We start from the raw sequence: 57,671 nt of genomic DNA on the forward strand, positions 1-57,671 counted from the left end.
GATGAAGATAGAAATGGAGTAGCGGAGCGTAGGAAAACTACGTGAGCAACGGACATTTCGGCTGAATGCTATATTCGATGCTGATGATGCCGCGAGGCATCATTCGTAATCAAAAGCGGACTTTTTGACAACCTCTAAAGCTTTAACTAACAAGCAAACGTGATGATGGAGATAAGTAAGCAGTGCCTCTGGACAGGGAGGAAGCGCCGTAGATTGAGAGCGTTTCTGTAGAACAAGGCTGCCGAAATTCACTCCGAAGCGGTTCCCTGAACCTGTTTGTGTGCAGACACAGAGGCAACAGTAGGGGCAAACGGTTAACGGTCGTTATTCCGTACAAAGTGAGACAAAACCAGTTGCAGGCCAGAAGGTCCGTGCAGCAATGGATGTCTAACAAGGGTGGTACCACGGTCTTTTCGTCCCTTCAGGGGAGAGAAGGCCTTTTTTTGTTGCAAAAACACCACAAAAAGGGGGCAATTACACATGAAAGAACGTTTAGAGGCATTGAAGATCGAAGCACTGGAGCAGTTGTCTGGTGTGAATGATCCACAGACGCTCGGTGATCTGCGTGTGAAGTATTTGGGGAAAAAGGGTGCATTAACTGAAATTTTGCGAGGTATGGGTGCACTTAGTGCGGAGGAACGTCCGGTTATTGGTCAAGTAGCCAACGATGTTCGGGCTGCCATTGAGGAAGTCATCGACAGCAAGCAGGAACATTTCCAGAAGGAAGAGACGGCGAAGCGTCTGCAATCCGAGAAAATTGATGTGACTTTGCCAGGACGTCGTGGACGTCAAGGCGGACTGCATCCACTGACGAAAGTGGTACAGGAGATCGAAGATATTTTCATCGGGATGGGATACCGCGTAGCGGAAGGTCCTGAAGTGGAAATGGATTATTACAACTTTGAAGCATTGAACTTGCCGAAGAATCACCCGGCGCGCGATATGCAGGATTCCTTCTATGTTACCGAAGACTTGTTGATGCGTACCCACACATCTCCGGTTCAAGTACGTACCATGCAGAGCATGAAGGGCGAAGTGCCTGTCAAAGTCATCTGCCCAGGTAAAGTGTACCGCCGTGATGACGATGATGCGACGCACTCTTTCCAATTCAACCAGGTTGAAGGTTTGGTTATCAGCGAAAACATTCGTATGAGCGATCTGAAAGGAACCCTGCTGCAATTCGTGCGCGAAATGTTCGGTTCCCACACGGAGATTCGTCTGCGTCCAAGCTTCTTCCCGTTCACGGAGCCAAGTGCGGAAGTGGATGTAACCTGTGTACAATGTGGCGGCAGCGGCTGTCGGGTATGTAAGCAAACCGGCTGGCTCGAAATTTTGGGCGGCGGTATGGTTCACCCGAAAGTACTGGAAATGGGTGGTTATGATCCGGAGAAATACAGCGGTTTTGCATTCGGAATGGGCGTGGAACGTATCGCCATGCTGAAGTATGGTGTCGATGATATCCGTCACTTCTACAATAGCGATCTGACCTTCTTGAAGCAATTCGGAAGGCTGTAACTTAACAATACAATGGATCAACAAATATAGAGCAAGCGTTATGAACCGGGAATACCAATTTATAGATGAAGGAAGTGAACGTCCATGAGAGTATCGACAGATTGGCTGTCTGATTATATTTCCCTTGAAGGTGTGACGCCACAGGAATTGGCAGAGAAAATTACCCGTGCGGGTGTCGAGATTGATGTAGTGGAGAACCGCAACAAGGGCGTGAATAAAGTTGTTGTAGGTTATGTGAAGAGCAAGGAGAAACACCCGGATGCAGACAAACTGAATGTGTGTGTTATCGATGCCGGTCAGGAAGAAGATCTGCAGATCGTGTGTGGTGCGAAAAATGTGGATGCAGGTCAAAAGGTAGTCGTAGCTTTGGTTGGAGCGAAGCTCCCAGGTGGATTGGATATCAAAAAAGCCAAACTGCGCGGTGTGGTATCCCTTGGCATGATCTGTTCTGCGAAAGAGCTCGGCATGAACGATAAATTGCTGCCCAAAGATCAACAGGAAGGTATTCTTGTTCTACCGGAAACAACAGAGGTTGGCACGCCGATCAGCCAGGTTCTTGGTCTCGACGATCATGTACTTGAACTGGACCTGACACCGAACCGCTCCGACTGTCTCAGCATGCGTGGTGCAGCTTATGAAGTAGGTGCCATTCTGGGTCGTGAAGTGAAGCTGCCAAATCCCAAAGACCAACTGGTTGAAGTGGGTGATGCAGCTGCGAATCATATCTCTGTAGAGATTAAGGCACAGGAGCAATGCAGTCACTATGCGGCTCGTTATGTAACCGGCATTAAGCTGGGTGCTTCCCCGCTCTGGATGCAAAACCGTCTGATGGCTGCAGGTGTTCGTCCAATCAACAATATCGTTGATATCACGAACTATGTCATGCTGGAATATGGTCAACCGTTACATGCATTCGATGCGGATAAGCTGGAAAAAGGCCATATTGAAGTGCGTATGGCCAACGAAGGCGAAACGATCGTTACGCTTGATGGACAGGAGCGCAAGCTGGAGCCGCACATGTTGCTCATTACGGATGGCGTGAAACCTGTAGCCATCGCTGGGGTTATGGGTGGCGAGAATTCCGAGGTATCGGAAGGTACGGTGAATCTGCTCTTGGAGTCCGCCAAATTCGACGGCGGAACCGTTCGGAAAACGTCGCGCCAACTGGGGCTGCGTTCCGAAGCAAGCATGCGTTTTGAGAAGGAAGTAGACCCGGGTGCGGTGATTACGGCTTTGGATCGTGCGGCTGAACTGATTCAGCGTTATGCTGAGGGTGAAGTGCATCAGGGAATTGTGGAAGCTGGGGCAGAAGCGGCGGAGAAACGTGTCATTCAATTGTCGCTGAACAGGCTGAATCGTTATCTGGGAACAGATCTGTCTTTGCTTGAGGTGAAAACGATCTTCGCTCGCTTGCACTTTGCATGTGGTGATGCTGAGCAAGGACTGCTGGATGTGGAAGTGCCAACACGCAGAGGGGATATTACACTTGATGTAGACTTGTTCGAAGAGATTGCGCGCTTGTACGGATACGACAACATTCCAACCACATGGATTGAAGGACCGACAACTCCGGGGGCATATACACGCTCTCAAGCGATGCGCCGCACTATTCGTGGAGTGCTCTCAGGCAGTGGCTGGCAGGAAATGATCAGTTATTCCTTTGTGCACCCGGATAAAGCGACATTATTCCCGGCGTTGACACAAGGCAGTAAAGCCGTGAAACTCGCGATGCCGATGAGTGAAGACCGCAGTGTGCTTCGTACGAGTATTTTGCCGCAAATGCTGGATGCAGCGGTGTATAACATGAACCGTAAACAGGATTCACTGGCTGTATTCGAAGTGGGCAGCGTGTTCTTCACCGAAGAAGATCAGCTGACCAAGCAACCCCATGAGATCCCAGTACTGGGCTTGCTGCTCACCGGGAATCGTGCAAACCAGCAGTGGAATGTTGGAGCGGAGAAAGTAGATTTCTTCGACCTGAAAGGTGCACTTGAGCAACTGTTCGCTTATGTAGGCCTGGAACAACGCATTCGCTTGGTAGCGAACAGCCCCGAAGGCTTCCATCCGGGACGTTCTGCATCAGTTTATCTGGAAGGCAAGGATGGCGGAGAAGGCACATTGATCGGTACATTGGGTCAGTTGCATCCGGAACTGCAACAGCAGTATGATCTGAATGATGTATACATCGCAGAGATTGCACTTGAATCGATCTACAATGAAGCAGACGCTGACATTCGTTATCGTGAACTTCCGCGTTTCCCAGCCATGGAACGTGATATCGCGGTTGTTGTGAATGAGGATGTTGAAGCGGGAGATATGCTGCGCGCCATTCGTGAATCGGCGGGTGAGTTGTTACAAACTGTACAAGTATTCGATGTGTTCACTGGAAGTAAGCTGGGTGAAAACAAGAAGAGCGTGGCGATGGCACTGGTATACCGGAATCATGAACGTACACTGACCGATGAGGAAGTTACTGAAGTTCATGCCCGTGTAGTGGCTCGTCTGGAAGAGCAATTCGGAGCGGAATTGCGTAAATAGGACAGAAGAACATTTTTTGAACAAAGATTAGCAGGAATTGTTTGAAGTCACATCGAATCCTTAGCATTAGAGGATCGATGTGACTTTTTTGTGATTACAGCTTAGAATCAACATACAGACTTGAAGGAGGGCACAACTGTGACTACACCTGATCGTACACGCGTCACCGTAGAGATCTACGGGACTTCCTATAAACTGGTTGGCAGCAGTGCCGACTATATGAAACAAGTAGCTAACCTGGTAGATGAGCGTATGAGCGCGATCTCCAAGCAAAATTCCCGTCTGGATACTCCGCGTATTGCGGTGCTGGCGGCTGTACATATGGCTGAACAGTCTCTTCAGACACAGGAAATCCGGAATGAGCTGAAGATGCTTACTGGAGAACGTACAGAACTGAGAAACGAATTAAATCGATTGAACGCCATACAAAATGAACATCAACAAGAATTGGAACGGCGTGACCAGTCTCTAGCTGAATTGCAGAAGCTGAAGCTTGAAGCAGAGCAGGCGCTGCAAAAGGCTGAGACGGACAAGCAAGCAGAAATGGACAAGTTAAACGCACTGCTTGAGCAGGAACGTGCCCAGGCAACGGCACAACTCAAGGAAGCAGAGGCCAAGGCGGCAACACAACTCAAGGAAGCAGAAGCGAAGGCAACGAGACAGCTGAAGGAAATGGAAGAAAAAGCGGCTAATCAGCTCAAAACTGCACAGGCACAGGCCGCTTCTCAGTTAAAAGAAGCTCAGAATCATTCTGCCGCCGAATTGCAGCAGGTGCAGGCCAAAGCTGCGGCTCAATATAAGGAATTGCAGGATAAGGCTGCCGCTCAATTAAAAGCAGCCGAGAGTCGTGCCATTGCAGAACGTCAACAAATAGAAGCCGAAGCTGCACAACAGGTTCAGACAGCCAAGGAAGAAGCCGAGTCGGCCATTTTGTTAGAGTTGGAGCAAGCAGAGAATAACCTGAAAAAAGCTCAGGAAGAAGCGGCACTGCAATATAACGAACTTCAGCAACAGATGGAGCTTCGTCTCCAGCAGGTTGAAGAAAAAGCGCTGGAACAGACTCAGGCTCTGACGGATCAAGCGAATCAAGAGCGGGCTGCCTTGCAGGAACAAGCGGAGCAGAAGCGCCTGAACCAGATAAACCAATTAAATGCAGAGTTCAAAGCCTTATCCGAACAGTCGGAACTCGAATGGATGGAGAAAGAAGCAGCCCTTGAGGAACAATTGCAACAAGCCAAGGAAGCAGCAGCATCTCAGGCAACCGAAGCCGCTGCAGTGGCAGAGGCCTTGTTGCAAGATGAACGAAGCAAGCTCAAGCAGCAGCTTGAGGAACAACGTAAACAGGCGGAGACTCGACTGTTAGATGTCGAGGAGCAATTGGAAGAAGTAATGACCCAGCTCATCAGTGCGCAGGACACAGTTGCAGCGCAAGAACAGCATCTCCAGCACGAGCGTGGTCAATTGGAAACGTTGCGTCATGAGCATGGAGTCCGTATACAGGAGCAGGAAGTTCAGAGTCGCCGAATTACGGAACTGGAACAACAACTGGAGCAGTTGAAAGAGGACCGGTCTCAGTTGCAGGAACTTCTGCGTGAAACGGAGCAGGCTGCCCAGCAATCCCGTGATGCACAGCAACAATGGAAACAGAAGTATAATGAAACTGTAGAGAGAGAAACCTCTCTTACAGCGCAGCTGCGCAAACTTCAGGAGCAGCACGCACAGCTTGAACAGGAAGTCCAAAACCTTCGTGAGGCTGAAGTGAAGTCGGAAGAGGAGCAGCGCAGGTTGCATAAGGTGCTTGAACAGGCTCATGCCGCGGTGCGTACATTGCAGAATGAGATCGGCACACTTACGGAACGTGAGCAATCCTGGAAAGACCTTGCTGAACAGCGATTGGCTGAGATCGGGGACCTGGAGAACCAGATTCTCGAAGTTGCTGAACAAAATGAGACATTGGAGTCTGGTGTGCAATCCCTTCATGATGAATTGTCCGTAGTGAAGGAAGAGTCTCGTTTTAACCATGAAGAGGCTGTCCATTACCAGAAGGATGCTGAGCTCTTGGAAGAAAAACGCAAAGAGCTTGAAGTTGAGTTAAATGCTGTTCGGGAAGATCTGGACCGACTTCAGGATAATTATAAACAAATCCGTAACGATTACAGTGATGCATTACAACGGGAAGAGAGTTACAGTTCCAAGATTGATGAATTGAGTTCAGAGAAGCAAGAGATTGTGAGAGCACTTGAAGAAGCAAGACAGTCTTCAGCAAAACTTTCCGAGCGCTACTCCGAGCAAGAGAACCGACTGGCCCAGACCGAGGAAGAAGCGCTGGAGTGGCAGATCAAATACGAAGAACTGTCGGTCAAACAGGCCGAATTGGCATCCCGCCTAGAGCAGTTGACGAGACGTGAAGAAGAACTTCGCTCAAGCGTTGAACAAGCAGAGCAGAACGACCAAGTATGGAAACGCCGTGCGGATGAATGGGCGGCTCAGGAGCAATCCTGGCAGGAGCGTTGGGCCGCGCTTGAGAATGAACTGACGGTTTGGAAGAGTGAGAGTGCTGCAAGTAGCGAGTTGCTGGAGGGACTGGAGCAAGAACGACAACAGCTGGATAAGTTACGTGCAGAAGCAACGCAAGAGAAAGAGATGATGGAAACCGAATTGCTTGAGATGGGAGAGCGTTACGAACTAGCAGCCAACCAATTACGTTTGTTACAGGTGGAACGCGAGATGGAGCAGGAGAAGGCAGAGCAACTGAACACGGAATATCGTCAGTTGCATGATGAATATAAGAAATTGCAGACGGAATATAACGAATGGATTGAATTGATTGAACAGGACCAGACCTAGCGGAATGAATGTAGCAGAACTGGCTCGTGGGCAACGTACTCTGGTACAATTTGTTATACTAAAGAAGGAGCTCCCGTCGCTGCGGGGGCTCCTTGTCTTGAAACCTATTCTTCAACAATAATTTTGGAGATCATGCTGCTGTGTCCTGAACCACAGAAGACAGAACAGGACATTTCAAACTCACCAACCTTGTCTGGGGTTATGACTTTGGAGCTATTTCTGGTATCCAGTTGAAGATTCAGCTCAGGCACAAGTATACCGTGATTTCCATTTACATTTTCATAAACAATGTTAACCGGAACGCCTTTTTTGAGTCGGTACTCAGGTTGATCGAATTCGTAGTTGCTTGCCTTGATGACCAGTTCTTCACTGGCTGTAACTTCAGCATCGGATCCATTACTTCCAGATTCTGCGGACTGCTTCGTCCCTCCGCATGCGGCGAGGACCAGAATTAACATACAGGCAGCAAGCCATGTTATGCCTTTCTTCATCATGTGCCTCCTTAAGCTTGATATGGATAAAATTTGAATGATTGCTCCAGTCATCATACCGCAATATATGGATGCCTGTACACGCTGCGTATGTCGGTTTTTTGAAAATTGTACGTCTATGTCATAGAGGGGTACTGCCCAAATGAAATAAACCTCTTCCGGCACGGAGCCTTCAGAGGTTTAAGCGAATATTCATTGGAACGTTAAGGTGAAATGTAGATTAACTTTTGGAGCTTCGTCCTGCATCAAAAGGGGTGGAAACCGGGATGAATAGATCGATAATCCCGATAACCAGCGCAGCGAGAATGGCACCGAGCAGGCTGACTTCAACATGATCTACAACATATTGACCAAGCCAAATCACCAGTGCGCTAACGATAAATCCGACAATACCGCGACCAAACGGGTTGACCCTTTTGCCGAAGATACCTTCAACAATCCAGCCGAGCAGGGCAATGACGAGAGCAAGCAGCAGGGCGCTCCAGAAGCCACCAACGGCGAATCCGGGAACGATCCAGCTAACCACCATTAATACTATTGCGGCGATGATAAATCGCACGACATGTCCCAGGAAATTCATGGTGTTTACCTCCTTTTATTTCGGATTGAACTGAGCAGGGCAACTCCAAGGGTATGGAGAGGTTGCACAATCCTGACACCTGTAGTTTGTGGTGCTATGGTTTAAGTTATGTGTGGAAGGATTCGTTAAATAGCGTAAGAAAGTTTCTTTCGTTATAATACAGATATAGTTTGGAAGGAGTTGTACACTTGGACACGAAAATTTTACACACATTGGAATATCGCAAAATTTTAAATACATTGCTTAGCTTTGCCCAGACGAGCATGGGAAAAAAGAAAGCGGAGCAACTTGAACCAAGCAGTGAACTTGAAGAAGTGAAGCGGTTGCTGCAGCAAACCGATGAAGCCTTTACATTCGATCGCTTGAAAGGCTCCCCGTCGTTTGGGGGAATTGTAGATATTACAGCTTCCATCAAACGAGCTGAAATTGGAGGCACACTTAACCCTCACGAACTTTTGGGAATATCCAACACGACCTTTGCGGCGCGGCGATTGAAACGTCAGATTGGTACTTTGCATGAAGATGAGCCCATCGAATCTCTGTTCTATATCAGTGACCAACTGTCAGAGCAAAAAACGCTTGAGGATGCCATCAAAATCTGTATTGACGACAATGCAGAGGTTGCCGACAGTGCAAGCGTAACGTTGGCTCAGATTCGTCGTGAGTTGCGAGGCGGTGAAGCGCGTATTCGCGAAAAGCTGGATTCCATGATTCGATCCTCTACTGTATCCAAGATGTTGCAGGATCAGCTCATCACCATCAGAGGAGACCGTTTTGTTATTCCGGTAAAAGCTGAATATCGTTCGTACTTTGGCGGGATTGTGCACGATCAGTCCGGTTCGGGTGCGACATTGTTCATTGAGCCGGAATCGATTGTAGCCATGAACAACAAATTACGCGAAACCCGGATTCGGGAAGAACGCGAAATAGAGATTATTTTGCAGAAATTGACGGCACTTGTCAGTGAGCAGGGTGAATGGCTGCTGTATGATGTCGACTTGCTGGGATCGCTTGATTTTATCTTCTCCAAAGCACGTCTGGCTCGTGAACTGAAAGCAACATTACCACGCATGAATGACCGCGGGTTCCTCAAACTGAAGAAGGGCCGTCATCCATTGATACCGATCGAAAACGTGGTTCCAATCGACATAGAGTTGGGCAATGATTACACATCCATTATCGTGACAGGTCCGAATACGGGTGGTAAGACGGTAACGCTCAAAACGATTGGATTGCTGAGCCTGATGGCGATGTCCGGTTTATTTGTTCCGGCTGAGGATGGCAGTCAGCTATGTGTATTTGATGCGATCTATGCAGACATTGGGGACGAGCAGAGTATTGAGCAGAATCTGAGTACGTTCTCCAGTCATATGACGAACATCATTCGCATTCTGAAGAATATGACGCCGAAGAGTCTGGTATTGCTCGATGAACTTGGAGCAGGAACAGACCCGGCTGAAGGGTCCGCACTGGCGATCTCCATGCTGGAGCATATGCACCGGACGGGATGTCGCATGGTTGCAACCACCCACTACAGTGAACTGAAAGCATACGCTTATGAGCGTAAAGGTGTCATTAATGCCAGCATGGAATTTGACATTAACACATTGAGTCCAACCTATCGCCTTCTGGTAGGTGTACCGGGACGAAGTAATGCATTTGCCATTGCAGAGCGACTGGGACTGCCAGGTTACATTCTCGATTACGCCCGTGGCGAAGTGAAGGAAGAGGATCAACGGATTGAGCACATGATTGCTTCCCTAGAAGAGAACCGTCTTACAGCTGAACAAGAGCGTGAGAAGGCGGAGAGCTTGCGCCAGGACATGGAGAAATTACGCAGTCGTCATCAGGCGGAACTGGAGAAGCTGGAACAGCAGCGTGATCGCCGGATTGAAAAAGCAGAAGAAGATGCACGCAGGATTGTGGACAAGGCACGCGCGGAAGCGGAGAAGATTATAGCAGATCTTCGCCTGTTGGCTATGGAGGAAGGTGCTTCCGTTAAGGAGCACAAACTCATTGCTGCCCGCAAACAACTGGACGAGGCTGAACCGGAGAAACGCAGGAAAACGGTCAAGAAGACGGCAACAGCGCCGAAGACTCGTGCCATCGGTCCTGGTGATGAAGTGCTTGTCTACAGTTTGAATCAAAAAGGCCATGTTGTAGAGATGTCGGGCAGTAAAGACGCTATGGTACAATTGGGGATTATGAAAATGAAAGTATCCCTGGATGACCTGGAACTACAACAATCGGCTCCAGCAGCCAAACCGAAGCAAAAACCGGTAACCGGTATGAAACGCACACGTGATGACAATGTGAAAAGTGAATTGGATCTGCGTGGCACCAACCTGGAAGAAGCCCTGATGGAGACAGACCGATTCATTGATGAAGCTTTCCTTGCCAACCTGGGCCAAGTTTATATTATTCACGGTAAAGGTACTGGAATTTTACGTTCCGGTATTCAGGATTACCTGCGTAAGCATAAACATATTAAAAGTTACCGGCTGGGCAATTACGGAGAAGGCGGAAACGGTGTGACCGTCGCAGAATTGGAATAGCCGGTCCATGAATCAATGATATTCTGCGACCTTATTCATGAAGGTCGCAGATGGGGAGAGGGGAACGGTGCGTGATAAAAAGCATTGACCAATTGCTGTCTCATCCTTTGGGGATGGTACTCGGTTTTTTCTCGGTAGCGATTATGGAGCTGCTTGTATTTCTGGCTTGCTTCGAACTGGTGACCAAGTATAAATGCTGGACGGAGATCAAGAAGGGCAATGTAGCGGTTGCGATGGCTACAGGAGGCAAGATCTTTGGGATCTGCAACGTACTGCGGTTCTGTATACAAGCCAAGTCTTCGGTATATGAAGCCATGACGTGGTCTTTTGTTGGGTTTGTTCTTCTGCTAACCGCCTATTTTTTGTTCGAATTCCTGACACCCGTGTTCTCCATTGATAAGGAGATCGAAGCGGATAACCGAGCTGTCGGATTGATATCCATGATTATTTCAGTCTCGCTGTCGTTTGTTATTGGCGCGAGCATTATCTAGGGGGAACGGTCATGAAGATATTGATACGGATTCTGTTTGCGGCATCGATCGTGTTTTTTGCCATCGGTGTGATCTATGTGATGAATACATGATGAGATGAAAGAGAAAGGTTGATTGAATATGGAAACAACAATATGCCCTTGGTGTCAAACGGAAATTGTATGGGATGAGGAACTTGGCCCTGAAGAGGAGTGTCCATACTGCCACAACGAATTGAAGGGATATCGAACGCTCAACATTAACATTGGTGATGAAGAGAACGATGATGCAGAGGACGACATCTATGATGTGGATGATGTAAAAGATGAGGAACAGACTACGGATCTTACAGATCTGTGGGGGGATGAAGTTGAACTCAAATTGCCGGAGCTGCGAACGTTGACCAAATATGCCGATGAGGGTAATGACCTCATTCAGTATGAACAAGGTGTTCAGAAGCAACTTGATCATCAGGAAGAAGTGCCTGAGTGCCCGAATTGTCGGGAATTCATGATTCTCGCAGGTACACAAGCTGCAACGCAGGATAATTTCTTGCCAGTTGCTAACGCAGTTTCAGGCGAAGGGGCGCTATTGTCACCTCCTTTTAAGGTGCTGACCTATATATGCTCGGGATGTTTCCAAGTTCAATACAGTCTGTCTGAGGATGACCGTCTGCGTCTGATTCAGAACCTGAGTGCGCAAGAGTAAGCTTCACGTAGATACGAACCACAATTTCAAAGCAATCCTGAAGATTCATCATGTTTTCCTCTTGCTTGGGGCACGTTAACCCTAAGACCTACCTGTACACAGTTCACTTCAGGTGGATGAAGGAGGAGCAGATGAAGATTACTTTAGGCCGACAATCCATTCTGCTTTTGGGCGTGAATGGATTGTTTGCGTTAGCCGGAGCACTGTCGGGAACCTTTTTGAATGTGTTTCTGTGGAAAAGCCGCCCGGATTATGCCATGTTGGGATGGTTCACTCTCAGTCAGCAACTGACCATTGGACTGACATTCTGGCTTGCTGGCAAATGGGTCAAGGAACACAATAAAATGAGTGCACTTCGACTAGGTACTGCGCTGTCCGGCATATTTTATATGATCGTCCTCTGGGCTGGCTCCAAAGCAGTAGACTGGATATGGCCATTGGGTATTCTATTAGGTTGTTCACTGGGGCTGTTCTGGATCGCATTTAATGTTGTGTATTTTGAAATAACGGATCGGGAAAACAGGGATCTATTCAATGGCTGGGTCGGGTTACTTGGCTCGATGACCGGAATTATAGGTCCGTGGTTCTCCGGTCTGATTATTACTCGCATGACAGACAACACAGGATATCGGCTCATCTTTACGGTATCACTCGTCATTTATGTCATAGCGGTAGTCTTCAGTTTTTTTCTGAAAAAAAGAAAGGTGAGCGGTACATACCGCTGGTCTGAACCCTGGATACAGCTATCCAAACCGAATAGTCCCTGGAGGACCTTAGCCTTGGGGTTATTCGCTCAGGGCGCAAGGGAAGGTGTCTTTGCCTTCCTGATTGCACTGTTGGTATATTTGGCCACAGCACAGGAGTACAAATTGGGGCAGTTTTCACTCATCACTTCAGCTGTGGCACTCGTAAGTTATTGGGCAGCCGGGAAGTGGTTCAAACCACAGTTCAGATCGAAAGGCATGTTCATCGGGGCCCTCATTCTGCTCGTTGTACTGCTTCCTCTTCTCTGGAAAGTGACCTATGGTACATTGTTAATCATGGGAATTGGGAGTGCTGTTGCGATGCCGTTGTACGTACTTCCAATGATATCAGCGGGATTCGACATGATGGGCACCAGTGGCGAAAATGTGGAGAAAAGGGTTGAACTTGTCGTTTTGAGAGAATTATGCCTGATGCTTGGCAGACTATTTGGATTGGCTATATTCATTGTGACGGTCATAAATGCTCCGTCTCTACACATGTTAACATGGCTTATTATTATCCTTGGTGCTTCTCCACTTATCGGATGGATCTTCATGCGCAAATTATTGAACCGAACGGAGGGGCAAGAGCCTGCGGCTTAGCAGGTCTCGAAATACAAACAGGGTACAGCGACAGGAAAGAGAACTTTCCGCGTGCTGTACCCTATTTGTATTGATTTGTTTTCCTGTTACACAGGAGATGGTTTATTTGTGCGTGTGAGTGAGAACAGATCCATATCAGGATTCTGTTTGCCGGCAATGGCATCCACAATTAAGGAAGCAGCAATCATGCTGTATACGGTCCCGTTACCTCCGTATCCTTCTACAAAATATGAATGCGGATAATCGGGATGGGTACCAATCAGAGGGAGACCATCATTCGTATTACCAAACACGGCACCCCAGGCATAATCGACTTCAAGATCATCTAAAGGGAAATAGGAACGTACCTCTTCCAGGAGTGTATCTCCCCGGTGTTTTGCCCGTATTTCACGTTGATCCTCCCGAGGTATTTCTTCATCCAAACCGCCTGCGATGATTCTTCCGTCGGGTGTTGTTCGCATATACAAATAGGGGCGTGCCGTCTCCCAAATCATGCTGTGTTCAGACCATTCACTAAGATCAGACAATGGTTTGGTAGCAATCGCATAAGTCGTTTTCAGATAGGCTCCACGATCCTTTTTGATGTCCTGTGTCTCGTAACCGGCAGCAAATATAACCTTCTTGGCACGGATTTTACCGTTGGAAGTGTGACATAATACACCTTCTTCATCGTACTCACAGTGTATCATCTCCGTCTGGCCATAAATTCGAGCGCCATGATTATTTGCGGATTCAAACAAGGCATGAACAAAACGATAGGGGTTCACTTCTGCATCTCCCATCGTGTATAGCGCAGCGGGTTTACTGAAAGGAAAATGCTTGCTTATTTTGTCAGCATCCCATAATTCAGCTTCAAAACCATAACGTTTCAGCGTCTCGTATTCTTCCTTCAGTAGAGTTACATCATCTTCGCTACTTGCAAAACAAAGACTTGTTCGAGGGATAAACCAAGGGTCTGTATCTAAACTGTCTGCAATTTGAGCAAGCTGGTTCATGGCCTCACGACATAGCTTATAAAAGCGCACGCCTGTCGCTTCACCAAAAGTATTGATACATGAGGTTAGTGTTTTGTCATTGGTATATTGTAAAAGACCTGTATTGGCAGAACTGCTGCCGTGGGCAATATCTCTCTTGTCAATGACAACGGTATTAATACCCTGCTCCGTGAGTAGTTTAGATGTCAATGCGCCCCCCATGCCTCCACCAATGATGAGGCAGTCACAAGAGATGTCTTCTTGCAGAGCAGAATAATCAAATGTTGCATTAAAAGTGGAGGGCCAAAAAGGTGTGCCATAGACCAAATCCATTAGAAACATCTCCTTTATGAATTAAATTTGTATACTTTTGTGTGACCGGGTTAACAATAATTGCGCATAAACTATATGCCGAGGAGGCCAGCGAAACATGCAGAATCATACGATGCAAGCACTGAGTCCCAAGGAATTAAACTACATTGCGGACTCAATCACCAATGAAGAACTGCTGATTAAGCAGTGTGCAGCAACAGCTTCCATCACACATAATCCACAAATTCAACAGGCACTGAATCACTATGTTCGCTCACATGAACAGCATCTGAACACGCTTGTCAATGCGCTTCAGCAACATCAGTCTCTTGCCCCGACACAAGCTCAGTAATTGAAGACTATTCTAACTGTATAGGAGGAGAATGCATGTATTCACAATCTTTATCACCTAATGGCTCTTTTATGCAAGAGCAAGATCTGCTGAAGTCGATTCTTGCAGATTTGAGACGAACCTCGCGCGAATATACGACTGCGACTACGGAAGCATCCTGCCCGATGACACGTCGAATGTTCACCGATTTAACGAACGATACCCTGAGATTGCAAGGAGAGCTGTTCAATCTGATGCAGCAAAACAACATGTATTCTGTGTCGGCCAAAGCACTCCGTCAGGATGTGGACAAGCAGCTCCAGTCTGCACAACAGGCCCAACAGAAGTGTCAGCAATTCATTCAGGAAAAGAATACGCAGCACAGCTCATACAGCCAAGCTCCTAATGTGCCTCAGCATCAGCCGAATTACGGTAACCCTTATTACATGTAACCTTTGCAAAAGAGGTTTGAAGCACCTAACGTTCCAGGACCATACCACCGCTTGCCCGAATTCAGGGCAGGCGGTCTTTTGTCTATGCATCAACGTTAAATTCATGTAATATAAGTATTAATTCATTTTCAGGAACCTGTATGACGCTGGAGGGAAAACCATGAAAGATTTGAACGATCTGCAATTAAAAGTTCTGGATCTGTTGAAGGAAGACGCGAGAAGGACTCCCACACTGCTGTCGACGCTGCTGGGGGAGTCGGAAGACAAGATCAAAAATGCGGTGGCACAGCTTGAACAAGACCACGTCATCGTGAAATACGCAACCGTCGTGAACTGGAGCAAAATAGATGATGAAAAAGTAACCGCCCTGATTGAGGTTCAGATCACGCCGGAGCGTGGTCGTGGCTTTGAAGGGATTGCCGAGCGCATTTATCTCTATCCGCAAGTGAAATCCGTATATCTCATGTCAGGTGCATACGATCTGCTCGTTGAAGTGGAAGGTGGCAACCTGCGCGAAGTCGCTAATTTTGTGTCGGAGAAACTGTCTCCGATAGACTCTGTACTTTCAACCAAAACGAATTTTATACTTAAAAAATATAAGCAGGACGGGATTATCTTTGAAGACCATCAAGAAGACAACCGTCTCATGATCTCGCCGTAAAGGAAGATGTGTCATGATAGTGAATGAACAGACAACCGGGAACAATAAGAAAATGACAACTTATCTGGCACCCCTCGTGCAGCAGATACCTCCATCCGGAATTCGTAAATTTTTTGATCTGGTTGGAGACAACAAGGATATTATTACATTGGGTGTGGGTGAACCTGATTTTGTTACACCTTGGCATATGCGTGAAGCCTGTGTCTACTCGCTGGAAAGAGGTATGACCAGTTACACATCCAACGCAGGTATGCCGAAGTTGAGAGAAGCCATCAGTGAATATCTGGATACTCAGTTTGATACCAAATACGATCCCAAGGATGAGATTATTGTCACCGTGGGTGGCAGTGAAGCGATTGATCTGGCTTTGCGCGCGTTAATCGTACCTGGCGACGAGATTCTCATTCCTGAACCTTCCTACGTGGCTTATTCACCAATCGCTTCAATCGGTGGCGGTATACCGGTTGGGGTTGAAACCTACGCAAAAGATCAGTTCAAGTTAACGGCCGAAGCACTTGAAGCTGGCATCACACCGAAGTCGAAAGTGGTTATTCTGTGTTATCCGAGTAATCCCACTGGGGCCATCATGACGTATGAAGAGTGGCTGCCGATTGCTGAAGTGATTAAAAAGCATGATCTGATTGTAATCGCTGATGAAATCTATGCTGAATTGACGTATACACAAAAACATGTTAGCTTTGCAGCTATTCCTGACATGAAGGAGCGAACAATTCTCGTAAGCGGATTTTCGAAGGCATTTGCAATGACAGGTTGGCGGATCGGTTACATGTGTGGTCATCCTGAACTTATTGCAGCCATGCTCAAAATCCATCAGTATACAGTAATGTGTGCACCGGCCATGGGTCAGGTTGCTGCACTTGAGGCATTGACGAACGGTTTGGGTGAGAAAGATCGGATGGTAGAATCGTATAATCAGCGTAGACGTTTAATTGTGCAGGGATTCAGGGATATTGGACTTGATTGTCATGAACCTCAGGGAGCATTCTATGCATTCCCGAGTATTCAAAAGACAGGTATGAGTTCCGACCTGTTTGCTGAGCGATTGTTAACGGAGAATAAAGTTGCTGCTGTTCCCGGCAATGTTTTTGGCCCTCAGGGTGAAGGCTTCTTGCGCTGTTCTTATGCTACTTCTGTAACCCAATTGAATGAAGCTTTGGAACGAATCGGAAACTTTGTTTACAAACTGCAAAAAGAGGGTTAATACTAAAGTAGAATCTTTTTACAAATGTGGCATTGTTATCGTTGGAAAAAAATAACTTTCTTTTACAAAATAATGTGATATAATTTCAATTTGAAATAAGTTTTCATATATTTGGAAAACATTTTTCCAAGGAGGGGTTAGCTTTGTTTTGTGTTGAATATGATTTACCGACGAATCGTGGGCACGTTCTGGCAGAAGGCGATCATGGCGACCGATGGTCGGTGAAACCCGATAACGCATCTTTGCATGACATTTCCTTGGAAGATGAAATTCATATGCTTCGTCGCAAGATGGAACAGATCTTCCTCGAAGAGAAATCATTCACATCCGATATTGTAATTGAAATCAGCAGTTTGCTGGATTTAAAGATTAATGAGTATATGAAGGCTAACCCGATCAAAGCAAAATAACGTTTATGCCGGATTGAAACGTTTCATTAATCGAATTAGAGAGGGAGACCTGAGAGGGTCTTCTTTTTTTTTGTGTGCTAAGGCAGGGTGATCCCTCGATAAAACAGGTTATTTTTTTGCGTGGAACAATTGTGATATATTGGACGTAGGAGACTAAAGGGGGAACTGGAATGAAGAGATTTTGGGGGCTTACTGCGATCGTTTCTATTGTTTTTCTGCTTGCTGGTTGTGGTGGTAAAGATGGTTTTTCCATTTTTATCATTGATAACCAAGGAAATCCATCTGTAATCTCAGAACAGTTACAGGCTAATCTGCAACAGAAACTGGGCGAGGAACCCAAGGTGGAAGTGATCACCAGTGCGATGTATGATGTTCAGAAAATTATGGTTGAGTACGCAGCTGGAGGACATGATATCTTCATTTTGCCTGAATCTGACATGAAACAATATGGAAGTAATGGTTCCAATATTCCGCTGGATGATACTTTTGACCCCAAGAAGTTTGAACGGGGTGTATTTGAGGGTGGAGTATTGGTAGAGAAGGGTGAAGGAGATGGAGGTTCAGATATCAAACAAGAATCACATCTTTACGGCATTCCGCTCGAAGATATGAAAATGTTTAAAGATGTAGAATATGCTGCGAGCAATCTGTTCGCTACCATTCCAGTGTCATCTTCCAATGTCGAAGAATCCAAGAAAGTGCTGAAGGCGCTGACAGAGTAAAGAAAATTCAGAATGGCTATGGAAGGAGGGAAGCGGATTGCTGATTACGGTCACAGGCGGCATAGGTAGTGGTAAAACCCGGTTTGCCCTCAAGTACGCAGCCGGGATTAGCCGGGAGGGTGTATATTTATCCACTGGTGATCATGATCCCGTTATTCCCGAATTGCCATCCGCTCATTATCGTGCCATTCATGCCGGGAACGGTCAGCATCTGACAGAGGTGATCACCCAGATTAATCGGGAATCCAATCTGTTTTTGGCGGATCAGCGAATTGTAATTGTAGATAGTCTGACCTCCTGGATGGCTACCAGTTTCAGAGCAACCGAGGATCTGAATCAGCAGCGATCAGAGACACAGCTTTTGCTTGATGCGTTATTGTCTTATCAGGGGAAGCTGCTTGTGATTACCAATGAAATGCATGGCACATTACATCCTACCGAGGAAGAACGAATATTTACAGCGAGAATGGCTTCGGTTAACCGGATGCTGCAGATACATGCTGAAAAGATGTACATGCTGGTATCTGGTCTGGCTATCGATCTTAAGAGTCAGGGCATGCGCAATGAAGATGAACGATAGTGAGATGACATAAACGGGTGACATAAAGAAGCCTCCTTAACCACGAATGGGTGGCGAGGAGGCTTTATTTAATCATCGTTCTTTATTTTTTCTTTTTGCTACGTCTGATCCACCAGATGATACATCCGATAACAATAATGGCTAGCATGACGTACACCACGATGGAATAGACGTCCATAAAGTGCAAAATGCTCTCCCACGATGCGCCTAGCGCAGCACCGACGCAGACAAGAATGACATTCCAGATCAATGTACCAATGGTTGTAAAGAGAAGGAATAAACCAAATTTCATATTGGACATGCCTGCCGGAATGGAGATAAGACTACGTACGAGGGGAACCATTCGGCAGAATAATACGGTCCACATGCCATATTTGTCAAACCATGCATCGACACGGTGAATATCCTCTTTTTTGATGCGTAGCACATGTCCCCAACGTTCCACAATTTTCTCAAGGCGCTCGACGTCAATGAGCAGACCAATACCATACAGCATGACAGCACCAAGGACGGAGCCGATGGTAGCAGCGATAATAACTCCTGGAAGAGTTAGACTGGTGTAAGTGGTCATGAAACCGCCAAAGGGCAAGATGATTTCGGATGGAATCGGGGGAAATACATTCTCAAGAGCAATAATGAGTGCAATGCCTATGTAGCCGTATTGTTCCATGAAATCGGTTATCCAGTTTTGCATAATCGTCTCCCTTTGCTTTTGGTTTCCTTCGATTTGTCGTATACTCGGCAGAGCACACCAATTCTTATATACGTGTACAGCGAGAAACTGGTTTCTGAAAAAATAGCATTCCCGTATTTATTAATGATATTAACAATTGGAGGGATAACGATGGGCATATATACACGAACAGGTGACGAAGGTCAGACCTCGGTTATTGGTGGACGTGTCATCAAGGATGATGACCGAGTAGAGGCTTATGGTACGATTGATGAATTGAACTGTTTTGTCGGTCAGGCGATTAGCCTTATTGACTCAGCTCAGGGCGAATTCGACGATCTGCGTGAACATCTGCTAGAAGTGCAGCAGGAATTGTTCGATTGCGGGTCGGATCTGGCCTTCGTGAAGATTAGTGAGACCAAATATAAGGTGAGAGATGAAATGGTCACACGTCTGGAGCAATGGATTGACCAGTATGATGCAGAGAATCCGAAAGTGGAACGCTTCATTATTCCAGGTGGCAGCCAGTTATCCTCTGCTTTGCACGTATGCCGTACCGTATGTCGCCGCGCAGAACGTCGCACGGTAACACTGGGACAACATACGGATATTAATCCGTCTGTACGGCGGTATCTAAACCGACTGTCTGATTATTTCTTCGTGGTTGCACGGACGGCCAACGCGAGACAACAGGTGGCCGATATTGAATATGTGCGGAGCAAAAAAGTCTTCCGCCGCAAAGAATGAGCCAATACTATTCGCCCATTGTCTACACGGTGACCGAGCAAGAAGATGGCTGGCTGCTGAAGACCGTGCTTCAGCGGCGGCTGCTGGTGTCCCGCAAGCTCTTGTCCAAAATCAAGCTGACGGAACAAGGCGTTATGCTTAATGGAGAGCGCGTATACATTAGCGTCAAGGTAGCTGCAGGTGATGTCGTTGAAGTTCGGATGGAGCAAGAGGAATCGGATGATATTTTGCCCGAACCTATCCCCTTTACCGTTCTGTATGAAGATGAGCACTTACTTGTTGTCAACAAGGATGCAGGCATCATCGTTCATCCGACACATGGACATTACACAGGTACTTTGGCGAATGGAGTCGTTCATTACTGGAAATCCAAGGGTGAGCGATTCCGGTTTAGACCAATTCATCGTCTTGATCAGGAAACGTCAGGTGTGCTGGCTATAGCCAAGAACCCGTATGTGCACCAGCACGTATCTGAACAGATGATTGCAGGGACGGTAGATAAGAAATATATTGCGTTTGTACACGGCAGCCCCGTCCCGGAACAAGGGTCAGTGGATGGGCCGATTGACAGGGATCCTGAAGAGCCACACCGCCGAATTGTAACGCCTGATGGTTACGCGGCGAGAACGTTGTATACGACGTTAACACGTTGGGCAGAGGGCACCGCCAGTGCAGTAAGTCTCAAGCTGGAAAGTGGAAGAACCCACCAGATCCGGGTACATATGACGTCCATCGGTTGCCCGTTGATCGGAGATCGGATGTACAAGACACTACCTGAGCATGAGATCAATGAGCAGGCCATGGCTGTTCGGGAAGAACGGGATAGCTGGATCGAACGTCAAGCCTTACACGCCTGCGAATTGACGTTTGAGCATCCAATTCTACAGGAACGCATGACGTTCCATGCCCCTTTGCCAGCAGATATGGCCGCGCTAGAGAATCGTTTGAATGATGACGCAGCTCCCAGAGAAGAATTGTAGGAAGCCTGCAACGAGGCTCTTAGATTTCCTTAGATACGCCCTCTGTGTAGTAGGTGTCGTAGCTTTTTGTACGGTCCATCTTGCTAGGCCCTTTCTGCTTAAGTTTCAACGCTAGTAAGCTATTCCATTGTGAGGGGTGCTATAATGCACTCGAACAACATGCCGTAGGCTAATCTTTATGGTTTAATGTGTTGATGTTTACCCATTTCATGTTAAATATTTCATGAATTCAAATCTCAAAAGCTTTTAAGGATATAAAAGCTGTAAGACTTTGACCCAAAAAATATAGCGAATGAGTGTTTTTGAACACATTCGCAAAAAATCAGTAAAATTACATGGCGATGGTATCGATTTGGAGCGACTTTTGGATTTGCGAAGCAAACCAAGGGAAGCGAGAAGTCGAAACCGGAGCCACACGAAACCGGAGCATTTGGAGGTAAATAAATGAGCAACTTAAAAGTATATCAATATGCCAAATGCGGCACATGCCGCAAAGCTGTAAAGTGGCTTGAAGCGCAAGGACATGAGTTGGAGCTAATCCCCATTTTTGACACACCACCATCAGAATCTGAACTAACAGAATTGATCCAGAAAAGCGGGCTCGAGGTGAAAAAGTTCTTTAATACGAGCGGGGAAGTGTACAAAGAACAACAATTGAAGGACAAGCTGCCAGGCATGTCCGCTGATGAACAGATTCGTTTGTTGGCTTCCAATGGTCGGTTGATCAAACGTCCGATCGTTACGGATGGAGAAAAGGTGACAGTTGGTTTCAAGGAAGAAACGTTCGAGCAGGAATGGAATAACGCATAAGCGTGCTGAATACCAGCCTTGAATTGTTCAAAATTCAGGGCTTTTTTGGCTGAACGATGGTTGGCGGAACTATGCTATAATGATAGAATTAGTTTCGTATTTTATATGCTAGATCAGGATAGGAGAGAACAAATTCAAGTGAATCAACGTAATGAACCTACTTTGTTGCTGGTGGACGGTATGGCGGTGTTGTTCCGTGCTTTTTATGCGACATCTGCAAGCGGATATATCAGACGTACAAAGGCAGGATTGCCTACCAACGCAGTCTACGGATTTATCCGTTATTTCTGGGATGCGGTTCAGACTTTTGGGCCAAGTCATGTCGTATGTTGTTGGGATATGGGCGGTAAGACGTTCCGCGGTGAAGAATATGCAGCCTACAAAGGCAACCGGTCTGAAGCTCCGGATGACCTGATTCCCCAGTTCGCCCTGATTCGTGAAGTCATGGATAGCCTGGGTATTCCGAATATAGGTGCACAAGGATTCGAAGCTGACGATTGCATCGGGACGCTTGCTAAGTATTATACCGAAGAGACAGATATGAATGTTATGGTACTGACGGGTGACCACGACATGTTGCAACTGATTAATGATCGCACGAGTATCATTATTATGAAAAAAGGCCATGGCAACTACATGGTGTACAATCCTGAAACGCTCATGGCAGAGAAACAACTGACACCTCGTCAAGTCATTGACATGAAGGGTCTGATGGGAGATGCCAGTGACAACTATCCCGGAGTACGGGGAATTGGTGAGAAAACAGCGTTGAAGCTTGTACAGGAATATGGCTCCATTGAAGGGATTTTGAGCAACATGGATAAACTGACCCCTTCGGTGCGTAACAAGATTGAGAATGATCTGGACATGCTTCATCTGTCCCGCAAACTGGCAGAGATTCATTGTGCTGTTCCGGTTGCCTGTGCGCTGGATATCTGTGAATTGCGTCTTGATCCGGATATGGTGATGGACAAGTTTGAACAACTTGAGATGAAGAGCCTCGGCTCTTGGATGGGAGTGGCAATAGGGTGAGCAACATGAAGAACGTACGATCAGGCAAAAAGTGGTGGACAGGGGCTATGGCCCTCCTCCTGGCCTTGCCAATAATTCTTTCGGGAGCAGTAAGTGCGCCACAGACAGTGGATGCCAAAGCAGCAATTAGCACCAAAGTACAGAAAGTAAAAGCAGCAGGACGTAATTTTACCGTACAGACCGTTTCGATTCCGAAGGGAACACCGGTTACCGTGGGACTCGCGAAGAAGCAAGTTGGCCAGACGGCTACATTGCCATCGATTGTGAAAGCCTATGGTGCACAAGCAGCCATTAATGGAGCATTTTTCGAAGCATATAATGGAGCACCAGATCCATACGGCATGTTAATAGCAAATGGTAAGGTCATACATATTGGAAGATACGGAACATCCATCGGATTTAAGGAAGATGGCTCGGCGATCATGGATTCACTTCAGGTGAGTTTGACAGGTAAAGTAACAGATACAAAAGGCAAATCACGCAGTTGGTATGCGACATTTATTAATCGAACACCCTCTGCGAATGCAAGCATTACGATGCTGTATACACCTGAACGAGGTGCGACAGTCGGGTTCAAAGGTGGTACTGCAGTAGTCATGGAGAAAGGCATCGTGACCAAAAAAGTCCCTAACACCAATGTAGCCATTCCTAAGAATGGCTCTGTGCTGGTCTTCACAGGCAACCAAAAGTCCTCTTCAGATCGTTTCACCGTTGGCTCAACCGTAGAAATGAATTACAAATATACGAACGCAGCAGGTAAAGAGATTCCTTGGCAAGATGTGGTGACCGCTGTGGGAGCAGGTCCGCGTCTGGTGAAAGACGGCAAGGTAGCTGTAAATCCGACGAGTGAAGGTTTCAAGGATGCCAAGATTCTTAATGCTTCCGGAGCCAGAAGTGGTATCGCAATCATGGCGGACGGTTCTGTTATGCTGGCTACCGTTTCCGGAGCAACAATCAAGGAGTGGGCAGCTGTGATGCAAAAGCTTGGGGCGAAGCAGGCCATGAATCTGGATGGTGGCGCATCTTCAGGCATGTACGCCGGGGGCAAAATGCTGACCTCACCAGGTCGACTTTTGAGTAATACACTCGTATTTGGTGGCTCTGTTCGTTAAAAGAAAGTGATTATGGGAGGGATGACGCAAATGACACTCACATCTGATCGAAAGCCAGAGGAGGGTAGTACAGCTGTTCTGGCCATCAATGTAGGACTGCCGCAACCGCTCTCTGGGCAGAAGCGTGAAGTGCTGAGCGGCATTGTGAAACACCCTGTATCCGACGCGGTTTTCCTGTCATTCACTGGAATGACAGGGGATGCGCAGGCGGATCTGGTGCATCATGGAGGCCCTGACAAGGCCGTTTGTGTATACGATTACAGTCGTTATCCGGAGCTGGAACAGTTGATGGATCGCAAGCTGGACTGGGGAGCTTGTGGAGAAAATCTGACGGTTGAAGGCTGTGCCGAAGAAGTCGTTCGGATTGGTGATGTCTACGAGTTGGGCGAAGCCACAGTGCAGGTCAGTCAGCCCAGACAACCTTGCTTCAAGCTGGGCGCGCGGTATGATTATAAGGAACTGCCTGTATATTTTCAGGAGAGTGGATATACCGGCTTTTACTTTCGTGTCCTGCAAGAAGGTGAGGTAAGGCCTTCATCGACATTTCGACGGATCAGCACCGATCCTGCATCAATGACCGTTCTTGAAGCCAATCGAATTATGCATCAGGGGAAAGAAAATGTCGAAGGTATCCAGGCGCTGCTGGCCATTTCTGCGCTGTCAGACAGCTGGAGGCAGACGTTAATGAAACGATTGTCCAAGCTGGAGAACAAGTAGCAGGATAACTATAGTGTCATCAAGTAAAGCACGAAAAATGATTTCCTTTTTAAACTAACTTGGGAGTGTGACTAACATGACGATCTTAGGCGCAATTGAAGCAGGCGGAACCAAATTTGTATGTGGTATTGGCACAGAAAACGGAGAAGTTCTGGAACGCGTAAGTTTTCCAACAACAACACCGGAAGAGACAATGGCTCAAGTGATTTCGTTTTTTGAAGGCAAAGGCATTGAAGCTCTGGGCGTAGGTTCATTTGGTCCGATTGATCCGATTGAAGGAAGCCCGACGTATGGCTATATCACAACAACACCGAAGCCACATTGGGGACAATATAACGTGATTGGCAAGCTCAAGGAGCATTTTGATGTACCGATGACATTTGATACGGATGTGAATGGTGCGGCACTTGGAGAAGCAACCTGGGGCGCTGCACAAGGTCTTGAGAGCTGTCTGTATATCACGGTGGGTACAGGTATTGGTGCAGGTGCTGTAGTTGGCGGTAAAATGGTCCATGGATTGTCACATCCAGAGATGGGACATATCATTGTACGCAGACATCCGGAGGATACATACGAAGGTTTCTGTCCGTATCATGGCGACTGTCTCGAAGGCCTTGCAGCAGGTCCAGCCATTAACAAACGTTGGGAGCAACCGGCTTATGAACTGCCTGCAGATCATAAAGCATGGGAGATTGAAGCACATTATCTGGCACATGCACTGATGAATTATGTTCTCATTCTCTCTCCACAGAAAATCGTAATGGGTGGCGGAGTAATGAAGCAGGAGCATCTGTTCCCGATGGTTCGTAGCAAACTGCAGGAATTGCTGGCTGGATATGTTCAGCATCCCGCACTTCAATCCGAGATTGACCAGTATGTTGTTTCACCGGGACTTGGTGACAATGCGGGACTATGTGGTTCGCTGGCGCTTGCCAAACTGGCATTAAATAAGTAGATCAATAAGGGATTGACGAATTTTACCATTGTGGTATGATATGGGCAACAGCATAGTACGGTTAATGAGGAAGCACCTCTCTTGCATGGATTTTGCAGGAGAGGTGTTTTTTTGTGCTGCCTTTAGGTAGTGTAGCTAACCCGTTTAGGCTGATATGTTAAAGGGAGGGAACGGAGATGGAAGTCATTTTCATGAACAGATTGTCCAGAATGTCAGATCAGAATGCAGAGTATGCACAGCTATGGATTGGGGAAGAGGAAGATGGTTGGCAGCTGGGATGGAGTCGCTACGAGGAAGGAGAACGTGAGGACAGCATCTGGTATGAAGGGACTTCTTGGGAGGAACTGCTTCATATTTATCGTCATCAGCTCGCCATACAGATGAGTGAGGGATACCGACCGCAGTTACAGGGGTTATTTCATGAGAATGATGATTTGAAGTTACGCAGTTATGGTGGGCAGCGACTCCATTGCTACAGTGAGTTATACGGCAATGAGCAGTTATATACGGATTTGTGCGCCTGGCGTAGAAAGAGAGCCGTGTCTGACCGGAAGGCACCGTATTTTATTGCAACGAATCGTCTGCTGCGTTTGATCAGTGCCTTTGTGCCGCAATCGATGGATGAACTGATGCAATTGCCGGGCGTAGGGGAGAGCAAAGCGACCGACTATGGTGCGGAATGGATGGAGATTACGAACGGGTTGGAGCGTTCAACGACATTCCCGCTGGAATGGGTGTACACGGCGCTGAAGGAAGAAGAGTATGAGAACTGGTTATACAAGCAGAGAGAGCAGAAGTACAAACAGGAACTTGATAAGTTCACCACGCGCAAGCAGGTGCTCGAAGGCATGAAGGAAGGGCATACGTTAGAAGAAATCGTTAATCGATCCGGATTATCCCGACGCGAGTTGATTGAGCTGTTAGAGGCACTGGATCTCGAAGGTTATGACACCGATTGCCTTCTTGATGTGGAGCTTGCTGTGATGCCAGAGAACGAACAAGAGGCTGTATGGAGTGCATATGAGGAGCTGGGAGATACGTTCCTGAAGCCAGTATTACATAAGGTGTATGGAGCGGAGAAGCCCGACGGAGGAAGTCTGGAGCAGGTCTATGAAAAACTGCGCATGATTCGCATCCGCTTCCGTCGGCATGCAGAGACAGAGCGGAATGTAAGTTAGTTGCAGGGTATAGAAAAAGACGACGCGTTCCTCCAAGAGGAGCGCATCGTCTTTGTTATTTCATACGAGTTCATACCCAGTCTTTTTTGCGGAAAATGAAGAACATGCTCAGGCCCAGTGTAACCATCAGGCCAATTACAACAAAATAGCTGTATTTCCAGTTAAGCTCGGGCATATTCGTAAAGTTCATACCGTATATTCCGGTAATAACCGTCAGCGGCATGAAGACCGTGGTAATGGCGGTAAACACACGCATGATCTCATTCGCCCGGTTCGCTATACTGGATTGGTAGGCTTCTCGCAAGTTGCCCATCAGGTCGCGATAAGTCTCAAAGGTTTCCGATATTTTTACGGCATTTTCATAGATGTCACTGAAATACTTTTGCAGTTGATCATCGATGAGACGCAGATCTTTTTTGTTCAGTGTGTTAATGACCTCTTTCTGAGGTCCAAGGACTTTTTTCAGCCACAGAATCTCACTGCGCAGCCCGATGATTTCATTCAGATGTGACTTTTTGGTATGCATCAGAATGTCTTCCTCAAGCTTCTCAATCCGTGCTTCAATTCGGTCACCTACGGTGAAATAATTATCAACAATCAAGTCAACCAGCAAATAGAGCAGACGATCCGGTGTACTGATTTCCTGTTCCCACAGGATTGGTTTCAGTGTGCGCAATTCGCTGACCTTTTGCTTCGTAACACTAATAATAAAATGTCTGCCAAGGAACAAGTTGACTGCACGCAGAAAAATCTCTTCATCATCGAAACGTATGCTATTGATTACAATAAAATAATGGTTCTCATAAATTTCAATCTTCGGACGTTGTTCTTCGTCACTAAGACAGTCTTCCACAGCCAGATCATGCATCAAGAACAGCGGCTGAAGTACCGCCAAATCGTCTACGTCTGCATCAATCCAGTAAAATCCTTCCGCTGGTGGAGTCAGCGCCTGCTGAATGTCGTCCACCGGAATAAATACACCGTTGTTTACCAACCGGATTTTCATCGTTAATCTACTCCTTCTGCACCCGCCAACTTGGCGGATATTATCATTATGGGCGCAAAAAGAACAAATCAGCCGGTCGGCAGCGGAGCCTGGAGATCAGGGCTGCGTTCACTATATGATCAAACGGAAGTCACGTCCCGCTGCCGGCATGCTGATGTCAATTCTCTATGCAGTTTGTCGGAATTCGGCTGCCAGTCAGGCCTCGGGTCGCCATCCATTTAATATGTCACCTCTCACATAAGGGTTTATAACACCTTGTTTAGTATACCGCTGGTACAAGGTGCTTTCAAGCGCAAAAATGTGTCTATTTCGCGCCCTGAGGCAGTGTATGACAACGGATGAAGAACGGTTCCGATCTGGACAGCAGACAGAGAACTGCACCTTGACGTAAGGGCATTAATGTAATAAAGTAGACGGTGAACCATATTAAATTACAATCTAATACAGCGAAATCTTATCAAGAGTAGGTGGAGGGACTGGCCCGATGAAACCCGGCAACCGGCGGTATACCGCACGGTGCTAATTCTTGCAGCGACCTAGTGTCAAGTGGCACTGTTGTAACTGAGAGATGAGAGAGGCGCATATCTATTTACATATGACCTTTCTCGAAATCCGAGGAAGGTCTTTGTCATATGCCCCGACTTCTCAGCAGTGATTTTCGCTAAGGAACTTGAGGTTGTTTGTAACGTTGGATGAAAGAGCAATTCAATGTTTTTACAAGCTCAAGGCAGTCTGTCACTGTATTGATATGAAGACATCAAGCCAGTGGCAGTTGCATCTATCTATGCACAAGGAGGAGTTAGACTTACCATGCCAATCAAAATTCCGGATACTTTACCAGCAAAAGAAGTACTTGAAGGAGAGAATATCTTCGTCATGGATGAAACTTCTGCATACCAGCAGGATATTCGTCCACTCCGTATCGCTATATTAAACCTGATGCCGACAAAGGAAACGACCGAAACACAATTGCTTCGTCTGGTCGGAAACACGCCTATTCAGGTGGATGTTGTTCTCGTACATCCCAAATCCCATACGTCGAAGAATACGTCTCAGGAGTATTTGGATCTGTTCTACAAAACCTTTGACGAGATTGAACACCGCCGTTTCGATGGCATGATTATTACGGGTGCCCCGGTGGAACAGATGGATTTCGAAGACGTGAACTATTGGAATGAGATCCAGGAGATCTTCGAATGGACCAAAACCAATGTGACTTCAACCCTCCACATATGTTGGGCTTCCCAAGCAGGTTTATACCATCATTTTGATGTGCCGAAAGTACCACTTGATGAAAAGTGCTTTGGTGTTTTCCCACATACGATCAATAAACCACATGTTCCATTGTTGCGTGGATTTGATGAAGTATTCAACGTTCCACATTCCCGTCATACGGAAGTGAGACGCGAAGATATTGAAAAGAATGAAAATTTAGAGATTTTGGCTGAATCCGAGGAAGCGGGTATCTTCCTGGTTGCGACCAAAGACGGCAAACAAATTTTTGCCACAGGTCATGCCGAGTACGACCCGTTCTCATTAAAGTGGGAGTATGACCGGGATGTAGCCAGAGGATTGGATATTGCATTGCCTAGACACTATTATCCGAATAACGATCCTTCCCGTGTGCCACCGGCTACCTGGCGCGCTCATGCCAACTTATTATTCTCTAACTGGCTCAATTACTATGTGTATCAAGAAACACCTTACGATATTGGCCCGCAAATCTAATCGAGATTACAGGAGGATGCAGCAATGGAAGACAACAACAAGTTGAAAATCGAAAGCCGCTTAGCACAAATAGGGTCCATCAATGAACCGGTAACAGGCGCCATTAACTTTCCGATCTATCAATCCACTGCGTTTCGCCACCCGAAGCTAGGACAAAGCACGGGGTTTGATTATATTCGTACGACGAATCCAACCCGTAAAGTGTTGGAAGAAGCGGCTGCAGCGCTGGAGTCCGGTGATGCAGGGTTTGCCTGTAGCTCGGGTATGGCCGCCCTGCAAACGATTTTTGCCATGTTTGGTCAAGGAGATCATCTTATAGTATCGCTGGATCTGTATGGTGGGACCTATCGCCTGCTCGAACGCATTTTGTCCCGTTTCGGTGTAACCGCAAGTTATGTGGACACGAATGACCTGGCAGCACTGGAGAAGGTTCGTCAGCCAAATACCAAAGCCGTATTTATTGAGACACCTACCAATCCATTGATGATGATCACAGATGTGGAAGCCGTTGCTTCCTGGGCGAAAAAGTACAACCTGTTGACCATTGTTGACAACACGTTGTTGACTCCATTTTTCCAACGTCCGATTGAACTGGGTGCCGATATCATCATTCATAGCGCTACCAAATATCTGGGCGGACACAATGATGTGCTGGCCGGACTAATTATAACCAAGGGTGAGGCATTATCTGCAGAGATGGCGTTCCTGCATAATTCCATTGGAGCGGTATTGTCTCCAAGCGACTCCTACCAGTTGATGAAAGGCATGAAAACGCTGGCTCTTCGCATGGAGCGTCATGAATACAATGCGCTTACCATTGCCAAATACTTGCTTGAGCATCCAGCGGTGGGTGAAGTGTATCATCCAGGCCTGTTCGATCATCCGGGGTATGAGGTGCAGAATAAACAATCCACCGGTAACACAGGAATCTTCTCTTTTAAAGTGAAGGATGCACGTTACGTTGAACCATTGCTGCGTCATATCAAACTGATTGCTTTTGCCGAAAGTCTCGGTGGAGTGGAATCACTCATGACCTACCCAGCGGTACAAACGCATGCGGATATTCCGCTTGAAATCCGTGATGCCGTAGGTGTAGATGACCGACTGCTCCGGTTCTCTGTAGGCATTGAACATGCGGATGATCTGATTGCAGATCTTGGCAATGCTCTGACAGCTGCACAACAGGAAGTTGAAGGAGGCGTGCACTCATGAGTGAGTCCAACAACAAGCCCAATTCTGAATTGAAATTTGATACCAAATTGCTTCATTTTGGTGATGAAATTGACAAAACAACTGGAGCCTCCAGTGTACCGATCTATCAAGCCTCAACCTTCCATCATTTTGATATCTTCAATCCACCTCAACATGATTACAGTCGTTCGGGTAATCCGACACGTCAGGCTCTGGAAGATTACATCACACTGCTGGAGGGCGGAGCGCGAGGATTCGCCTATTCATCGGGGATGGCTGCGATCTCCAGCGTCTTCATGATGTTCTCCGCAGGGGATCACATGATTGTAACGGAAGATGTATATGGAGGCACGTATCGGTTGCTTACTTCCATATTAAGCCGTATGCAGATTGAGACGACCTTTGTGGACATGACCAATATAGATGAAGTAAAAGCGGCGCTCAAGCCGAACACCAAGGCAGTTTATATGGAAACACCGTCCAACCCTACTTTGCGTATTACGGATATCGCTGCCGTAACTGACTGGTCGAAGGAACATGACCTGATCACGATTCTGGATAACACCTTTATGACACCGTACTATCAGCGTCCAATTGAGCTTGGTGTGGATATCGTCGTACATAGTGCTACCAAGTTCCTAGGGGGGCATAGTGATGTGCTGGCAGGCTTAGCAGTTGCTCGCACGGAATCACTTGGCGTACAACTGAAACAGTTGCAAAATGGACTTGGAACTGTACTCGGGGCACAAGAATCCTGGCTTCTGATGCGCGGGATGAAAACCTTGGGGGCTCGTATGGCTCATAGTGAACGGAGTACAGCCAGACTTGCGGCATGGCTTAATGAGCGCAGTGATATTACCGCTGTCTTTTACCCTGGACTGGAGGATCATCCGGGCCGCGAGGCACATGAGCGCCAGTCAACAGGATATGGAGCTGTCGTTTCATTTGACGTCGGTTCAGGAGATCGTGCAAAAGCAGTTCTTAACCGGGTGAAGCTACCCATTGTTGCTGTAAGCCTGGGAGCTGTCGAGAGTATTCTGTCCTACCCAGCGATGATGTCTCATGCAGCAATGCCGGCTGAGGTTCGCCGGGACCGTGGCATTACAGACGGGTTGCTGCGTTTCTCGGTAGGTCTGGAAGATATCGAAGATCTGATTGTAGATTTGGAACAAGCACTTCAGGAATCCTAACAAAAGGGAGTGTCCAAATACCCTTATGAGTATCACTTAAGTTCGGATAAATTCCATTCCATATGTAAAAATTTTTACTTATTTTTAAAGCACCTGTACATAAGGTGCTTTTTTTCACATGTAACCTGTGTTACGATATGTGGAGTACAGAAATGCGATGTTGCCACCAGAACTTGCTTCTTTTGAACAAGTTGGGACGGATCGTTATATAATTTCTCTTCATGAGGGAGGCTTTTTTACGATGAGTACGGTAGACCGTATCTTAGATAAAGCCCTTCGGGGCGAACGTTTGGACTTGGAAGACACGATTCAGTTATTTGAATCCAATGAAGTGGACAAAATCGGGGCAGCTGCTAATGTCGTTATGAAACGCATGCACCCTGAGCCATACAGAACATTTGTAATTGGGCGTAACGTCAACTACACGAACGTGTGTGATGTGTACTGCCGTTTTTGTGCTTTCTACCGCAGACCTGGTTCAGATGAAGGTTATGTGCTTCCAGATGAAGTTATTTTCCAGAAGATTCAGGAAACGGAAGATGTGAATGGTACCGAAATTTTGATGCAAGGTGGAACGAATCCAAACTTGCCTTTCAGCTATTATACAGACCTGTTGAAAGCCATCAAGGAGCGTTTCCCGAACATCACGATGCACTCGTTCTCACCTGCTGAGATTATGAAAATGGTTGAAGTCTCCGATGGCCTTACATTGGAAGAGGTTGTTCGTGCTATACACGAAGCTGGACTGGATTCCTTGCCTGGCGGCGGCGCTGAAATTCTGGATGACCGTACACGCCGGAAAATCAGCCGTTTGAAAGGTTCATGGCGGGATTGGATGGACGTTATGCAAACTGCACACCGCATCGGCATGAATACCACGGCAACGATGGTTATCGGCCTTGGTGAATCGATGGAAGAGCGTGCTTTACACTTGCTCCGTGTACGTGAAGCTCAGGATGAATGTATTGCGAACAAGTATGATTCCGAAGGTTTCCTGGCGTTCATTCCTTGGACTTTCCAGCCAGACAATACCAACCTTAAGCTGGAGCGTCAGACGCCGGAAGAGTACTTGAAGACTGTAGCCATCAGCCGACTGGTGCTTGATAATATTAAGAACATTCAATCCTCTTGGGTAACCATGGGTCCTGAGATCGGTAAGAAGTCGCTTGAATTTGGATGTAATGACTTCGGCAGCACCATGATTGAAGAGAACGTTGTATCTGCTGCGGGTGCAACTTACAAAGTGAACATTGAATCCATTTTACGTTTGATTCGAGAGGCCGGTTATATCCCCGCACAACGTAACACCCGTTACGACATCTTGCGCATGTTCGATGAAGAGAATACCGTGCATGAAGATTTCGTAATGCAGAACTAATTATAATATTTGTATACCACTTCTATATATGCTGATCGTTAGATGAGTATTTATGAAGCAAGCCCGCTGATTACTCCGTCTGGAGGAACGGCGGGCTTTTTGATTTTTTCTGGAGATTGAGGTCATTAAACAGTACATGTTACGCAATTGGCGATATTTTATATTGTAATTGAACTGTTACAATGAAAAGGAACTTGTGTAGTCAGACATGTTGGAAGGGGCAAACCAATGAAGAGAAGAACACTTGGAAAGACCGAACTGGACGTTCCTGTATTGAGCTTTGGAGCATCCTCACTTGGCTCTGTATTTCGTGACATTGACCGGGAAGAGGGAATTCGCACTGTACATGCTGCTGTAGATGCCGGAATGAATTACATAGACGTTTCGCCTTATTATGGATTGACAAAGGCAGAGACGGTGTTGGGTGAGGCTATCCGCAGCTTGCCGCGCAGTTCATATATGTTATCAACCAAAGCCGGACGGTATGGGGAAAATGAGTTTGATTTTTCACGTAAGCGTATTCAGGATAGTGTACAAGAGAGCCTCAAGCGATTGCATACCGATTATATTGATATTTTGTTCCTGCATGATATTGAATTTGTGCCAGCAAAAATAATTATTGAAGAAGCTTTTCCAACGTTGCTACATCTGAAAGAACAGGGAGTTATTCGTCATGCGGGCATTTGCGGATTACCCTTGCCATTGTTCGAGAAGGTTCTGCCACAGATTAATGCGGATGCAATCATCTCGTATTGTCATTATTCATTGAACGATACCTCATTGTTATCTTTGTTGCCTTTGTTGGAAAAGAAAGAAATTGGCCTCGTGAATGCTTCGCCTCTTTCTATGGGCTTGTTAAGCACCCGAGGTGCTCCTGCTTGGCATCCGGCAGGTGAACGGGTGAAGAAGCTCTGTCTGGAGGCTGCACAATTCTGTGCAGATCAAGGCAGTGACATTGCCAAGCTGGCCGTGCAATTTTCCACGTCGAATGAACGTATTCCAACTACACTGGTGAGCAGTGCTAACCAGCGTAATATCGTCAATAACGCAGCCTGGATCGAGGAACCGATAGATCAAGGGCTGCTGGATGAAGTGCTGCGCATATTGGCTCCATTGCATAATGAGACGTGGTCAAGCGGGCGTCCTGAATATAATGCGGAGTTATAACAACATGACATTAGAAACATTCAAGGGGGAACAATGATGAGAGCCATTGTGTGTGAAGAAATAGATCGTCTAGAGCTGCAAGACCTGCCTCAACCGGAACGTGCAGAAGGGGAGGCGCTGGTTGCGATAAGGCGGATTGGAATCTGTGGAACAGATCTGCATGCATATAAAGGCAATCAGCCATTCTTTACCTATCCTCGCGTGCTGGGTCATGAACTGGCGGGTGTTATTGAAGAGATCGGTCCGAACGATGCAGGGCTACGTCCAGGGGATCAGGTAAGCATTATTCCATATCTGCATTGCGGTCATTGTATTGCTTGTCGCAATGGAAAAACCAATTGTTGTGTGTCCATGCAAGTCATGGGCGTCCATGTAGACGGAGGCATGAGAGAAAGAATCAGCGTGCCGGTCTCACATCTGCTTTCAGCAGAAGGTTTGACACTGGATGAGACCGCAATGGTAGAACCCTTAAGCATTGGAGCCCATGCGGTCAGGAGAGCGGGAATTAAGCCTGGTGAGCATGTAGTTGTGATTGGAGCTGGCCCGATTGGGCTTGGCGTCATGGCATTTGCCAAACAAGCAGGTGCCCATGTTATTGCCGTTGACCGTAACCTGGACAGGCTCGAGCTTAGCCGGACTTGGGCTGGAGCGGATGAATTGGTACAGGCCAATGAACAGGCTGTACAACAAGTGGCTGAAATTACGGGAGGCGACTATGCTACAGCGGTCTTCGACGCAACCGGTAACGTGAATTCCATGAATGAGGCCATTCAATATGTGGCGCACAGTGGTCAACTCATTTTCGTCGGACTGGTGAAAGCGGATATTACTTTCCATGATCCTGAGTTTCACAAGCGGGAGATGAGCATGCTGGGCAGCCGAAACGCAACCCGTGAAGATTTTGAACAAGTCTTGTCAACCCTGCGTCAAAAGAAATTAAGTATGAATGGTTATATCACACACCGAGTGGAGTTTGATGAGTTACCTGCTACAATCGACCAATGGCTCTTGCCAGATTCACATGTAGTCAAAGCCATCGTTGAGCTATAATCACAAGTAAATCGGATAACAGAAAAAAACGCTCTCTGACCTTGGTGGACAATACCATCCATAGGGAAAGAGAGCGTTTTTTTATTTGTCCGGATTGGTCATAATGCCCGCATGCGGATCAATGTGACGCACAATGGACTTCAACCAGACCATCTCCAGAACATGTACCTCATAATAAAGTGCACCGGGGATCTGTCTGATCCATCCTTCTGTCATCGCGAGTTGTGTTGAGTCAGAAGTGGCTTCCAGCGTTCCAGGTTCACGGCGTAGCCGTTTGCGTACAGCTTTTTCAACCTGAGAGCTTTGTGTGGTCAAAATGCATACTTTACGTTTGGAAGAGAAACCCCTGAACGCAATGTAGACCATTTCATAAGCAATAAGGTAGGCGATTACGGAATACATCGCTTGGTCCCAGCCAAAGACAACACCTGCGGCTGTCAGTATTAACAAGTTAAGCAGCATGATTATTTTTTCGATAAGCATCCGTTTTCCGCTAAATACACGTTCAGGTGGGCGGGAAGAGGGATCACCGATTTCTAGCGTATCCAGTGTCCCGCCGTACCGCACGACGAGCCCAATTCCAAGTCCGAGACATAATCCGCCAAACATGGCGGCAGCCAGCGGGTGCTCTACAAGTGGCGGCATGGGATGAAGCACAATGGCACCGATCGAAAAGACAACCAGACCCAGCACAGTAACCAATACAAATTTCTTCTTCACAATCTTGTAGGACAGAAATATGAAGGGAACATTGAATAAAAATAGGAATAATCCAATCCTCATTTCCGTCCAGTGGGCGAAGAGGGAGGAAATGCCTGTAATGCCTCCAATAATGATCTTATTGGGATGTAAGAACAATTCAAGTCCCACGGAGGCCAGAATTCCACCCATAATCACGAGCAATAGGTTTAACCAGCGGCGGGTGGATGATATTCTGGTCTTGGCGGTGGCTGGCACCGGATTAGCCGATATCAGAGGTGCTTTCATAGGTCATCCTCCTTTGTGCGGCTTTCGAGCCATTCTCCCTGGGTTAGTCACAGAAAGACCGGCGCAGAGCCGCGAAGTACGATCGTATGTCTGTTCTGCACAGACATAGGTATTACACTTCTTTCTGCAGTACCTTTGGTTCTTCTTTCTTTTTCCGAGGATCTTTGAACTTGAATATTTTATCCAATATACGGAATACATGTTTGGACTCTTTGGTTAATAAAGGCCCCAGAATGGCCAGAATTAGGACATACAGTGCGGCAAACGGTTGAATCATTGGCAGCAGCCCTCCGGCTTTACCCATGTTGGCCAAGATGATGGAAAATTCACCTCGTGACACAATGGTTAATCCAATATTGGCCGATGCTTTGGGCGATAGGCCTGCACTGCGACCGGCCATCATGCCTGCAAGGAAGTTACCGAACAATGTAATAACAACTGCAATCAGAGCTAACCATACGGCTTCGCCACCCAGAGACAACGGATCAATGGACAGTCCGAAGCTGAAGAAGAAGATGGCTCCGAAGAAGTCACGGAACGGCAGAATCAAGTGCTCAATCCGTTTCGCGTGTTCTGTTTCAGCAAGCACCAGTCCAACCAATAATGCACCGATCGCTTCGGCAACATGAATGGTCTCAGAGAAGCCGGCTACGAGGAACAAAGCTCCGAATACAACAAGAGAGAATAGCTCATTCGATCGTATTTTAAGCAACTTGTTTAGTAGCGGCGTTGCTTTGCGTCCAAGAATTATGACGATAAGCATGAATCCGAGGGCAATAAGTGCGGACATGAGCACGCCTCCGATGGAGGATGAATCACTAAGCACAAGTCCGGACAAGATCGAGATATATACAGCGAGGAATACATCTTCGAACATGATAATACCCAATATCATCTCTGTTTCCGGATTGGCTGTTCGTTTCAAATCAACGAGTACCTTGGCCACGATCGCACTGGAAGAGATGGTAGTTATACCTGCGATAATAAGTGCTTCTGCAACTGGGAAACCGGACATAAAACCGAATATTAATCCCAGCGTAAAGTTAATTCCGATATAGATCGAGCCGCCAACTGCAATAGAGCGACCCGATTTAATTAAACGACCTACCGAGAATTCAAGTCCGAGGTAGAAGAGAAGAAACAGAATACCGATCCGACCCATGAAATCAATAAAAGGCTGGCTTTCAATGAAGCGGAAGTCCAGATGCCAGATTTTCATGGCATGTGGCCCAACGGCCATCCCGATCAGAATATAAAACGGAACGACCGAAAATCTTAGTTTTGCTGATAAAAGGCCGGCTGCCGCAATGAGCACAAGGGCCAGACCTACTTCGAATATCAGATGATCCATCTATTTACCCCCTTCCAGTCAGGAGGAGGGATTTAAACAGTTTCTGCTGATTGCGTTCGCCAACGGCTACTACCGTGGATTCTGCACTGATAACTACCTCCGGACCTGGGCTGATGTGTTTTTTGTGATTTTTTTCTACAACGGCAATAACCGTCGCCCCAGAGTTTTGACGTACATCCAATTCACCGATGGATTTGCCGATACATCCGAAGGATGGTTCGATTTTGTACCACTCGATAATCAGGTCGTCAAACGTGACTTCAATATTTTCAAGCTGCTTTGGCTTGTAAGTTAATCCACCTACAATAGCAGCAATTTGTCGTGCTTCGTAATCGTCAAGTGTGATCATCGAGATGCTTTGATCGGGATCATCATACTCGAAGTGGTACATTTCCCGGCGACCGTCATCGTGAATAATAATGACAATTTTATCACCGCTGCTTGTTTCAATCTGAAATTTTTTGCCGATCCCCGGCAAGTCTGTTTCGCGTACATCCATGGTTGTTGCCTCCTTATAATTAGGGGCTGGCCACAGAAGACAGGCTTATTTCCCGAAAATGTATAATCTGCTGCTCTAGGGAACATCAAAAGATGCGGGTAAACAGAGCCAGAAATTCCTGACACAGCCATATGATTTGAATTTGTAAGTGTGGGTACAACAAAAATAGGTTCGTTCGTTAAGGCGATAAACATCGCTTTGTATCTAACGTGTGCAATAAGGGTTATAAGATATGCACAAGCGCACCGTCTTTAATACAGAGGTGTCTCCATGCAAAAGCAACCTGTAAATACGTCGTAACGGCTACTGAAGAGCGTTCACGTATTTTGGTGCTATAGGGGTGAGGGATACATACATACTGGTGAACTTAATAGGTAGCAGAAATAATCTGCGTTTAAACAGACAATACCACGGTTTAAAGGACAGACCCGTTGTAGGGATTCGCAGCATTAATAACAATGCGAGGACAAGAAAGACAGGCTTATTATGCGTAACCGCAATCAGCTTGGTCATGACTTGTGGATATTTGCGAATAACAGGTTTCTGCTGGATTTCGGGTATTTGCAACAGCACTTCCTTGTTGGAAGTTGCTTCAACAGATACCCCAACAGCAGATTCGGACTGCGTCGGAATAGGGAAGCACAAGGCTTGGAAAACGCACAAAATGATAATGATCGTGTAGTGGAGTATTCTAGGTTGTTGTCGCATTTTGGCTTCCCTCCTTTTCCGTGAAACATACTGTTATTAAAATAATAACACATTTTTGTCTTAACTCCAAACCTCTTCATAATATACTGAGAAATCATGACACGCTTTCCATCAATCCGCTTCGTATATCCCCATCTGCCTTGCCATATACTTTGAAGAGGAAGGAAAGGAGTGATTCTTGTGGAACTGTTTGCTGTATGGACCGATGTATCTGGGCAAGAGGAAGCGGATCAATTTTATCGTTGTGTCAAGGAAAAAACCAAAGGTTTACATATAAGTAAAAGAGGATTCAGGCTTGTCTTCAAACATAATGATGGAAGAGCAGCCTGGGTGTGCAGAGGGAATGAGAATCACGAAGACTTCCAGCAATGGCTTCCCCGGATTAGTGATCTGCTCTCCCTTGGGCTCGCCGATTTCATTATGGAGACACAAGAACGTAACATGGTGGAGGATATGATCGCCAAGGCATGTTCTGTCATGGATGAGCATGAGGTGGAGAAGGTCAATCGAATCTGCATGCCACTACTATTAAATGGTGATCTGGATCAACCTGGACTCCGGGAGCGCCGTCGTACTACGTTGGCTAGTGGACTACGGCAGGATTTGGAGGATGTTCACTTTTTTCACCTTGAAGGCATTATCAACTTCCGCATACGGCCATATAAACAGGAGCTTCAGGAATTAGTGGAGTATGCGCTGGATGAATTCTGGATGGATCGGCAGTATGAAGAGTTTATGGGGCTGTTAAAATATTTTGTTTTTTTTCAAGAAGCCAAAGTACCTCTGGTTCATCTTGTACACAAGGGAATGCATGAATTTCAGGTCCTGGATGCTGGACTTAATCTGTTACCCGTACAAAAGGATGAACAGGTCGTTGTGGAAATGCCCGGTCTGGAACTGGAGATGGATATTGAAGATATGATTGTAAGTACTCTCATCTCGATCTCTCCTGAGAAAGTTATGCTGCATACGCGTACCCCCGATCTGCCGATCATCTCGACCATCTGTCAGATCTTTGAAGACAAAGTGCAAATCTGCCATCATTGCCCGGAATGTGAAGTGCTGCGTTCAGGATTGTTGACAGGTCTTGACGCAAGTGATCTCGGCAATTATAATAACTGTTGATCCATGATTTTTTCATGTGAACCATTGAACCAAAAGCGTTGACAAAGACAACGACCACACGCAAGATCGGTGCAGAGAGAGGAACCTTGGCTGAAATTTCCTCCGGTTATCACGTATGGTTTACCCCTTTGTAGCTGCAATTTTGAAAGTGGATTTAGAACATCGCCTTTACTGGAGATTATCCGCGAGTAAGGATCTGCCGGGTCATGCCCGTTATCGTCATGCCAATGAGGGCTGTGTCTCCGAATAGGATGAATCAGCTGAATTAGGGTGGAACCACGAGTATATATCACTCGTCCCTTTGCCGGGACGGGTGTTTTTTGCGTTCCTTTGCAAAATGATTGGAATAGCATTAGATAATCAATCCATGAACATTAGGACATGAAGGTTACATTAACAGGAGGAATGAGACAAATGGCAGTTAACATTAAATTACCGGATGGTTCGGTACGTGAGTACGCGGATGGCAGCACCATTGAGGACGTAGCGGCTTCGATTAGCAGCGGATTGCGCAAAAATGCCGTAGCCGGCAAGCTGGATGGTATCGTGGTGGACTTGTCCACAACACTTCATGAAGGAGCATTGGTGGAGATCGTAACTTTGGATTCACCAGAAGGACTTGAAGTGATGCGTCATAGTACAGCTCACTTGATGGCTCAAGCAGTGAAACGTTTATTTGGTAACCAAGAGGTACGCCTTGGTATTGGCCCGGTCATCGAAGATGGTTTTTACTATGATATGGACCTCGAACACCCGCTCAATCCTGAAGATCTGCAAAAGATCGAGAAGGAAATGGAGCGTATTGTAAACGAGAACTTGCCAATTGTACGTAAGGAAGTTAGCCGCGAGGACGCGATCAAAACGTTCGAAGAAGTGGGCGATCCCTACAAACTTGAGTTGATTCGTGACTTGCCTGAAGACAGCGTGATCACGATTTACGAGCAAGGTGAATTCTTCGACTTGTGTCGTGGTCCTCACGTGCCATCGACTAGCAAAATCAAAGTGTTCAAACTGATGAATGTCGCGGGTGCTTACTGGCGTGGAGATAGCAAAAACAAAATGCTTCAACGTATCTATGGTACGGCTTTTGTGAAAAAAGCACAGCTGGACGAGCATTTGCACTTCCTCGAAGAGGCTCGCAAACGGGATCACCGCAAGCTGGGTAAAGAGCTCGAAATGTTCACATTCTCCCAACTGGTTGGCCAAGGTCTGCCAATCTGGTTGCCTAACGGTGCGAAGCTGCGCCGTACCCTGGAGCGTTATATTGTGGATCTAGAAGAAAGCCTTGGATACCAGCATGTATACACACCGGTTCTGGGTAACGTGGAATTGTACAAGACATCTGGACACTGGGAGCACTACCAGGAAGATATGTTCCCGAAAATGGTTATGGATAACGAGGAACTCGTTCTCCGTCCAATGAACTGTCCTCACCATATGATGGTGTACAAGTCCAGCATGCACAGCTACCGTGATCTGCCAATCCGTATTGCCGAGCTTGGCATGATGCACCGTTATGAAATGTCAGGAGCGTTGACAGGTCTGCACCGTGTACGTGCAATGACTCTGAATGACTCACACATTTTTGCACGCCCGGATCAGATTAAAGAAGAGTTCGCTCGTGTTATCGAGTTGATTCAAACCGTGTACAAGGATTTCGGTATCAACGAATATCGTTTCCGTCTGTCGTATCGCGATCCGAAGGATACCGAGAAATACTTCCAGAACGACGAGATGTGGGAGATGTCCCAACGCATGCTGCGTGAAGTTGTGGAAGAGCTTGACCTTCCATTCTATGAAGCAGAAGGTGAAGCTGCGTTCTACGGTCCGAAGCTGGATGTGCAGATCAAAACAGCATTGGGCAAAGAAGAGACATTGTCTACAGTCCAACTGGACTTCCTGTTGCCTGAGCGCTTTGAGCTTGAATATGTGGGAGATGACGGACAGAAACATCGTCCGGTCGTTATTCACCGTGGTGTAATCAGTACGATGGAACGTTTCACAGCATTCTTGCTGGAGAACTTTGCAGGAGCTTTCCCGCTGTGGTTGTCTCCGGTTCAGGCCAAAGTGATCCCGGTATCCGGAAACTTCGACGATTATGCGCGTGAAGTGGAAGCGAAGCTGAAACGTGCGGGAATCTCTGCTGAAGCTGATCTGCGGAATGAGAAGCTTGGATATAAAATCCGTGAGGCGCAGCTTGAGAAAATGCCTTATATGTTTGTTGTCGGTGAGAATGAGCGTAATGCAGAAGCGGTATCCGTGCGTAAGCGTGGAGAAGGCGATCTTGGCATGAAACCGGTCGATGAAATTATTGCACAATTGAAAGAGGAAATTGCAACACGTTTGGTGTAAATGAACCATTGATTTATGGGATAACCATTGCATAAGCTGAGTTGATTTATCTGAATAAACGCCTGAGTAACTTGGGAACTCCCTTGTTGTTCAGGCGTTTTTTCGTCGTTTTCAATTTTGAAAAGTATAGATTAATTGCTTTTTGGAAAACCTTTGCAGTGAGGGGGAGGTTGTACAATGAAAAAGCAATTCTCAATTCAAAAGAAAACGATACGGTGTTTACTGGTTGGTTGTGTAATGTTCGCCGGAATAATGATCAGCCTGAATCAGGCGGATGCGTATACATTTGAAGAGGAAAGTGCAGTACTTCATGTCGAGAGTCGAAGCAGTGAGACTTCGATTGAGCGTTCGAGCAAGTCTAATCAAGAATTTTCGGAACAGGCCGACCATCTATACAGCGATGAGGCCCAACTGACAACCATGGTATACATGGCTTTACTGTGGTCACCACAACCGATGGTCATTCCAAAGCCGGAGCTTCCAGATAAACAAGTGGGTAATCCATCTATGCCTGTGCTTGCCCCACGTTCAGAACAGGTTCTTGGCACACAGAAGGTGACAGCAACAGGATATACGGCAGGTGTGGAGTCTACAGGTAAAGGCCCCAAACATCCACAATACGGAATTACGTATTCCGGTGTCAAAGTACGCCGTGATAAAGAAACCGTCTCCACGATTGCAGCTGATCCAAAGTTGTTTCCAATGGGCTCCATTCTATATATTCCGGGCTATGGATACGGGATTGTTGCAGATACCGGTTCGGCGATCAAAGGCAATAAAATTGATCTGTATTTCCCGACAACCAAGCAAGTGTATAAGGAGTGGGGCAAAAAGGATGTGGAGGTACAGGTGATCAGGCAAGGCGCTGGAAAGTGTACAGAAAAGATGCTCAGCGATTTGGCTGATGCGATCAATGTGTACAAATCTGTACCGGATTCTTGGTTGGACAAGGCCATTTAATTTCACATGTGAACATGAATAACAGAAGTGCTCTCTCCACATAATACTGACTGGGGACGAACCCCGCGGTGCAGCAATGCATCGTAAATATGAAGAGAGAGGTGATTCGTTGTGGCTAAAAAATCACAAGGGTATCAAACGCCGAACGAGAAGTACAATGCAGAGTTTGGAGAAGAGAATGCAGCATCTAAAGTGAAGCAATCCGCTCAAAACAAAGTTCAAGATAATTTCCAAACACCTGATGAAAAATTCAATGCCGAGTTCGGTGTAGAAAACACAGGCCAAACTGGCCAAGGTCAAGGCAAAGCATCCAAATACAAAAAATAAATGAAGATTCATTAACCCAATGATGATTCAGCACCCTGGAGCAGCAGCTCCAGGGTGTTTTACATATGCGAAGTTTTTACAAAAATATCCTCACATCTCAGTCTTGAGACCGAGATGACTTCCACCTGCCGCCGCTGTTCTCATTGCCTTGTCTGAGTTACACTGGATACATAATAAAGACGAAGGAGACATGAGCGATGAAACGATCTACGCGTGACCGCTGGTGGGTTGGCATACCTCTTATTGCTATAGGTGCAATGATCTTGTTCAGACAATTGGGATATGACATTGATGTAGGATATATTTTCAGAACATATTGGCCGTTATTTTTAATCTGGTGGGGGGCCAAGGGAATCTCCGAGATTCGTCGCAACGGGGGTTATGCTTTTATTGGACCGGTCATCGTACTGGGGATTGGTGGTTACTTTCTTGCCCGTAACCTGGGATGGATTGATTACTCCATGGGGGAGTTCATCCGTTACCTGATCCCGGTTATGCTAATTGGCGGAGGATTATTCGTACTGATTGGGCCACGACGTCGCGACCGGAAACATCATGATAAAATGCAGCCACCTCCAGCACCTGAGCAACCTTATAAACCGTTGTCTCCTGAGGATCTGGAAATGCCATCTTCGTTTGACGAACAGTTCGAGAAAACTTTTGGCAAACCTAAGCAGGAACAGAAGAACGCCTCATATGGTCCTCATTTCACAGGATCAACAGATTCATCATCACAAGAGCATCAATATAAGAAGAAATATCAATCGCATAACTCAAGTGATACTGGATATGAAAAACATTATGATGATGACTACGGGAATGGTTATGGGGATTATGGCAGTGGCAATACCATTAATAAATCAGCGTTCATTGGGGATTTGTATATGGGACAGGAAGTGTTCTCGTTGAAACCGATGAACATCTCGGCCTTTATCGGAGATACCGTTATTGATTTGACCAAAGCACAGATTCCATACGGTGAGACGAAGATTGTCATTTCTTCATTTATCGGTGATGTAAAAGTATTTGTACCAGAAGATATGGACCTGGGTGTGACGGTGACGACGAATTCATTCATTGGAGACATGTCATTGTTGAATCAGAAACGCGGCGGATTCCTGAGTAGTGCGCAGGCTGAAACTGCCCATTATCGTGAGGCAAGCAAAAAGGTGCGCATTATTGTAAGTGTGTTTATCGGAGACGTCAAAGTTAATAAGGTGGGTTAATGCATGATTCGAACAATTCTCAAGGCCAATAAGTGGGAACTGATGATGTATTTTGCGTTAACGGGTCTGATTACGCTGGGTGGGTTCTATCTATTATATGGAGAGGTGTTGATGGGGGCTGGCCGTCAAAGGGCATGGACCTATGTTGCCGTTATTGTGCTAGCCACCGTTATCACCGGATATATCGCCGCATTACGACTTCAGCGCAAGATCGACCTGCTCGATCTTAACATGTTGAAAGTGTCCAAGGGTAATCTGGCGGTACGCATGCCTGAAGCGGATGACGCTTCGTTCGGTCGTGTCTACCAGGAGTTCAATGTCATGATGGATTCGATTGAGAAAAAGATGAGACTGCTTCAGCGTCTCGGTGAGCAGGAAGTGATTGAGAAGGAGCAGGCCTCGGAGCGCGCTGTGCTTGAAGAGCGCAAACGAATGGCAAGGGATCTCCATGACACGGTTAGCCAGCAGCTGTTTGCCATGCATATGTCGGCTTCATCCTTACCACGTCTGCTGGAGATGAATCCGGAGCATGGCGGTAAAGTGCTGGACCAGTTAATTCAGATGTCACATATTGCGCAGCGACAGATGCGAGGACTCATTGCCCAACTTCGACCGGTGGAGCTGGAAGGGCGTGATCTCAGCGCGGCACTGGATAGCTGGTTTCCTGATTATTGCCGGCAGAATGGTCTTAAAGGTGTGAAAGAGCTGGAACTGGATGGCGGAATCTCGGATGCCATTGAGCACCAGCTGTTTCTTGTTATTCAGGAGGCGGTTGCCAATGTTGTGAAACATGCAGAGGCAGGGGTGGTCAGTCTGTCCATACGGGAGAGTGAACATCAGATCAGCATGAGCATCAGCGATGATGGTCAGGGATTTTTGCATCAAGCCGAGCGTCCAGGTTCATATGGGTTATCTACCATGCGTGAACGGGCCGAGAAGCTTGGGGGGCAAGTCCAGATTATATCGAAGCCGGGAGCGGGAACGACGGTACGGGTATTGATCCCGAAATTTCCGAATGTTTCTGAATGAATTAAGGGGGAGACGAAATGAGTGGGAAAGTAAACGTAATGATTGTGGATGACCATGACATGGTACGAATGGGCTTGAAAACGTATCTGATGCTGGAACCTACTTTTCATGTGATGGGAGAAGCAGGCCATGGGCAGGATGCGCTCGATCAGTTGCGCAAATTAAATGATAATGAAATGCCCGACTTGATCCTCATGGATCTGATGATGCCGATCATGAATGGCGCAGAAGCAACACAAGCTATCATGACTGAATTTCCAGGGATGAAGATCGTGATGCTCACCAGTTTCCTGGAGGATGATCTTGTTGTGCAAGCGATTGAAGCGGGTGCGGTAAGTTATGTGCTCAAGACAGTCTCTGCTGAAGAATTGATCTATGCTCTTCAAGGGGCTTACAGAGGCATGCCTGTTATGACAGGTGATGTGTCGCAGGCATTGACTCGGGGAATCAGGCAACGTACAGCGAGAGAGAGTGAATCTGGCTTGACTGAACGGGAAAAGGAAGTGCTGTTGCTTATTGCAGAGGGGAAGACCAACAAAGACATTGGAGAAGAATTACATATCAGTATCAAAACCGTCAAAACACATGTGAGCAACCTGCTGATGAAATGTGAGATGGACGATCGAACCCAATTGGCAATCTATGCGCATCGTCAGGGCTGGGTGAAAACGAAAGGATAAAATCCCGTTATGACGGGAAAAACAATCTATTCTTCCGTGCTTTTATCTCCTTTTTAATTGTTTTTAAGGTACGGTTAAGGTTTAAAGTACAAAATAAGGACAGTTAAAGAATATCTCTTGGGAATAAGAGATTGGGAGGTAGAGAGGCATGGACGAACGCAATTATAGATCGAACCGTCAAGACGAGGAAAACGAAACCAAACAAACGGAGAATCGCAATTCTTCCGGAACGGACGAATCCTCCTATTATTATTCTTATGGACCTTTTCAGTCCGTGAATCAGGAAGATACAGCAAACCACATGGGAAGCAATAATCAACGTGAAGAAGGAAATGTAGAGATTACAAAACCTGATCCGGTGAGACCCGTACCTACTTACTACAATAATCAATCCTCCGAGCAAGCGACAAGATCAACAGGAGGCGGTGGAAACGGCTCAGGTAATGGTGGAGATCAAGGGAATGGCGGCAAAGGCAACTGGAACTATAATAACCGCAAGCCGCGTTCATCCGTAAGATCACTGTTGTTCTCTTTTATTGCCGGCATGCTGGTCATTACCGTTCTCATGTACACAGCCGATAGAACAAATATGTTCACACCGGAGACTGCACTTACGAACACGGAAAATCAAAGCTCGGGACAGGAAGCGTCCACAAACACAGGCGGAGGCAACAATGTGACAGCATCGTTACTGCCAACAGGCAAAGAAGATGTCTCTTCCGTAGTGACGAGTACAAGTCCAGCTGTTGTCAAAATCGAAACACTCGCGAAACAGTCCTCGCGTACAGGAATGGGTCAGGGTGGATCGAACACAAGTGATCCGTTGTACCAATACTTCTTCGGTAATGGGGGCGGAACGGAAGGCAATCAAGGTCAGAGCCAGCAACAACAGCAAGGCAGTAATCAATTAGTACCCCTAGGCATTGGTTCCGGATTCATTTTTGACAAAGAAGGATATATCCTGACGAATCAACACGTAGTTCAGGGTGCGGACGTAATCCAGGTAACCTTGGAGAACAACAGTAAACCTTATGAAGCTAAACTTCTGGGAAGCAGCTTCGATCTGGATTTAGCTGTACTGAAAATTGAGAAAAACAGTGGTGACGATGCGTTCCCTGTAGCTCCACTGGGTGACTCCAACAGCACTCAAGTCGGTGAGTGGCTTGTAGCGATCGGTAACCCTGAAGGATTCGAACACACGGTTACAGCAGGTGTGCTGAGTGCCAAAGAACGTACAATCAGCATTCCAGATGAAGAAACAGGAAAAACACGTGAGTACAGCCATTTGCTGCAAACAGATGCTTCGATTAATCCGGGTAACTCTGGTGGTCCGTTGCTGAACCTGAATGGGGAAGTTATCGGAATGAACGTTGCAGTAAGCGCAGATGCACAAGGGATTGGCTTTGCGATCCCATCGAGCGTTATCTCTGAAGCCGTTAAATATCTCAAAGAGAACAAAGAAGTTCCCAAAGAGCCAGTACCATTTATCGGTGCATCTCTGATGGCTCTCACGCCTGAAGTTGCTAAACAAATGGGAACAGACATTACCGAAGGTTCTGTCGTAGCTAGCACGATCTTCCAATCACCGGCTTACCAAGCAGATCTTCGTGCATATGACATCATCACTGGTGCTAATGGTACGCCGTACGCCACAAGTCAGGATCTGATTGATTTTATCAAGAAACAGAAAATTGGCAGTGAAGTGACATTGAACGTGGTTCGTGACGGTAAGAAAATGGATCTGAAAATCAAAATCGGCAATAAAAATGATTTTGATACTTCACAAACAACAGATACCCAACAGCAACAACCATAAATATTGGGTAAGGATCGAAAGAGCGGAAGGGTTTGAAGGCCCTTCCGCTTTTTTTGCCCTGATAAAGCAGGGTTACAAAGGACCAGTGAAGATTTTGAGACGCCTACTTGAAGATGCAGATTGTGCTTCTGCCTGTTACAATGGGATAAAACGTTAGGATAAAGGAGAAAGACCATGCGCTCAACTATTTTGATTGTGGATGATGACGAAAAAATTGTATCCATGCTCCGCCGGGGCTTGGCTTTTGAAGGATATGAGGTACAGACTGCTTCCAACGGAGCCGAAGGCCTTAGTAAACTGATGGACAAGGAGCCGGACATTGTTGTGCTGGATGTGATGATGCCGCAGATTGACGGATTTGAGGTATGTCGCAGATTGAGAGAAGCAGGCAGCAAAGTGCCTGTGCTAATGCTGACTGCCAAGGACGAGGTACAGAGCAGGGTGACCGGACTGGACACGGGAGCCGATGACTACCTTGTAAAACCTTTTGCGTTGGAAGAATTATTGGCGCGTGTCCGGGCATTGCTACGCCGCAAGTCAGATAGCGCAAGTACGCCGGACAACCGCTTAATGTATGAAGATATCATTTTGGACAATGACTCACGTGAAGTACTCCGAGATGGGCAACGTCTGGAACTGACTGCCAAGGAATTCGAACTGCTCAATCTGTTTATGCAAAATCCAAGACGGGTACTGTCCCGTGATCTGATTATGGATAAAATCTGGGGTTATGATTACAGCGGTGAGTCTAACGTGCTTGAGGTATACATCGCCATGCTCCGACAGAAGACCGAAGAATACGGTGGCAAACGTCTAATCCAGACCATCCGGGGAGCCGGTTATATTCTGAGAGGTGACTCCTGATATGTCCATCCGGTTAAGACTAACCGCATGGTATTCTGGCATTTTGGCGGCTGTGCTTATTTTTTGGGGCGTTGTAATCTATGCCTTTGTTTATTTTAACTCCTACCAGGAAGTCGAACAGCAATTGAAGGTGAAGAGTGCACGGATTACGGAGCAGATTGGTGTTAACCCTCTTTCGCAGTCGTTGGATCTGGACCCATTTACAGAGAGCCAGCTTCAAGAGGCTCAAATATATATTCAACTCTGGGATTATCAGAGTCGTTCGGGCATAATTTCTGGCAATATGAAGAAATTACAGATTCAGTTTCCGGTATTGAAATCCAATGAAATTCTTGAAAAGCGTGGCATATCGAAGATCTATGTGGATGGCACACCGTTTCTGGTGAATCAGCTCCCCCTTTCTCTTCAAGGTACCAATGAAGTACGTGGAATTCTTCAGGTAGGAGCCAATGTAAGTTCACAGGAGCGCCTGCTGGAAGCGTTGCTTAATATTTTGGTTTTTGGTTGGCTGGTAGCGATGGCCCTCGCTATTACCTCAGGTCTTGTTCTGGCCCGCAAGTCGATGCGTCCGCTCGTGAATGTCATTGATGCCGCAAATCAGATTCAATCAGGAGATGACCTAAGTGTACGTATTCAATATGCGGGGCCTAAGGATGAGATCGGGCGTCTGATCGAAACGGTTAATAATATGCTTGAGCGTACAGAATTGTCATTCCGCGGTTTAGAGGAGACGAATGCTGCCCAGCGCCGCTTTGTATCTGATGCATCGCATGAACTGCGTACACCGCTGACTACCATTCGGGGGAACGTGGACTTCCTGAAGAAGCTGTGGGATCAAGAGGCAACAGACCGACCGAATCTGGATGAAGAAACGGTCAGACAGATGTCCGTCGAGGCGTTGGAAGACATGGCCGATGAAGGAAAACGCATGAGCAGGCTGATCAGTGACATGTTGTCATTGGCGAGAGCGGATACAGGGCAAAAAATTGAACTGAATCCGATCCCGCTGCAGATATTGGTACAGGAAGTCGCGCGAAGATCGCAATTCCTGGATCACCATGCGGAGTGGCGTACAGGTGATCTGTCAATTCTCAATGGTATCTATGTGAATGGTAGCAAGGACTATCTGCAACAGATGCTGTTTATTTTCATCGAAAATGCGTTTAAATACACACCTGACGGCTCTGTAACGCTGGATGCCGTATTATACAAAGGTCAGGTGGGACTACGCATCAGCGACACCGGTATTGGCATGGATCGGGATGAAGTGCCGTTTATCTTTGATCGCTTCTATCGAGCGGATGAATCCCGTGGGGCTACCCCCGGCATAGGTCTGGGACTTTCGATTGCGAAGTGGATTATTGAGGAACACCAAGGATCGGTCGAGGTAGTAACCAGACGTGGAGAAGGAACAACCTTTATTATCTGGTTGCCGGTGGTCTTTGCTCCGCCTATCGAATAAAGGTATAATAGACAGGACTGCAATTACATCGGCAATGTTGTCGAGAAAGAAAGCGGGTGGCAACCAAGTGGAAGTACTACGAATTTCGCCGCGTGGATATTGTTACGGCGTTGTGGATGCGATGGTGCTCGCGCGTCAAGCGGCACGCAATCTGGATTTACCACGACCTATTTATATATTGGGTATGATTGTGCATAACCAACATGTGACGGATTCCTTTGAAGATGAAGGTATTATTACATTGGATGGTCCGAACCGAATGGATATTTTGAGCCAAGTGGAGAGTGGCACGATTATTTTTACAGCTCATGGTGTATCTCCAGAAGTGCGTAAGCTGGCAAGGGATAAAGGACTGACAACAGTGGATGCAACATGCCCTGATGTCACCAAGACACATGATCTCATTCGGGAGAAGACGGCAGAGGGTTATCAGATCATCTATATCGGCAAAAAGAATCATCCTGAACCAGAAGGTGCCGTAGGCGTTGCACCAGATCTCGTTCATCTGATCGAGAAGGAAGAAGAGATCGAAGCACTGAACATACCTCCAGGCAAAATCCTTATTACGAATCAGACCACGATGAGCCAGTGGGATATCAAACACATCATGAGCCGGCTGTTGGAGAAGTTCCCTGGCGCTGAGATTCATAATGAGATTTGTCTCGCAACTCAGGTGCGTCAGGAAGCTGTTGCTGAACAGGCAGGTCAAGCAGACCTGGTTATTGTAGTGGGTGATCCTCGCAGCAATAACTCCAACCGTCTGGCACAAGTGTCGGAGGAAATCGCGGGGGTTACGGCCTACCGTGTATCGGATGTCTCCGAGATTCAGCAAGAATGGCTGAAAGGTGTCAATAAGGTGGCGGTTACTTCGGGTGCATCAACACCTACACCGATTACGAAGGAAGTCATCCTTTACTTGGAGCAGTATGAGCATGACAAGCCGGAGACGTGGGAGATTAAGCGTACCGTGAACATGAGCAAATTGCTGCCCCCAGTTAGAGAAAAAACACGTACACCGTAGTGTGAAGGCAATGTAACTCTACGTGTATGTGAATTGCAAATGAAATGTGAATGAGAAGAATCCTGTTATGCAGAACCGAATTTGGTGCCTGTGGAGCAGGGTTCTTTTTAATATAGGATAAAGAAGGTGTACCTTGACGCAACAGGAGATCTATGGTATATTCACTTTAACGGATAAAAGCTTAAAAGCGAACAAGCGTTTAAGCGCGACAGAGTTTATATATTTAATCAGACGCACGTTAGAAACTTATTGTGCTCTCATACAAGGAAGGATGGGAATTAATATGATCGTTATTGCAGGCAAAGCCACACCGGAGGAACAGATTCAGGATATCGTAGCAGTTATTGAAAAAGAAGGGCTTCAGGTGCATATCTCTCGCGGAGAGGATCGTACTATTATTGGGTTGATTGGCAAAGTTGAACCTAAAATGCAAGAGCATCTTCGCCAAATGAAAGGTGTCGAGAATGTTGTGAAAATCTCGAAGTCCTACAAGTTGGCAAGCCGTGACTTCCATCCGGAAGATACGGTGATCTCCATCAAAGGTGTAGATATTGGCGGAAAAGAACTTGTCGTCATGGGTGGACCGTGTGCAGTTGAATCCGCTGCGCAGATTGATGAGATTGCGGGACTTGTAAAAGCTGCAGGTGGGCAAGTGTTACGTGGGGGTGCATTTAAGCCGCGTACAGGTCCTTACAGCTTCCAGGGAACGGGCGTAGAGGGATTGATCATGATGGCGGAGGCAGGTAAGAAACATGACCTGCTGACCATTACAGAAGTCATGACACCTGAGTATGTGGATATTTGCGCCGAGTACGCAGATATTCTGCAAGTAGGTACACGTAACATGCAGAACTTTGACCTGCTGCGCAAATTGGGCGAGTGTGGCAAACCGGTATTGTTGAAACGTGGCTTCAGTGCAACATATGATGAGTTGTTGAATGCGGCAGAATACATTCTTGCGGGTGGTAATCCAAATGTCATGCTGTGTGAACGTGGTATTCGTACGTTTGAATCTTACACACGTAATACGCTTGACCTGTCAGCGATCCCTGTTCTACAGTCTCTGAGCCATTTGCCGGTTATTTCTGACCCGAGCCATGGTACTGGACGACGTGAACTGGTGGAGCCGATGACAAAAGCTTCTGTTGCTGCGGGTGCCAATGGCCTGATCATTGAAATGCATACTGATCCGGATAACTCCATGACAGGAGATGGTGTGCAATCCTTGTTCCCTGATCAATTCGCGAACCTGTTGCAGGATCTGGAGAAATTGGCACCAATCGTGGGTAAATCATTCAGTACAGCTAAACAACCAGCAGCATTCTTCCCGGCACGTGTAGGCGTATAATAGAATTCATAGTCAAAGTCTGGAACATAATCCGGGCATCTCATCTGGTCTCGTTTATTGCGACGGAATCAGATAGATGCTCGGTTTTTTGCATATTTTGCAGTTTTGAACGTATTTATTAATCAATAGTGATAAGAAACATTTATGATGTGAAGTTTTTTCCATGATTTAGGATAAAAAAGGGGTCGCTTTACCGCATTAAACCAGTTAAATGTATATCAAATGTGTTGTTATGTGAATTTACGTTATTTATAAAATGTGAGTATAGCTAACATACTCGCAAAAAATACCTTACATAAGTATTGACGATGTCAGGTTTTAAAATTTATAATGACGACAGAAAAAAATTCGAATTTAGACATTTTCTTAGTGGGGTTGTTTAATGTTCGGAATATTTGGGAGGACGAATACATGTCGGTTGAAAACGTATTGAAATCAATTCAAGAGAACAACATCGAGTGGGTAGATTTTCGTTTTGTAGATTTAGCTGGTCGTGCACATCACATTTCCTTGCCAGCTTCGGCTGTTGATGCAGACACGTTCGTAAATGGAGTAGCTTTTGACGGTTCTTCTATCCAAGGTTTCCGCGGAATTGAAGAGTCCGATATGGTTATGATGCCAGACCCTGAAGCGACTTATGTCGATCCGTTCACTGCACACCCTACATTAAATGTTATGTGTGATATCTTCACTCCAGACGGCGAGCGTTATGAGCGTGACCCACGTAGCATCGCTGTTAAAGCAGAAGCTTATTTGCAAGAAAGCGGTGTAGGTACAGCGGCATTCTTCGCACCTGAATCCGAGTTCTTCATCTTCGACGATGTACGTTATGAGAGCGGCACGAACAGCTCTTCCTACTACGTAGATTCCGAAGAAGCTTCATGGAACACGAACCGCAAAGAAGAAGGCGGAAACCTGGGCTTCAAAGTACGCACTAAAGGTGGATATGTTCCAGTAGCTCCAGTCGATACACAACAAGATATTCGTAGCGAAATGTGTCGCCTTTTGGAAGAAGCGGGTCTGTCGATTGAGCGTCATCACCATGAAGTGGCGACAGCAGGTCAAGCCGAAATCAACTTCCGTTTTGATACACTGAAGAAAACAGCAGATAACCTGCTTGCATACAAATACATCGTGCACAACACTGCACGTCAATATGGTAAAGTAGCAACATTCATGCCAAAACCATTGTTCGGTGATAATGGTAGCGGAATGCACGTTCACCAATCCATCTTTGATGGCGATTCCCCATTGTTCTATGACAAAGCGGGATATGCTAACCTGAGTGAAATGGCTCTGCACTACATCGGCGGTATCCTGTACCATGCTCCGGCACTGATCGCTTTGACTAACCCGAGTACAAACTCGTTCAAACGTCTTGTACCTGGTTACGAAGCACCAGTTAACTTGGTTTACTCCAAAGGTAACCGTTCCGCAGCAGTTCGTATTCCGGTTGCAGCTGTGACACCAAAAGGTTGTCGTATCGAGTTCCGTACACCAGACTCCACAGCTAACCCATACTTGGCATTCTCCGCAATGTTGATGGCTGGTCTGGATGGAATCAAACGCAAAATCAACCCAACTGAACTTGGATATGGTCCGCTCGACAAAAACATCTATGACCTGTCTGATGCAGATAAAGAAAATATCCGCAGTGTGCCAGCTTCCCTCGAAGAAGCACTGGATGCATTGGCAGCGGATAACGAGTTCTTGACTGAAGGCGGCGTATTCACAAAAGAATTCATTGAAAACTACATCAACCTCAAGCGCGATGAAGCGAAAGCAGTAGCGATCCGCATTCATCCGCACGAGTACAGCCTTTACTTCGACTGCTAATCGGTCGGGGTCGGAACAGAACTTGTTGCAACTTAAAGCCTCCGGGACACAATCTCGGGGGCTTTTCCTTGAATTAAACAATGTAGTGCTTTAACTTTGCAGGGTGATAAAGGAATTTGATGGCCTGAATTGAACACTTCAGTGCATATTGCCCTTGAAGCAGATAGAGAATACTGATATCATAGCGATAATATTCACTTTGAGTGCATTTCGCACAAATCCATAGAGCGACTTTCAATAAGTAAGATATAGATCAAAATTATTCAATTTGTCTATATCTTATACCCGTGAGCGAGTCTAATCGAATTGTGCAAAATGCTGTTTGTATGTCAGAGTTACGGATGGAAAGGGCGGGGGATTTTGTGACAAAAAGAGCGTATAACTTTAATGCAGGACCTGCGGCGTTACCACTTGAGGTACTGGAGCGTGCACAGGCGGAATTTGTAGATTTTCGTAATACAGGCATGTCGATTATGGAGATGTCTCACCGTGGAGCGGTGTATGAGTCTGTACATAATGAAGCTCAGGAGCGGTTGTTGTCGCTTCTAGGCAATCCAAAAGGATACAAGGTTCTCTTTCTGCAGGGCGGTGCAAGCACTCAGTTCGCGATGTTGCCAATGAATCTGCTCGGTGCAGGTCAGACTGCAAGTTACGTGATGACCGGCAGCTGGGCCAAGAAGGCTCTGTCTGAGGCGAAATTGATCGGCGAGACACATGTTGCTGCATCTTCGGAAGCAGAGAAATTCATGAAATTGCCGGATGTTTCGAATCTGAGCCTGCCTGAACGTACGGCTTATGTGCATCTTACTTCCAACGAAACGATTGAAGGTACGCAATTTAAGTCATTCCCGGATACCGGTTCAGTACCTCTGATTGCCGACATGTCGAGTGATATTTTCTGTAAACCATTCGATCTCAATCAGTTTGGTATGATCTATGCAGGTGCACAGAAGAACCTGGGACCATCGGGGATTACGGTTGTGATTGCTCGTGAGGAACTGGTGAGTGAATCGCCTAAAACGATTCCAACCATGCTTCGTTACAGTACGCATGTAGACAACAACTCCCTATACAATACGCCGCCATCCTTCTCAGTATATATGGTAAATGAAGTATTGAAATGGATTGAAGAACAGGGCGGATTAACTGGTATTGAGCAAAAAAATACGAAAAAAGCTGAATTGCTTTACAACGCAATTGATGCTTCCGGTGATTTCTACCGTGGTTGTGTGGAACCGGAAGATCGTTCCCTGATGAATGTAACCTTCCGTCTTGCTTCGGAGGAACTGGAGAAGAAGTTCATCAAGGCATCGGAGGAAGAAGGATTCGTAGGTCTGAAGGGACATCGCAGTGTGGGTGGTCTACGTGCCTCCATTTACAATGCGGCTCCTTATGAGAGTGTTAAGGCACTGACAGACTTCATGAGTCACTTCCAGAAGACAAATGGATAATTAAGTAGGGGTACGGAGTCATGGACCATAGTGTCTAATCCTGTGCCTTACCAGAGCCTTCCACATTGACGTGTGGAGGGCTTTTCTTTAAGATTAGAGGGTTGTCATCAACACGAATTGAAAAGGAGATTGAACACATATGGCTTTACACATCGTTCTGGTTGAACCAGAAATTCCGGCGAACACAGGAAATATTTCGCGTACTTGTGCGGCCACCGGGACCCATCTGCATCTCGTGCGTCCACTTGGATTTCGAACAGATGATGCTACATTGAAACGGGCAGGGCTGGACTACTGGCATGCCGTTCATATTGAATACCACGACTCATTTGCAGAGGTTCAGGAAAAATATCCGGAAGGTCGCTTCTTCTACGCAACTACGAAGGCGAAGAACCGATACAGTGACTTTAATTTTCAAGATGGGGATTTCCTCGTTTTCGGTAAAGAGACCAAAGGCCTCCCACCTGAATTAATTGCTGCAAATCCCGATACATGCATGAAAATGCCAATGACTGGTGACGTTAGATCATTAAACCTGTCTAATTCGGCAGCAATTATTGTATATGAAGCGTTGCGTCAGCTCAATTTTCCGGGGTTAGAAGGATAATTTCCGGTTATAAATAACGGCTAGAATTCGGTAAAAAAACATTTTTCAAAAAAAAGGACAAAAAATGTTTATTTCCAGCAGGATTCGACAAAATCTTGGCGAATCTATAAACATAGTACAAATGTACCTAGAAATTTAGAGTAAGATAGGAGAGGTGTGCCGTAGCTATGAAGCCAGCTGGAGTAGTTCGCAAAGTTGACCAATTAGGTAGGATCGTATTGCCTAAATCTTTGCGTAAAAGGTATCAAATGAATGAGGGAGATCCTGTAGAGATCTTAGTACAAGGGGACCATATTATCTTGGAGAGATATCGTCCAAAATGTATTTTCTGCGGATCCATCGAGGAAGTCAACGAGTTCAAAGAGCGTTACATATGCGCACAATGTTTAGATGA

53 protein-coding genes and 1 riboswitch (1 of these 54 cut by a window edge) are annotated in these 57,671 nt (G+C 46.5%); of the genes, 44 read left to right on the forward strand and 9 right to left on the reverse strand.

The features are described 5' to 3' along the window. Positions 1-480 precede the first annotated feature (480 nt). The 3 genes from pheS (at position 481) to MKZ12_RS08995 (ending at position 6,900) form a co-directional block, all read left to right on the forward strand. Complete coding sequence (gene pheS / locus MKZ12_RS08985) at positions 481-1,515, forward strand: phenylalanine--tRNA ligase subunit alpha (RefSeq protein ID WP_339260016.1); 1,035 nt, start codon at positions 481-483, stop codon at positions 1,513-1,515. Between the two features lie 84 nt (positions 1,516-1,599). Next, positions 1,600-4,053: a phenylalanine--tRNA ligase subunit beta gene (pheT, locus tag MKZ12_RS08990; RefSeq protein ID WP_339260017.1), complete on the forward strand. Its 2,454-nt coding sequence runs from the start codon at positions 1,600-1,602 to the stop codon at positions 4,051-4,053. A gap of 138 nt (positions 4,054-4,191) precedes the next feature. After that, positions 4,192-6,900 carry a hypothetical protein gene (locus tag MKZ12_RS08995; protein ID WP_339260018.1) on the forward strand — a complete coding sequence of 903 codons (2,709 nt, stop codon included), beginning with the start codon at positions 4,192-4,194 and terminating at the stop codon, positions 6,898-6,900. A gap of 104 nt (positions 6,901-7,004) precedes the next feature. Here the strand turns inward: MKZ12_RS08995 and MKZ12_RS09000 are convergent, their stop codons facing one another. Together MKZ12_RS09000 and MKZ12_RS09005 are read right to left on the reverse strand one after the other, a co-directional pair. Next, positions 7,005-7,394 carry a cytochrome C oxidase subunit II gene (locus tag MKZ12_RS09000; protein WP_339260020.1) on the reverse strand — a complete coding sequence of 130 codons (390 nt, stop codon included), beginning with the start codon at positions 7,392-7,394 and terminating at the stop codon, positions 7,005-7,007. A 217-nt stretch (positions 7,395-7,611) separates the two neighbouring features. After that, on the reverse strand, positions 7,612-7,971 hold the full coding sequence (locus MKZ12_RS09005) for a phage holin family protein (protein ID WP_017689637.1): 360 nt from the start codon (positions 7,969-7,971) through the stop codon (positions 7,612-7,614). Positions 7,972-8,159: 188 nt separating this feature from the next. Here MKZ12_RS09005 and MKZ12_RS09010 point away from each other — a divergent pair, with 188 nt between their 5' ends. From MKZ12_RS09010 to MKZ12_RS09025, 4 genes are all read left to right on the forward strand, one after another. Beyond that, the gene (locus MKZ12_RS09010; RefSeq protein ID WP_339260022.1) at positions 8,160-10,526 is read left to right on the forward strand and encodes an endonuclease MutS2; all 2,367 of its coding nucleotides are present in this window, start codon (positions 8,160-8,162) and stop codon (positions 10,524-10,526) included. 50 nt (positions 10,527-10,576) lie between these two features. Continuing rightward, entirely contained in the window at positions 10,577-11,017 is a 441-nt protein-coding gene (locus tag MKZ12_RS09015; protein WP_339240835.1) for a DUF350 domain-containing protein, read from the forward strand. 120 nt (positions 11,018-11,137) lie between these two features. After that, on the forward strand, positions 11,138-11,704 hold the full coding sequence (locus MKZ12_RS09020; protein WP_339260023.1) for a hypothetical protein: 567 nt from the start codon (positions 11,138-11,140) through the stop codon (positions 11,702-11,704). 131 nt (positions 11,705-11,835) lie between these two features. After that, the gene (locus tag MKZ12_RS09025) at positions 11,836-13,050 is read left to right on the forward strand and encodes an MFS transporter (protein ID WP_339260025.1); all 1,215 of its coding nucleotides are present in this window, start codon (positions 11,836-11,838) and stop codon (positions 13,048-13,050) included. 86 nt (positions 13,051-13,136) lie between these two features. Here MKZ12_RS09025 and MKZ12_RS09030 read toward each other — a convergent pair whose 3' ends face one another. Continuing rightward, positions 13,137-14,357: an FAD-dependent oxidoreductase gene (locus MKZ12_RS09030; protein ID WP_339260026.1), complete on the reverse strand. Its 1,221-nt coding sequence runs from the start codon at positions 14,355-14,357 to the stop codon at positions 13,137-13,139. Between the two features lie 97 nt (positions 14,358-14,454). Between MKZ12_RS09030 and MKZ12_RS09035 the strand changes: the two genes are divergently transcribed. The 7 genes from MKZ12_RS09035 to MKZ12_RS09065 all read left to right on the forward strand — a co-directional run bounded on the left by MKZ12_RS09035 (position 14,455) and on the right by MKZ12_RS09065 (position 18,714). Continuing rightward, complete coding sequence (locus MKZ12_RS09035; RefSeq protein ID WP_339240841.1) at positions 14,455-14,688, forward strand: hypothetical protein; 234 nt, start codon at positions 14,455-14,457, stop codon at positions 14,686-14,688. A gap of 35 nt (positions 14,689-14,723) precedes the next feature. Then, on the forward strand, positions 14,724-15,119 hold the full coding sequence (locus tag MKZ12_RS09040) for a spore coat protein (RefSeq protein ID WP_339260029.1): 396 nt from the start codon (positions 14,724-14,726) through the stop codon (positions 15,117-15,119). A 160-nt stretch (positions 15,120-15,279) separates the two neighbouring features. Next, on the forward strand, positions 15,280-15,780 hold the full coding sequence (locus MKZ12_RS09045) for an Lrp/AsnC family transcriptional regulator (RefSeq protein WP_237176219.1): 501 nt from the start codon (positions 15,280-15,282) through the stop codon (positions 15,778-15,780). A gap of 13 nt (positions 15,781-15,793) precedes the next feature. Beyond that, positions 15,794-17,002, forward strand: coding sequence for an aminotransferase class I/II-fold pyridoxal phosphate-dependent enzyme (locus MKZ12_RS09050; protein WP_339260031.1), 1,209 nt, complete (start codon positions 15,794-15,796; stop codon positions 17,000-17,002). Positions 17,003-17,145: 143 nt separating this feature from the next. Further along, positions 17,146-17,412 carry an aspartyl-phosphate phosphatase Spo0E family protein gene (locus MKZ12_RS09055; protein WP_091014723.1) on the forward strand — a complete coding sequence of 89 codons (267 nt, stop codon included), beginning with the start codon at positions 17,146-17,148 and terminating at the stop codon, positions 17,410-17,412. 170 nt (positions 17,413-17,582) lie between these two features. Beyond that, positions 17,583-18,134 carry a hypothetical protein gene (locus MKZ12_RS09060; protein WP_339240844.1) on the forward strand — a complete coding sequence of 184 codons (552 nt, stop codon included), beginning with the start codon at positions 17,583-17,585 and terminating at the stop codon, positions 18,132-18,134. A 37-nt stretch (positions 18,135-18,171) separates the two neighbouring features. Continuing rightward, positions 18,172-18,714, forward strand: a complete 543-nt coding sequence (locus tag MKZ12_RS09065; protein WP_339240845.1) for a bifunctional adenosylcobinamide kinase/adenosylcobinamide-phosphate guanylyltransferase — start codon at positions 18,172-18,174, stop codon at positions 18,712-18,714. A gap of 82 nt (positions 18,715-18,796) precedes the next feature. On the opposite strand, the gene MKZ12_RS09070 is transcribed toward MKZ12_RS09065, so the two are convergent. Further along, on the reverse strand, positions 18,797-19,408 hold the full coding sequence (locus tag MKZ12_RS09070) for a DedA family protein (RefSeq protein ID WP_339260033.1): 612 nt from the start codon (positions 19,406-19,408) through the stop codon (positions 18,797-18,799). A gap of 150 nt (positions 19,409-19,558) precedes the next feature. Here MKZ12_RS09070 and MKZ12_RS09075 point away from each other — a divergent pair, with 150 nt between their 5' ends. The 8 genes from MKZ12_RS09075 (at position 19,559) to MKZ12_RS09110 (ending at position 26,918) form a co-directional block, all read left to right on the forward strand. Next, a complete protein-coding gene (locus tag MKZ12_RS09075) occupies positions 19,559-20,134 on the forward strand; it encodes a cob(I)yrinic acid a,c-diamide adenosyltransferase (RefSeq protein ID WP_339260035.1) in 576 nt (191 codons plus the stop codon). After that, entirely contained in the window at positions 20,131-21,114 is a 984-nt protein-coding gene (locus tag MKZ12_RS09080; protein ID WP_339260036.1) for an RluA family pseudouridine synthase, read from the forward strand. Before MKZ12_RS09075 ends, MKZ12_RS09080 begins: the two co-directional genes overlap by 4 nt. A gap of 444 nt (positions 21,115-21,558) precedes the next feature. After that, complete coding sequence (locus MKZ12_RS09085) at positions 21,559-21,924, forward strand: arsenate reductase family protein (RefSeq protein WP_339240850.1); 366 nt, start codon at positions 21,559-21,561, stop codon at positions 21,922-21,924. A 138-nt stretch (positions 21,925-22,062) separates the two neighbouring features. After that, positions 22,063-22,956: a 5'-3' exonuclease H3TH domain-containing protein gene (locus tag MKZ12_RS09090; RefSeq protein ID WP_339240852.1), complete on the forward strand. Its 894-nt coding sequence runs from the start codon at positions 22,063-22,065 to the stop codon at positions 22,954-22,956. A 5-nt stretch (positions 22,957-22,961) separates the two neighbouring features. Further along, complete coding sequence (locus MKZ12_RS09095) at positions 22,962-24,068, forward strand: phosphodiester glycosidase family protein (protein ID WP_339260039.1); 1,107 nt, start codon at positions 22,962-22,964, stop codon at positions 24,066-24,068. A gap of 30 nt (positions 24,069-24,098) precedes the next feature. Next, complete coding sequence (locus MKZ12_RS09100) at positions 24,099-24,785, forward strand: MOSC domain-containing protein (RefSeq protein WP_339260040.1); 687 nt, start codon at positions 24,099-24,101, stop codon at positions 24,783-24,785. Between the two features lie 76 nt (positions 24,786-24,861). After that, positions 24,862-25,740, forward strand: coding sequence for an ROK family protein (locus MKZ12_RS09105; RefSeq protein ID WP_017689617.1), 879 nt, complete (start codon positions 24,862-24,864; stop codon positions 25,738-25,740). A gap of 176 nt (positions 25,741-25,916) precedes the next feature. Then, positions 25,917-26,918 (forward strand): HRDC domain-containing protein, encoded by a 1,002-nt coding sequence (locus MKZ12_RS09110; protein WP_339260042.1) that lies wholly within the window; start codon positions 25,917-25,919, stop codon positions 26,916-26,918. A gap of 70 nt (positions 26,919-26,988) precedes the next feature. On the opposite strand, the gene corA is transcribed toward MKZ12_RS09110, so the two are convergent. Then, positions 26,989-27,924, reverse strand: a complete 936-nt coding sequence (gene corA, locus MKZ12_RS09115; protein WP_062833460.1) for a magnesium/cobalt transporter CorA — start codon at positions 27,922-27,924, stop codon at positions 26,989-26,991. Positions 27,925-28,375: 451 nt separating this feature from the next. Next, a riboswitch (SAM riboswitch) is annotated at positions 28,376-28,499 on the forward strand. A gap of 235 nt (positions 28,500-28,734) precedes the next feature. Between corA and metA the strand changes: the two genes are divergently transcribed. From metA to MKZ12_RS09145, 6 genes are all read left to right on the forward strand, one after another. Continuing rightward, positions 28,735-29,652, forward strand: coding sequence for a homoserine O-succinyltransferase (metA, locus tag MKZ12_RS09120; protein ID WP_339260044.1), 918 nt, complete (start codon positions 28,735-28,737; stop codon positions 29,650-29,652). A gap of 24 nt (positions 29,653-29,676) precedes the next feature. Next, positions 29,677-30,864, forward strand: a complete 1,188-nt coding sequence (locus MKZ12_RS09125; RefSeq protein WP_339260046.1) for an aminotransferase class I/II-fold pyridoxal phosphate-dependent enzyme — start codon at positions 29,677-29,679, stop codon at positions 30,862-30,864. Continuing rightward, complete coding sequence (locus tag MKZ12_RS09130) at positions 30,861-32,033, forward strand: aminotransferase class I/II-fold pyridoxal phosphate-dependent enzyme (protein ID WP_339240860.1); 1,173 nt, start codon at positions 30,861-30,863, stop codon at positions 32,031-32,033. Before MKZ12_RS09125 ends, MKZ12_RS09130 begins: the two co-directional genes overlap by 4 nt. Positions 32,034-32,274: 241 nt before the next feature. Further along, on the forward strand, positions 32,275-33,411 hold the full coding sequence (gene mqnC / locus MKZ12_RS09135; protein ID WP_339240862.1) for a cyclic dehypoxanthinyl futalosine synthase: 1,137 nt from the start codon (positions 32,275-32,277) through the stop codon (positions 33,409-33,411). Between the two features lie 228 nt (positions 33,412-33,639). Next, on the forward strand, positions 33,640-34,578 hold the full coding sequence (locus MKZ12_RS09140) for an aldo/keto reductase (RefSeq protein WP_339260048.1): 939 nt from the start codon (positions 33,640-33,642) through the stop codon (positions 34,576-34,578). 36 nt (positions 34,579-34,614) lie between these two features. Beyond that, positions 34,615-35,628, forward strand: a complete 1,014-nt coding sequence (locus tag MKZ12_RS09145) for a zinc-binding alcohol dehydrogenase family protein (protein WP_339261357.1) — start codon at positions 34,615-34,617, stop codon at positions 35,626-35,628. Between the two features lie 81 nt (positions 35,629-35,709). Here MKZ12_RS09145 and MKZ12_RS09150 read toward each other — a convergent pair whose 3' ends face one another. The 4 genes from MKZ12_RS09150 to MKZ12_RS09165 form a co-directional block, all read right to left on the reverse strand. Next, the gene (locus tag MKZ12_RS09150) at positions 35,710-36,615 is read right to left on the reverse strand and encodes a YitT family protein (protein WP_339240865.1); all 906 of its coding nucleotides are present in this window, start codon (positions 36,613-36,615) and stop codon (positions 35,710-35,712) included. Positions 36,616-36,727: 112 nt separating this feature from the next. After that, positions 36,728-37,966, reverse strand: coding sequence for a cation:proton antiporter (locus MKZ12_RS09155; protein WP_339260050.1), 1,239 nt, complete (start codon positions 37,964-37,966; stop codon positions 36,728-36,730). A gap of 4 nt (positions 37,967-37,970) precedes the next feature. Beyond that, positions 37,971-38,465, reverse strand: a complete 495-nt coding sequence (locus MKZ12_RS09160) for a cation:proton antiporter regulatory subunit (protein WP_091032736.1) — start codon at positions 38,463-38,465, stop codon at positions 37,971-37,973. A 303-nt stretch (positions 38,466-38,768) separates the two neighbouring features. Continuing rightward, entirely contained in the window at positions 38,769-39,173 is a 405-nt protein-coding gene (locus tag MKZ12_RS09165) for a hypothetical protein (protein WP_339240869.1), read from the reverse strand. Positions 39,174-39,344: 171 nt separating this feature from the next. Here MKZ12_RS09165 and MKZ12_RS09170 point away from each other — a divergent pair, with 171 nt between their 5' ends. The 16 genes from MKZ12_RS09170 to MKZ12_RS09245 all read left to right on the forward strand — a co-directional run. Continuing rightward, on the forward strand, positions 39,345-40,298 hold the full coding sequence (locus MKZ12_RS09170; RefSeq protein ID WP_339240871.1) for a putative sporulation protein YtxC: 954 nt from the start codon (positions 39,345-39,347) through the stop codon (positions 40,296-40,298). Between the two features lie 414 nt (positions 40,299-40,712). Next, positions 40,713-42,650, forward strand: a complete 1,938-nt coding sequence (thrS, locus tag MKZ12_RS09175; RefSeq protein WP_339240873.1) for a threonine--tRNA ligase — start codon at positions 40,713-40,715, stop codon at positions 42,648-42,650. Between the two features lie 177 nt (positions 42,651-42,827). Further along, positions 42,828-43,610 (forward strand): 3D domain-containing protein, encoded by a 783-nt coding sequence (locus MKZ12_RS09180; protein WP_339260052.1) that lies wholly within the window; start codon positions 42,828-42,830, stop codon positions 43,608-43,610. A gap of 111 nt (positions 43,611-43,721) precedes the next feature. Further along, a complete protein-coding gene (locus MKZ12_RS09185; RefSeq protein ID WP_339240876.1) occupies positions 43,722-43,937 on the forward strand; it encodes a hypothetical protein in 216 nt (71 codons plus the stop codon). A gap of 197 nt (positions 43,938-44,134) precedes the next feature. Beyond that, positions 44,135-45,163 (forward strand): cell wall-active antibiotics response protein LiaF, encoded by a 1,029-nt coding sequence (gene liaF / locus MKZ12_RS09190; RefSeq protein WP_339260054.1) that lies wholly within the window; start codon positions 44,135-44,137, stop codon positions 45,161-45,163. Positions 45,164-45,166: 3 nt separating this feature from the next. After that, complete coding sequence (locus MKZ12_RS09195) at positions 45,167-46,192, forward strand: sensor histidine kinase (protein ID WP_339240879.1); 1,026 nt, start codon at positions 45,167-45,169, stop codon at positions 46,190-46,192. Between the two features lie 17 nt (positions 46,193-46,209). Further along, complete coding sequence (locus MKZ12_RS09200; RefSeq protein ID WP_339240881.1) at positions 46,210-46,872, forward strand: response regulator transcription factor; 663 nt, start codon at positions 46,210-46,212, stop codon at positions 46,870-46,872. Positions 46,873-47,020: 148 nt separating this feature from the next. Next, positions 47,021-48,688 carry a trypsin-like peptidase domain-containing protein gene (locus MKZ12_RS09205; RefSeq protein ID WP_339240882.1) on the forward strand — a complete coding sequence of 556 codons (1,668 nt, stop codon included), beginning with the start codon at positions 47,021-47,023 and terminating at the stop codon, positions 48,686-48,688. Positions 48,689-48,862: 174 nt separating this feature from the next. Next, positions 48,863-49,552, forward strand: coding sequence for a response regulator transcription factor (locus tag MKZ12_RS09210; RefSeq protein WP_339240884.1), 690 nt, complete (start codon positions 48,863-48,865; stop codon positions 49,550-49,552). Position 49,553: 1 nt separating this feature from the next. Beyond that, positions 49,554-51,014: a HAMP domain-containing sensor histidine kinase gene (locus tag MKZ12_RS09215; protein ID WP_339240886.1), complete on the forward strand. Its 1,461-nt coding sequence runs from the start codon at positions 49,554-49,556 to the stop codon at positions 51,012-51,014. Positions 51,015-51,081: 67 nt separating this feature from the next. Beyond that, entirely contained in the window at positions 51,082-52,035 is a 954-nt protein-coding gene (locus MKZ12_RS09220; RefSeq protein ID WP_339240888.1) for a 4-hydroxy-3-methylbut-2-enyl diphosphate reductase, read from the forward strand. Between the two features lie 283 nt (positions 52,036-52,318). Further along, a complete protein-coding gene (gene aroF, locus MKZ12_RS09225; protein WP_150364800.1) occupies positions 52,319-53,383 on the forward strand; it encodes a 3-deoxy-7-phosphoheptulonate synthase in 1,065 nt (354 codons plus the stop codon). A gap of 411 nt (positions 53,384-53,794) precedes the next feature. Then, complete coding sequence (glnA, locus tag MKZ12_RS09230; protein WP_074094318.1) at positions 53,795-55,219, forward strand: type I glutamate--ammonia ligase; 1,425 nt, start codon at positions 53,795-53,797, stop codon at positions 55,217-55,219. 362 nt (positions 55,220-55,581) lie between these two features. Then, positions 55,582-56,670, forward strand: a complete 1,089-nt coding sequence (serC, locus tag MKZ12_RS09235; RefSeq protein WP_339240891.1) for a 3-phosphoserine/phosphohydroxythreonine transaminase — start codon at positions 55,582-55,584, stop codon at positions 56,668-56,670. Positions 56,671-56,809: 139 nt separating this feature from the next. Further along, positions 56,810-57,277 (forward strand): tRNA (uridine(34)/cytosine(34)/5-carboxymethylaminomethyluridine(34)-2'-O)-methyltransferase TrmL, encoded by a 468-nt coding sequence (gene trmL / locus MKZ12_RS09240; RefSeq protein ID WP_017689589.1) that lies wholly within the window; start codon positions 56,810-56,812, stop codon positions 57,275-57,277. A gap of 167 nt (positions 57,278-57,444) precedes the next feature. Next, positions 57,445-57,671 carry the 5' portion of an AbrB/MazE/SpoVT family DNA-binding domain-containing protein gene (locus tag MKZ12_RS09245; protein WP_036610032.1) on the forward strand. It continues 28 nt past the right edge of the window, so 227 of the gene's 255 nt are visible here — the first part of the coding sequence; its start codon is at positions 57,445-57,447; its stop codon lies beyond the right edge, outside the window.

This window comes from Paenibacillus sp. FSL R5-0713 (genome assembly GCF_037973325.1).
Lineage (GTDB): Bacteria > Bacillota > Bacilli > Paenibacillales > Paenibacillaceae > Paenibacillus.

Bases quoted from the DNA above. Each gene is read 5' to 3' on its own strand.
- MKZ12_RS09130 (WP_339240860.1), top strand. From the start codon at position 30,861: ATGAGTGAGTCCAACAACAAGCCCAATTCTGAATTGAAATTTGATACC.
- MKZ12_RS09060 (WP_339240844.1), top strand. From the start codon at position 17,583: ATGAAGAGATTTTGGGGGCTTACTGCGATCGTTTCTATTGTTTTTCTG.
- MKZ12_RS09195 (WP_339240879.1), top strand. From the start codon at position 45,167: ATGATTCGAACAATTCTCAAGGCCAATAAGTGGGAACTGATGATGTAT.
- MKZ12_RS09105 (WP_017689617.1), top strand. From the start codon at position 24,862: ATGACGATCTTAGGCGCAATTGAAGCAGGCGGAACCAAATTTGTATGT.
- trmL (WP_017689589.1), top strand. From the start codon at position 56,810: ATGGCTTTACACATCGTTCTGGTTGAACCAGAAATTCCGGCGAACACA.
- MKZ12_RS09200 (WP_339240881.1), top strand. From the start codon at position 46,210: ATGAGTGGGAAAGTAAACGTAATGATTGTGGATGACCATGACATGGTA.
- MKZ12_RS09155 (WP_339260050.1), bottom strand. From the start codon at position 37,966: ATGGATCATCTGATATTCGAAGTAGGTCTGGCCCTTGTGCTCATTGCG.
- MKZ12_RS09030 (WP_339260026.1), bottom strand. From the start codon at position 14,357: ATGGATTTGGTCTATGGCACACCTTTTTGGCCCTCCACTTTTAATGCA.
- MKZ12_RS09150 (WP_339240865.1), bottom strand. From the start codon at position 36,615: ATGAAAGCACCTCTGATATCGGCTAATCCGGTGCCAGCCACCGCCAAG.
- MKZ12_RS09035 (WP_339240841.1), top strand. From the start codon at position 14,455: ATGCAGAATCATACGATGCAAGCACTGAGTCCCAAGGAATTAAACTAC.
- metA (WP_339260044.1), top strand. From the start codon at position 28,735: ATGCCAATCAAAATTCCGGATACTTTACCAGCAAAAGAAGTACTTGAA.
- MKZ12_RS09110 (WP_339260042.1), top strand. From the start codon at position 25,917: ATGGAAGTCATTTTCATGAACAGATTGTCCAGAATGTCAGATCAGAAT.
- glnA (WP_074094318.1), top strand. From the start codon at position 53,795: ATGTCGGTTGAAAACGTATTGAAATCAATTCAAGAGAACAACATCGAG.
- MKZ12_RS09215 (WP_339240886.1), top strand. From the start codon at position 49,554: ATGTCCATCCGGTTAAGACTAACCGCATGGTATTCTGGCATTTTGGCG.
- liaF (WP_339260054.1), top strand. From the start codon at position 44,135: ATGAAACGATCTACGCGTGACCGCTGGTGGGTTGGCATACCTCTTATT.
- MKZ12_RS09045 (WP_237176219.1), top strand. From the start codon at position 15,280: ATGAAAGATTTGAACGATCTGCAATTAAAAGTTCTGGATCTGTTGAAG.
- pheT (WP_339260017.1), top strand. From the start codon at position 1,600: ATGAGAGTATCGACAGATTGGCTGTCTGATTATATTTCCCTTGAAGGT.
- MKZ12_RS09075 (WP_339260035.1), top strand. From the start codon at position 19,559: ATGGGCATATATACACGAACAGGTGACGAAGGTCAGACCTCGGTTATT.
- MKZ12_RS09085 (WP_339240850.1), top strand. From the start codon at position 21,559: ATGAGCAACTTAAAAGTATATCAATATGCCAAATGCGGCACATGCCGC.
- MKZ12_RS09210 (WP_339240884.1), top strand. From the start codon at position 48,863: ATGCGCTCAACTATTTTGATTGTGGATGATGACGAAAAAATTGTATCC.
- MKZ12_RS09015 (WP_339240835.1), top strand. From the start codon at position 10,577: ATGGGGAGAGGGGAACGGTGCGTGATAAAAAGCATTGACCAATTGCTG.
- MKZ12_RS09205 (WP_339240882.1), top strand. From the start codon at position 47,021: ATGGACGAACGCAATTATAGATCGAACCGTCAAGACGAGGAAAACGAA.
- MKZ12_RS09180 (WP_339260052.1), top strand. From the start codon at position 42,828: ATGAAAAAGCAATTCTCAATTCAAAAGAAAACGATACGGTGTTTACTG.
- MKZ12_RS09145 (WP_339261357.1), top strand. From the start codon at position 34,615: ATGAGAGCCATTGTGTGTGAAGAAATAGATCGTCTAGAGCTGCAAGAC.
- MKZ12_RS09165 (WP_339240869.1), bottom strand. From the start codon at position 39,173: ATGCGACAACAACCTAGAATACTCCACTACACGATCATTATCATTTTG.
- MKZ12_RS09050 (WP_339260031.1), top strand. From the start codon at position 15,794: ATGATAGTGAATGAACAGACAACCGGGAACAATAAGAAAATGACAACT.
- MKZ12_RS09140 (WP_339260048.1), top strand. From the start codon at position 33,640: ATGAAGAGAAGAACACTTGGAAAGACCGAACTGGACGTTCCTGTATTG.
- MKZ12_RS09020 (WP_339260023.1), top strand. From the start codon at position 11,138: ATGGAAACAACAATATGCCCTTGGTGTCAAACGGAAATTGTATGGGAT.
- MKZ12_RS09070 (WP_339260033.1), bottom strand. From the start codon at position 19,408: ATGCAAAACTGGATAACCGATTTCATGGAACAATACGGCTACATAGGC.
- MKZ12_RS09080 (WP_339260036.1), top strand. From the start codon at position 20,131: ATGAGCCAATACTATTCGCCCATTGTCTACACGGTGACCGAGCAAGAA.
- pheS (WP_339260016.1), top strand. From the start codon at position 481: ATGAAAGAACGTTTAGAGGCATTGAAGATCGAAGCACTGGAGCAGTTG.
- MKZ12_RS09125 (WP_339260046.1), top strand. From the start codon at position 29,677: ATGGAAGACAACAACAAGTTGAAAATCGAAAGCCGCTTAGCACAAATA.
- MKZ12_RS09040 (WP_339260029.1), top strand. From the start codon at position 14,724: ATGTATTCACAATCTTTATCACCTAATGGCTCTTTTATGCAAGAGCAA.
- MKZ12_RS09095 (WP_339260039.1), top strand. From the start codon at position 22,962: ATGAAGAACGTACGATCAGGCAAAAAGTGGTGGACAGGGGCTATGGCC.
- thrS (WP_339240873.1), top strand. From the start codon at position 40,713: ATGGCAGTTAACATTAAATTACCGGATGGTTCGGTACGTGAGTACGCG.
- MKZ12_RS09025 (WP_339260025.1), top strand. From the start codon at position 11,836: ATGAAGATTACTTTAGGCCGACAATCCATTCTGCTTTTGGGCGTGAAT.
- MKZ12_RS09000 (WP_339260020.1), bottom strand. From the start codon at position 7,394: ATGATGAAGAAAGGCATAACATGGCTTGCTGCCTGTATGTTAATTCTG.
- corA (WP_062833460.1), bottom strand. From the start codon at position 27,924: ATGAAAATCCGGTTGGTAAACAACGGTGTATTTATTCCGGTGGACGAC.
- MKZ12_RS09160 (WP_091032736.1), bottom strand. From the start codon at position 38,465: ATGGATGTACGCGAAACAGACTTGCCGGGGATCGGCAAAAAATTTCAG.
- mqnC (WP_339240862.1), top strand. From the start codon at position 32,275: ATGAGTACGGTAGACCGTATCTTAGATAAAGCCCTTCGGGGCGAACGT.
- aroF (WP_150364800.1), top strand. From the start codon at position 52,319: ATGATCGTTATTGCAGGCAAAGCCACACCGGAGGAACAGATTCAGGAT.
- MKZ12_RS09005 (WP_017689637.1), bottom strand. From the start codon at position 7,971: ATGAATTTCCTGGGACATGTCGTGCGATTTATCATCGCCGCAATAGTA.
- MKZ12_RS09100 (WP_339260040.1), top strand. From the start codon at position 24,099: ATGACACTCACATCTGATCGAAAGCCAGAGGAGGGTAGTACAGCTGTT.